Source organism: Gallaecimonas zhanjiangensis (genome assembly GCF_057624825.1).
Window position 1 is genome coordinate 1,812,843 of sequence record NZ_CM172603.1, and the last position, 55,064, is coordinate 1,867,906.

57 protein-coding genes and 3 tRNA genes (2 of these 60 cut by a window edge) are annotated in these 55,064 nt (G+C 57.2%); 42 read left to right on the forward strand and 18 right to left on the reverse strand.

Annotated elements, in window-relative coordinates; all coding sequences use genetic code 11:
• On the reverse strand, positions 1-746 hold the start of the coding sequence (locus AC22G1_RS08555; RefSeq protein ID WP_487316383.1) for a methyl-accepting chemotaxis protein. Its footprint begins 1,372 nt before the window's first position; 746 of the gene's 2,118 nt are visible here — the first part of the coding sequence; its start codon is at positions 744-746; its stop codon lies beyond the left edge, outside the window.
• Between the two features lie 222 nt (positions 747-968).
• Here AC22G1_RS08555 and AC22G1_RS08560 point away from each other — a divergent pair, with 222 nt between their 5' ends.
• The 5 genes from AC22G1_RS08560 to AC22G1_RS08580 all read left to right on the forward strand — a co-directional run bounded on the left by AC22G1_RS08560 (position 969) and on the right by AC22G1_RS08580 (position 4,452).
• Positions 969-2,528, forward strand: a complete 1,560-nt coding sequence (locus AC22G1_RS08560; protein WP_487316384.1) for a DUF2813 domain-containing protein — start codon at positions 969-971, stop codon at positions 2,526-2,528.
• A 120-nt stretch (positions 2,529-2,648) separates the two neighbouring features.
• On the forward strand, positions 2,649-3,848 hold the full coding sequence (locus tag AC22G1_RS08565) for a Bcr/CflA family multidrug efflux MFS transporter (RefSeq protein ID WP_487316385.1): 1,200 nt from the start codon (positions 2,649-2,651) through the stop codon (positions 3,846-3,848).
• A gap of 85 nt (positions 3,849-3,933) precedes the next feature.
• Positions 3,934-4,010: transfer RNA gene (locus AC22G1_RS08570), tRNA-Met, on the forward strand.
• A gap of 81 nt (positions 4,011-4,091) precedes the next feature.
• A tRNA-Met gene (locus AC22G1_RS08575) sits at positions 4,092-4,168 on the forward strand.
• A gap of 207 nt (positions 4,169-4,375) precedes the next feature.
• Positions 4,376-4,452 (forward strand) — tRNA-Met (locus AC22G1_RS08580).
• 403 nt (positions 4,453-4,855) lie between these two features.
• Here the strand turns inward: AC22G1_RS08580 and AC22G1_RS08585 are convergent.
• Positions 4,856-5,728, reverse strand: coding sequence for a LysR family transcriptional regulator (locus tag AC22G1_RS08585; RefSeq protein WP_487316386.1), 873 nt, complete (start codon positions 5,726-5,728; stop codon positions 4,856-4,858).
• Between the two features lie 96 nt (positions 5,729-5,824).
• Here AC22G1_RS08585 and AC22G1_RS08590 point away from each other — a divergent pair, with 96 nt between their 5' ends.
• Positions 5,825-6,850, forward strand: coding sequence for an NAD(P)H-quinone oxidoreductase (locus AC22G1_RS08590; RefSeq protein WP_487316387.1), 1,026 nt, complete (start codon positions 5,825-5,827; stop codon positions 6,848-6,850).
• A gap of 26 nt (positions 6,851-6,876) precedes the next feature.
• On the opposite strand, the gene AC22G1_RS08595 is transcribed toward AC22G1_RS08590, so the two are convergent.
• Positions 6,877-7,923 carry an esterase-like activity of phytase family protein gene (locus tag AC22G1_RS08595; RefSeq protein ID WP_487316388.1) on the reverse strand — a complete coding sequence of 349 codons (1,047 nt, stop codon included), beginning with the start codon at positions 7,921-7,923 and terminating at the stop codon, positions 6,877-6,879.
• A 188-nt stretch (positions 7,924-8,111) separates the two neighbouring features.
• On the opposite strand from AC22G1_RS08595, the gene AC22G1_RS08600 reads away from it, so the two are divergent.
• Entirely contained in the window at positions 8,112-10,217 is a 2,106-nt protein-coding gene (locus AC22G1_RS08600; RefSeq protein ID WP_487316389.1) for a putative bifunctional diguanylate cyclase/phosphodiesterase, read from the forward strand.
• Positions 10,218-10,246: 29 nt separating this feature from the next.
• On the opposite strand, the gene gap is transcribed toward AC22G1_RS08600, so the two are convergent.
• On the reverse strand, positions 10,247-11,251 hold the full coding sequence (gene gap / locus AC22G1_RS08605; RefSeq protein WP_487316390.1) for a type I glyceraldehyde-3-phosphate dehydrogenase: 1,005 nt from the start codon (positions 11,249-11,251) through the stop codon (positions 10,247-10,249).
• Between the two features lie 128 nt (positions 11,252-11,379).
• Between gap and msrB the strand changes: the two genes are divergently transcribed.
• A complete protein-coding gene (gene msrB / locus AC22G1_RS08610) occupies positions 11,380-11,760 on the forward strand; it encodes a peptide-methionine (R)-S-oxide reductase MsrB (RefSeq protein ID WP_487316391.1) in 381 nt (126 codons plus the stop codon).
• Here the strand turns inward: msrB and AC22G1_RS08615 are convergent.
• Complete coding sequence (locus AC22G1_RS08615; RefSeq protein ID WP_487316392.1) at positions 11,723-12,589, reverse strand: DUF2989 domain-containing protein; 867 nt, start codon at positions 12,587-12,589, stop codon at positions 11,723-11,725. The genes msrB and AC22G1_RS08615 overlap by 38 nt on opposite strands.
• A gap of 220 nt (positions 12,590-12,809) precedes the next feature.
• On the opposite strand from AC22G1_RS08615, the gene AC22G1_RS08620 reads away from it, so the two are divergent.
• The 10 genes from AC22G1_RS08620 (at position 12,810) to AC22G1_RS08665 (ending at position 22,442) form a co-directional block, all read left to right on the forward strand.
• Positions 12,810-14,246: a glyceraldehyde-3-phosphate dehydrogenase gene (locus AC22G1_RS08620; protein WP_487316393.1), complete on the forward strand. Its 1,437-nt coding sequence runs from the start codon at positions 12,810-12,812 to the stop codon at positions 14,244-14,246.
• 97 nt (positions 14,247-14,343) lie between these two features.
• On the forward strand, positions 14,344-15,465 hold the full coding sequence (locus AC22G1_RS08625) for a M14 family metallopeptidase (RefSeq protein ID WP_487316394.1): 1,122 nt from the start codon (positions 14,344-14,346) through the stop codon (positions 15,463-15,465).
• Positions 15,466-15,571: 106 nt separating this feature from the next.
• A complete protein-coding gene (locus AC22G1_RS08630) occupies positions 15,572-17,233 on the forward strand; it encodes an alanine/glycine:cation symporter family protein (protein WP_487316395.1) in 1,662 nt (553 codons plus the stop codon).
• A gap of 60 nt (positions 17,234-17,293) precedes the next feature.
• Positions 17,294-17,638: a hypothetical protein gene (locus AC22G1_RS08635; protein WP_487316396.1), complete on the forward strand. Its 345-nt coding sequence runs from the start codon at positions 17,294-17,296 to the stop codon at positions 17,636-17,638.
• A complete protein-coding gene (locus AC22G1_RS08640; RefSeq protein WP_487316397.1) occupies positions 17,638-17,916 on the forward strand; it encodes a YeaC family protein in 279 nt (92 codons plus the stop codon). The genes AC22G1_RS08635 and AC22G1_RS08640 overlap by 1 nt, the downstream gene beginning before the upstream one ends.
• 50 nt (positions 17,917-17,966) lie before the next feature.
• Positions 17,967-18,134, forward strand: a complete 168-nt coding sequence (locus AC22G1_RS08645) for a DUF1653 domain-containing protein (RefSeq protein ID WP_487316398.1) — start codon at positions 17,967-17,969, stop codon at positions 18,132-18,134.
• A gap of 152 nt (positions 18,135-18,286) precedes the next feature.
• Positions 18,287-19,402: a glutamate 5-kinase gene (gene proB / locus AC22G1_RS08650; protein WP_487316399.1), complete on the forward strand. Its 1,116-nt coding sequence runs from the start codon at positions 18,287-18,289 to the stop codon at positions 19,400-19,402.
• The gene (locus AC22G1_RS08655; protein ID WP_487316400.1) at positions 19,399-20,652 is read left to right on the forward strand and encodes a glutamate-5-semialdehyde dehydrogenase; all 1,254 of its coding nucleotides are present in this window, start codon (positions 19,399-19,401) and stop codon (positions 20,650-20,652) included. Before proB ends, AC22G1_RS08655 begins: the two co-directional genes overlap by 4 nt.
• Positions 20,653-20,731: 79 nt before the next feature.
• The gene (trhA, locus tag AC22G1_RS08660) at positions 20,732-21,382 is read left to right on the forward strand and encodes a PAQR family membrane homeostasis protein TrhA (RefSeq protein WP_487316401.1); all 651 of its coding nucleotides are present in this window, start codon (positions 20,732-20,734) and stop codon (positions 21,380-21,382) included.
• Between the two features lie 115 nt (positions 21,383-21,497).
• A complete protein-coding gene (locus AC22G1_RS08665; RefSeq protein ID WP_487316402.1) occupies positions 21,498-22,442 on the forward strand; it encodes a bifunctional helix-turn-helix transcriptional regulator/GNAT family N-acetyltransferase in 945 nt (314 codons plus the stop codon).
• Positions 22,443-22,468: 26 nt separating this feature from the next.
• Here AC22G1_RS08665 and AC22G1_RS08670 read toward each other — a convergent pair whose 3' ends face one another.
• The 3 genes from AC22G1_RS08670 to sppA all read right to left on the reverse strand — a co-directional run bounded on the left by AC22G1_RS08670 (position 22,469) and on the right by sppA (position 26,738).
• Positions 22,469-23,698 carry a pyridoxal phosphate-dependent aminotransferase gene (locus AC22G1_RS08670; protein ID WP_487316403.1) on the reverse strand — a complete coding sequence of 410 codons (1,230 nt, stop codon included), beginning with the start codon at positions 23,696-23,698 and terminating at the stop codon, positions 22,469-22,471.
• A 118-nt stretch (positions 23,699-23,816) separates the two neighbouring features.
• Complete coding sequence (gene ansA, locus AC22G1_RS08675; RefSeq protein WP_487316404.1) at positions 23,817-24,827, reverse strand: asparaginase; 1,011 nt, start codon at positions 24,825-24,827, stop codon at positions 23,817-23,819.
• An 81-nt stretch (positions 24,828-24,908) separates the two neighbouring features.
• The gene (gene sppA, locus AC22G1_RS08680; protein ID WP_487316405.1) at positions 24,909-26,738 is read right to left on the reverse strand and encodes a signal peptide peptidase SppA; all 1,830 of its coding nucleotides are present in this window, start codon (positions 26,736-26,738) and stop codon (positions 24,909-24,911) included.
• 153 nt (positions 26,739-26,891) lie between these two features.
• Between sppA and AC22G1_RS08685 the strand changes: the two genes are divergently transcribed.
• The gene (locus AC22G1_RS08685; RefSeq protein ID WP_487316406.1) at positions 26,892-28,919 is read left to right on the forward strand and encodes an oxidoreductase; all 2,028 of its coding nucleotides are present in this window, start codon (positions 26,892-26,894) and stop codon (positions 28,917-28,919) included.
• A 30-nt stretch (positions 28,920-28,949) separates the two neighbouring features.
• Here the strand turns inward: AC22G1_RS08685 and fur are convergent, their stop codons facing one another.
• A complete protein-coding gene (fur, locus tag AC22G1_RS08690) occupies positions 28,950-29,393 on the reverse strand; it encodes a ferric iron uptake transcriptional regulator (protein WP_050660405.1) in 444 nt (147 codons plus the stop codon).
• Between the two features lie 181 nt (positions 29,394-29,574).
• Between fur and AC22G1_RS08695 the strand changes: the two genes are divergently transcribed.
• Positions 29,575-30,003, forward strand: a complete 429-nt coding sequence (locus AC22G1_RS08695; RefSeq protein ID WP_487316407.1) for a DUF4442 domain-containing protein — start codon at positions 29,575-29,577, stop codon at positions 30,001-30,003.
• A 26-nt stretch (positions 30,004-30,029) separates the two neighbouring features.
• Here AC22G1_RS08695 and fldA read toward each other — a convergent pair whose 3' ends face one another.
• Genes fldA through AC22G1_RS08715 form a run of 4 tightly spaced genes read right to left on the reverse strand, consistent with a single transcriptional unit; the run spans position 30,030 to position 31,879 of the window.
• Positions 30,030-30,557 (reverse strand): flavodoxin FldA, encoded by a 528-nt coding sequence (fldA, locus tag AC22G1_RS08700; protein WP_050660407.1) that lies wholly within the window; start codon positions 30,555-30,557, stop codon positions 30,030-30,032.
• 5 nt (positions 30,558-30,562) lie between these two features.
• Positions 30,563-30,862: a LexA regulated protein gene (gene ybfE / locus AC22G1_RS08705; RefSeq protein WP_050660408.1), complete on the reverse strand. Its 300-nt coding sequence runs from the start codon at positions 30,860-30,862 to the stop codon at positions 30,563-30,565.
• Complete coding sequence (locus AC22G1_RS08710) at positions 30,862-31,071, reverse strand: DUF2788 domain-containing protein (protein WP_487316408.1); 210 nt, start codon at positions 31,069-31,071, stop codon at positions 30,862-30,864. The genes ybfE and AC22G1_RS08710 overlap by 1 nt, the downstream gene beginning before the upstream one ends.
• A gap of 52 nt (positions 31,072-31,123) precedes the next feature.
• Positions 31,124-31,879: an alpha/beta fold hydrolase gene (locus AC22G1_RS08715; RefSeq protein ID WP_487316409.1), complete on the reverse strand. Its 756-nt coding sequence runs from the start codon at positions 31,877-31,879 to the stop codon at positions 31,124-31,126.
• Positions 31,880-31,988: 109 nt separating this feature from the next.
• Here AC22G1_RS08715 and AC22G1_RS08720 point away from each other — a divergent pair, with 109 nt between their 5' ends.
• The 11 genes from AC22G1_RS08720 (at position 31,989) to AC22G1_RS08770 (ending at position 44,363) form a co-directional block, all read left to right on the forward strand.
• Positions 31,989-32,507 carry a replication initiation negative regulator SeqA gene (locus AC22G1_RS08720; RefSeq protein ID WP_487316410.1) on the forward strand — a complete coding sequence of 173 codons (519 nt, stop codon included), beginning with the start codon at positions 31,989-31,991 and terminating at the stop codon, positions 32,505-32,507.
• A gap of 10 nt (positions 32,508-32,517) precedes the next feature.
• Entirely contained in the window at positions 32,518-34,146 is a 1,629-nt protein-coding gene (gene pgm / locus AC22G1_RS08725; protein WP_487316411.1) for a phosphoglucomutase (alpha-D-glucose-1,6-bisphosphate-dependent), read from the forward strand.
• An 80-nt stretch (positions 34,147-34,226) separates the two neighbouring features.
• A complete protein-coding gene (gene astE / locus AC22G1_RS08730) occupies positions 34,227-35,246 on the forward strand; it encodes a succinylglutamate desuccinylase (protein ID WP_487316412.1) in 1,020 nt (339 codons plus the stop codon).
• A 154-nt stretch (positions 35,247-35,400) separates the two neighbouring features.
• Positions 35,401-36,504, forward strand: coding sequence for a pyruvate dehydrogenase (acetyl-transferring) E1 component subunit alpha (gene pdhA / locus AC22G1_RS08735; RefSeq protein WP_050660413.1), 1,104 nt, complete (start codon positions 35,401-35,403; stop codon positions 36,502-36,504).
• On the forward strand, positions 36,497-37,480 hold the full coding sequence (locus tag AC22G1_RS08740) for an alpha-ketoacid dehydrogenase subunit beta (RefSeq protein ID WP_050660414.1): 984 nt from the start codon (positions 36,497-36,499) through the stop codon (positions 37,478-37,480). Before pdhA ends, AC22G1_RS08740 begins: the two co-directional genes overlap by 8 nt.
• Entirely contained in the window at positions 37,477-38,583 is a 1,107-nt protein-coding gene (locus tag AC22G1_RS08745) for a dihydrolipoamide acetyltransferase family protein (protein WP_487316413.1), read from the forward strand. Before AC22G1_RS08740 ends, AC22G1_RS08745 begins: the two co-directional genes overlap by 4 nt.
• A gap of 125 nt (positions 38,584-38,708) precedes the next feature.
• Positions 38,709-39,149: a hypothetical protein gene (locus AC22G1_RS08750; RefSeq protein WP_487316414.1), complete on the forward strand. Its 441-nt coding sequence runs from the start codon at positions 38,709-38,711 to the stop codon at positions 39,147-39,149.
• Positions 39,150-39,246: 97 nt separating this feature from the next.
• Positions 39,247-40,962, forward strand: a complete 1,716-nt coding sequence (locus AC22G1_RS08755; protein ID WP_487316415.1) for a M14 family metallopeptidase — start codon at positions 39,247-39,249, stop codon at positions 40,960-40,962.
• Between the two features lie 1,050 nt (positions 40,963-42,012).
• On the forward strand, positions 42,013-42,792 hold the full coding sequence (locus AC22G1_RS08760) for a DUF5677 domain-containing protein (RefSeq protein WP_487316416.1): 780 nt from the start codon (positions 42,013-42,015) through the stop codon (positions 42,790-42,792).
• 45 nt (positions 42,793-42,837) lie between these two features.
• Positions 42,838-43,485, forward strand: a complete 648-nt coding sequence (locus tag AC22G1_RS08765) for a RipA family octameric membrane protein (protein ID WP_487316417.1) — start codon at positions 42,838-42,840, stop codon at positions 43,483-43,485.
• Between the two features lie 623 nt (positions 43,486-44,108).
• A complete protein-coding gene (locus AC22G1_RS08770; protein ID WP_487316418.1) occupies positions 44,109-44,363 on the forward strand; it encodes a hypothetical protein in 255 nt (84 codons plus the stop codon).
• A 162-nt stretch (positions 44,364-44,525) separates the two neighbouring features.
• On the opposite strand, the gene AC22G1_RS08775 is transcribed toward AC22G1_RS08770, so the two are convergent.
• Positions 44,526-45,479, reverse strand: coding sequence for a transposase (locus tag AC22G1_RS08775; protein ID WP_487316419.1), 954 nt, complete (start codon positions 45,477-45,479; stop codon positions 44,526-44,528).
• Positions 45,480-45,710: 231 nt separating this feature from the next.
• Between AC22G1_RS08775 and AC22G1_RS08780 the strand changes: the two genes are divergently transcribed.
• The 9 genes from AC22G1_RS08780 (at position 45,711) to AC22G1_RS08820 (ending at position 51,300) form a co-directional block, all read left to right on the forward strand.
• Positions 45,711-46,265 (forward strand): hypothetical protein, encoded by a 555-nt coding sequence (locus tag AC22G1_RS08780; protein ID WP_487316420.1) that lies wholly within the window; start codon positions 45,711-45,713, stop codon positions 46,263-46,265.
• A 227-nt stretch (positions 46,266-46,492) separates the two neighbouring features.
• Entirely contained in the window at positions 46,493-46,717 is a 225-nt protein-coding gene (locus AC22G1_RS08785; RefSeq protein ID WP_487316421.1) for a hypothetical protein, read from the forward strand.
• Positions 46,718-46,982: 265 nt separating this feature from the next.
• Positions 46,983-47,405: a VOC family protein gene (locus AC22G1_RS08790; protein ID WP_050660422.1), complete on the forward strand. Its 423-nt coding sequence runs from the start codon at positions 46,983-46,985 to the stop codon at positions 47,403-47,405.
• Between the two features lie 22 nt (positions 47,406-47,427).
• On the forward strand, positions 47,428-47,751 hold the full coding sequence (locus AC22G1_RS08795) for a zinc ribbon domain-containing protein (protein WP_487316422.1): 324 nt from the start codon (positions 47,428-47,430) through the stop codon (positions 47,749-47,751).
• Positions 47,752-47,782: 31 nt separating this feature from the next.
• A complete protein-coding gene (locus AC22G1_RS08800; RefSeq protein ID WP_123420630.1) occupies positions 47,783-48,388 on the forward strand; it encodes a class I SAM-dependent DNA methyltransferase in 606 nt (201 codons plus the stop codon).
• Positions 48,389-48,591: 203 nt separating this feature from the next.
• On the forward strand, positions 48,592-49,116 hold the full coding sequence (locus AC22G1_RS08805) for a DUF2059 domain-containing protein (protein ID WP_487316423.1): 525 nt from the start codon (positions 48,592-48,594) through the stop codon (positions 49,114-49,116).
• A 25-nt stretch (positions 49,117-49,141) separates the two neighbouring features.
• The gene (locus tag AC22G1_RS08810; RefSeq protein ID WP_487316424.1) at positions 49,142-49,504 is read left to right on the forward strand and encodes a DUF1304 domain-containing protein; all 363 of its coding nucleotides are present in this window, start codon (positions 49,142-49,144) and stop codon (positions 49,502-49,504) included.
• Positions 49,505-49,620: 116 nt separating this feature from the next.
• Complete coding sequence (locus AC22G1_RS08815; RefSeq protein ID WP_487316425.1) at positions 49,621-50,844, forward strand: GGDEF domain-containing protein; 1,224 nt, start codon at positions 49,621-49,623, stop codon at positions 50,842-50,844.
• Positions 50,845-50,886: 42 nt separating this feature from the next.
• Positions 50,887-51,300 (forward strand): SRPBCC family protein, encoded by a 414-nt coding sequence (locus AC22G1_RS08820; RefSeq protein WP_487316426.1) that lies wholly within the window; start codon positions 50,887-50,889, stop codon positions 51,298-51,300.
• Positions 51,301-51,332: 32 nt separating this feature from the next.
• On the opposite strand, the gene AC22G1_RS08825 is transcribed toward AC22G1_RS08820, so the two are convergent.
• Positions 51,333-51,767, reverse strand: a complete 435-nt coding sequence (locus AC22G1_RS08825; protein WP_487316427.1) for a hypothetical protein — start codon at positions 51,765-51,767, stop codon at positions 51,333-51,335.
• A 48-nt stretch (positions 51,768-51,815) separates the two neighbouring features.
• On the opposite strand from AC22G1_RS08825, the gene AC22G1_RS08830 reads away from it, so the two are divergent.
• Positions 51,816-52,376 (forward strand): GNAT family N-acetyltransferase, encoded by a 561-nt coding sequence (locus AC22G1_RS08830; RefSeq protein WP_487316428.1) that lies wholly within the window; start codon positions 51,816-51,818, stop codon positions 52,374-52,376.
• A gap of 24 nt (positions 52,377-52,400) precedes the next feature.
• On the opposite strand, the gene AC22G1_RS08835 is transcribed toward AC22G1_RS08830, so the two are convergent.
• From AC22G1_RS08835 to AC22G1_RS08845, 3 genes are all read right to left on the reverse strand, one after another.
• Complete coding sequence (locus tag AC22G1_RS08835; protein ID WP_487316429.1) at positions 52,401-52,889, reverse strand: hypothetical protein; 489 nt, start codon at positions 52,887-52,889, stop codon at positions 52,401-52,403.
• A complete protein-coding gene (locus AC22G1_RS08840) occupies positions 52,886-53,944 on the reverse strand; it encodes an extracellular catalytic domain type 2 short-chain-length polyhydroxyalkanoate depolymerase (protein WP_487316430.1) in 1,059 nt (352 codons plus the stop codon). The genes AC22G1_RS08835 and AC22G1_RS08840 overlap by 4 nt, the downstream gene beginning before the upstream one ends.
• Before the next feature lie 123 nt (positions 53,945-54,067).
• On the reverse strand, positions 54,068-54,640 hold the full coding sequence (locus AC22G1_RS08845) for a hypothetical protein (RefSeq protein WP_487316431.1): 573 nt from the start codon (positions 54,638-54,640) through the stop codon (positions 54,068-54,070).
• 306 nt (positions 54,641-54,946) lie between these two features.
• On the opposite strand from AC22G1_RS08845, the gene AC22G1_RS08850 reads away from it, so the two are divergent.
• Positions 54,947-55,064, forward strand: partial view of a tRNA-binding protein gene (locus tag AC22G1_RS08850; RefSeq protein ID WP_487316432.1) — the start only. The gene runs 221 nt beyond the window's last position; only the first 118 of its 339 coding nucleotides appear in the window; the start codon lies at positions 54,947-54,949; its stop codon lies off the right edge, out of view.

The window sequence follows — 55,064 nt, forward strand, 5'->3', positions numbered from 1 at the left end:
GACTGGGACAGCGCCACCACTTTTTGCTGGAAAATGGGCAGGTTCACATCCACCCCCACCACGCCGCGAAAGCGGTTCTGGGCGATGACGGGCACCGTGAGCGAGGTCATCAATTGGGAATTGCCGGGGGTGATTTCGTAGAGGTAGGGCTCCATCAGGCAGGGCTTGAGGGTGTCCATGGCGCACAGGTACCACTCGGCTTCGCGAAGGCCGTTGGCACCAATTTTGGCCACGTGTTTTTCCTCGGCGTCTTCCACCACTTGCTGCTCAATCTTGCCGCTTTGGTCGCGGGTAAAGTAAATTTCCAGCGTCCCGACCCCGGCCACCGAGTGGTCAAAACCCTGCTTGTACATGTCGTCCATGCCGTCATAAGCGTTGGCTTCAAACTGGCTGTAGATGGAGCTCATGCCGGGGTTGGCGGCTAAGGTGGCGCGGTCCAAATCGGCCACCTGGCTGCGGTTAAGGCGGTTGGTGGAGGTGATGCTGGCAGCCAGTTGCCCGGCCAGGGACATGGGTACCCGGTAGGCTTCGTTGATAAAAGCGCCCATCTCCTCGCCCGACTGCCCGGCCTGGGTCTCTAAGCGGCGAATAAGCTCGTCTGATACTTGGCGGGTACTTTCTTGGCGCACCTGGGCGGCGGTTTGGTTAAGAAAGTAGGCCACCACCAGGGTCAGGGTGCCAATGGATAACAGCAGTAACAGGCCTGTGGTCAGGTACAGCTTGAATGCCAGGGACTTTTCTTTCATGGACCACCTCTTTCATGCGCATTGGTTCTTATATCGGCGAACCCTGAATTTTCTTCACATTTTATATAGGTGGTGATGGGCCGGTGCTGCCAGTAACCAGCGGATAATCAACGAAAAGCGTGGCCAATATCCCTTGGCTGAACGTGCCGTTAAATGGCTGCCATCATTTTATAAAGCGCTGTATCATCAACAACATAGTCAAAAGCTGGCAGCAGGATTTGTATGCGTTTGGCCCATATCGACATTACCGGCTTTCAAGGGATAAAAAATTTGTCTCTGGCGCTGGATGAGGCCACCACCCTGATAGGCGAAAACGCCTGGGGGCGGCGCTCGTTTCTAAACGCCCTGGAAAAGGTGATGGGGCCGCACGGCGCTGAGGCCCACTTCGAAGACAGCGATTTTTATCAGCAAGGCCAGCAGCTGAGCATCGCCCTGACGTTCATGGAGCGCCACGGTGGCCACTGGCGGCGCCTGCGCTACCGGCCGCTGCGCTCGGTGATGTGGGGCCGGGCCGACGGCCATATGCGCCTGCGCCTTTGTTGGCGGGCAACCAAAGGGCAGGGCAGCGAACTGGCTTTTGTGGACGCCAGCGCCAAACCGCTTTTAGAAGGCGAGGCCGCCGCGCGCCTGGCCCGGCATTTGTTAACCCTGCACCCGCTGCTGCGCCTGGGCTTTCCCGATACCGAGCACCTGGAGCAATCGCCCTGGCTCAAAGCGCTTTTGGAAAACCCCGAGCAGTTTGAAGAAGAAGCCCTTACCCAGGGCCTTGGCGCCGTAAAAGCGCTGCTGTCGCGCTACTTTACCGACCCCAAGCCTGCCAAGCGGCCCCGTGACCGCCTTGCCATGGCCCGCCAACCTATCAACTGGGAGGCCATTCGCTCCCTTGAGCAGGTGATCAACCAATCGGCCAGCCGCCAGACCCGGCTGGCACTGCTGGGGCTGTTTGGGGTGCTGATGACCCGCACCGAAGCCCAGCCGGTAGCACGGCTGTCGCGGCCACTGTTGTTGCTGGACATGCCCGAGGCGCGGTTGCACCCGGTGATGCTGGCTACCTTTTGGAGCCTGGTGGTGCAGTTGCCCCTTAACCGGCTACTCATCACCCAATCGGCAGAGTTGTTGGGAGCGCAAGACTTGCTGGCCATTCGCCGCTTGGTGCGGCGCCAGGGGGAGCTTAGCTGCTACCAGCTTAAGCATCCGCTTCGCGAAGACGACTACCGGCGCATCGGCTTTCACCTGCGGGTAAATCGCCCGGCCAGCCTTTTTGCCAGGGGCTGGCTGCTGGTAGAAGGGGAAACCGAGATCTGGCTGATGTCGGAGCTGGCGCACCTGAGTGGCGTGCACCTGGCGGCAGAAGGAATACGGGTGATTGATTTTGCCCAGTGCGGCTTAAAGCCCCTGGTGCATCTGGCCCGAGACATGGGCATTGCGGTGCAGGTATTGTGCGATGGCGACGAGGCCGGTAACCGCTATGCCAGCCAGGTGCGCGGCCTGCTGGGCGCCGCGGCCGAGGCTAGCCTGACCCAGCTGCCAGCGAAGGATATCGAGCACTTTTTCTACCAAGAAGGCTACCAGGCGCTGTTTCATCAGCTTGCTCGCTGGCGCGGCGCTGAGCAGCCGAGCGCTATCATCCACGCCGCCATCTCCCGCCAATCCAAACCCGAGCTCGCCCTTCGTATCGCCGAAGAAGCCGGGCGCCGGGGTAAAGAGGGCGTGCCGGTGCTGCTGCGGCGACTTTTTAGCCAGCTGCGCCAGGCGGCTCTGGCCAGCGCCCCCAAGGATTAACGGCGTTTTGCGCCCTTGACCTGCGCTGCAGGCGCTATGGCGAAAATGCCTTAGCGCCCCTGCGCAGCGAGGCCTTGGCTGTGGCAAAATAGGCCGCCTTTTTTGCCTTGCGGAGCGCTTGTGTCCCGTGTGCCTTTCAGTTTGGTGGTGACCCTGGGTCTGGTTGCCATGCTGACCCCTTTTGCCATCGATATGTACCTGCCCAGCCTGCCGCGCATTGCCCGCGACCTTGGTGTTGCCAATGGCGCCGTGCAGGGCACGGTGTCGGCCTATGTGGCGGGTTTTGCCATTGGTCAGTTGTTCTTGGGCCCCTTGGCCGACAGCCTGGGGCGCAAACCGGTGCTGCTGTGGGGCACGTTGTTTTTTGCCCTCATCGCCCCGCTTTGCGCCCTGACCTCCGATATCGGCTTTTTGCAGCTGCTGCGGGTAGCGCAAGGGGCTGCCGGCGCCGCCGCTGCGGTGGTGATTTACGCCCTGCTGCGCGACTTGGTGGACGATAAAAACGAACTGGCCAAGCTCTTTTCCACCATCACCCTGGTGGTAACCCTGGCGCCGCTGCTGGCGCCGATGATTGGCGGCTGGCTGCTGACGCTGGGCGACTGGCACCTTATCTTCTGGGCGCTTGGCGGGGTAGGGGCGGCCACGTGCCTGCTGGTAAAAACCAAGGTGCCAGAGACCCTGACCGAGCGCAGCGAACTGGCCCTTGGCAAGGTGATGAGCAACTATCGCCAGCTGCTTGGCAACCCGGCCATGCTGGCGCTGATGCTGTGCTCGGGGTTGTCCTTTAGCGGCCTAATGGCGTTTTTGACCGCCGGTTCTTTTGTCTATATCCAGATCTACGGGGTCGAGGAAACCCATTTCGGCTACTACTTCGGTCTCAATATCCTGTCGCTGATGGCGCTGACCTTCTTTAATGGCCGCTTTGTTACCCGCTGGGGCGCCGAGCGCCTGCTGGTGCTGGCACTTTGCATACAGTTGCTGGCTGCCACCGGCGCCTTGCTGACGGTACTGCTGCACGGCCCCTTTGCCCTGCTGGTGGCCTGCGTAATGACCTACGTCGGTTGCCTATCCATGGTGGGCTCCAACGTCATGGCCCTGGTGCTCGAACAGGTGCCCAAGATGGCGGGCACCGCGTCGTCCCTTACCGGCAGCATGCGCTTTGGCATTGGCGCCATTGCCGGCTGGGCGGTGGCGGCGGTTACCGGCCACGACGACGTGGTGATGACCGGCGCCATGGTTATCTGCGCCAGCCTGGGGCTTGGCATCATCTTCTTTATTTATCGCCCCAACCGGCAAATAGCGCGCCAGAGCGGGCAGTAAAGCAGCGGCTTGCTGGTTTTAACACCAGTCAGACGCCCGGGCCTTGCAACGGCAAGAAAAGTCCGTATAGTGTGCCTCCACCAGACGCGGGATGGAGCAGCCTGGTAGCTCGTCGGGCTCATAACCCGAAGGTCGTCGGTTCAAATCCGGCTCCCGCAACCAGTTGAAAGTTGGTGCTTTTTTAAAGGGCTAACCGCAAGAAACAACGCAAGGCACCATACCAGGGCCAAGCTACAAAATTGACGCGGGATGGAGCAGCCTGGTAGCTCGTCGGGCTCATAACCCGAAGGTCGTCGGTTCAAATCCGGCTCCCGCAACCAATTTTAAGGCCAGCTTTATTTTGATGAAGTTGACCTGACGACCAAGGTCGTCGCAGTGGGACTGCCCATACAAATCCGGCTCCCGCAACCAATTTAGAAGTCAGCTTTATGCAGTAGTGCTGACAGGCAACCAAAAATTGCTGCCGCGCCGTATAAAGGTGCAAAGACAACGCAAGGCACCACACCAGGGCCAAGCTACGAAATTGACGCGGGATGGAGCAGCCTGGTAGCTCGTCGGGCTCATAACCCGAAGGTCGTCGGTTCAAATCCGGCTCCCGCAACCAAATCTAAAGGCCGACTGCAAAGTCGGCCTTTTCTTTTATATACCTCTCGACCTACGGTCGTCGCAGCAGGGCTGCCCGTACAAATCCGGCTCCCGCAACCACATTAAAACCCCAGCTTCGGCTGGGGTTTTATTTTATATATCCAATGCGACCTGCGGTCGTCGGACTGGGCGTCCCCGTTCAAAGTCCGCTCCCGCAACCAAATGTAAAGGCCGACTGCAAAGTCGGCCTTTCTTATATATACCTCTCGACCTACGGTCGTCGCACCAGGGCTGCCCAGCTCGGCGCCCCCCTCCAAATCCGGTGTGGCTGGCGAAGCTCCCGCAACCACATAAAACCCCAGCTCAAACTGGGGTTTTCTTTTATCTGATGCCTTTATCTTTGTGCTCGAAGGCTAGTGCGATTATTCCCAAACCGCAAAGGCGGCAACGATATGGTGGATAACCGCGTCGATGCGGGCGGTGTGGCGAAGGTCTTGGTGGGTAACCAGCCAAATCTCATAAGGCCGGGCGCGTTGGCGCTCGGGCCAGACCCTGCTCAATCCATCTCGCTCGGCGATAACAATGGGCACTTCTCCCAGGCCAAAGCCTGCGCTGATGGCGCTTCTAAGGGTGAGGCTGGAGTGGTGGCTTGAGACGATGCGCCCGGCGGCTATGCTCTCGCCGCCAAGCGTCAGCGGCTCCTGGCGATGCAGATGCGGCTCGAATACCACCAGGTCGTGCCCGGCAAAGGCGCTGCCCCTGGCCGGTTCGCCGCGGCTTGCCAGGTATTCTTTCGAGGCATATAGCCCCACAGGCCAGGAGGCGAGGCGGCGGGTCAGTAAGTCTGGGTTGTCGGGCTTGATGGTGCGCACCGCAATGTCCGCTTCCCGTTTGGCCATGTTAAGTAGCTGCGGCGAGATATTGAGGTTGACCTTGATATCGGGGTGCTGGCCGTTAAGCACCTTTAACGCCGGCAGCAGCAATGCCAGGGCCAAGGAATCGGTGGTGGCCAGGCGCACTTCACCGGCCAGGCGCTGGTCGCTCCCCTGGGTGCGAGACACCAGCGCCTGGGCGGCGTTTTCCATCTCCAGCGCCGCTTGCAGCGCCAGCTCACCGGCGGCGGTCAAGCTGTAGCCTTGGGAGCTTCGTAAAAAGAGGGTAGCCCCCAGGGCTTTTTCCAAGAGGGCAAGGCGCCTGCCCACCGTTGCCTGATCAATACCCAGCACCCTTGCTGCCGCGCGCAGGCTGCGTTCTCGTTGTACCGCCAGAAAAATACGGGTGTCGTCCCAGTTCATCAGGCTCTCTTGGGTGGTTGATGCATATTTGCATCAGTATATCGGAAAGATGCTGCGCATTTTCAACGGTTGAGCGGCGTATACTCAGGACCTCTGATGCAAACCCAAGGAGCCACAACCATGGCCAAGATGATGAAAGCGATTGAAATTACCACCCCCGGCGGCCCGGAAGTCTTGGTAGCGGGCGAGCGGCCGATGCCGGTACCTGCGGCCGGTGAGGTGCTGATCGCCATTCACGCTGCCGGGGTTAACGGGCCGGATCTCAAGCAGCGCCAGGGGCTTTATAACCCGCCTCCCGGCGCCACCGACATTCCCGGCCTGGAAGTGGCAGGGGAGGTGGTGGCCCTTGGCGAAGGGGCGAGCCGCTTTAAGGTGGGCGACAAGGTCATGGCCCTGGTCCAGGGCGGCGGCTACGCCGAATTTGTGGCGGCCAGTGAGCTGGTGACAGCGCCAGTGCCGGCGGGCCTTTCCATGGCCGAAGCGGCGGCGCTGCCGGAAACCTTTATGACGGTGTGGTTTAACCTCTTTATGCGCGGCGAGCTTAAAGCCGGCGAGAGCCTGCTCATTCATGGCGGCACCTCCGGTATCGGCTCCACCGCCACCATGCTGGCCAAAGCCCTTGGCGCTGGCCCCATCATCACCACAGTGGGCTCCGAGCATCACCGCCAGGCGAGCCTGAAGCTGGGGGCCGACATGGCCATCAACTACCGCGAGCAGGACTTTGCCCTAGAGGTGCCTGAGTTTACCGGCGGTAAAGGGGTGGATGTGGTACTGGATATCATCGGCGGCGATTATGTGGCCAAAAACTACAAGGTCGCGGCCATGGACGGGCGCATTGTGCAGGTCAGCCTGCTGCAAGGGGCGGCCAAGGAGCTGAACCTCTGGCCGATGCTGGCCAAAAGGCTCAAGCACATGGGCTCTTTGCTGCGCCCCCAAAGCCCGGAGCAAAAAGCAGCCATTCTGGCCGATCTGCTGGCCAAGGCCGGGCACCTTATTGGCGAAGGCAAGGTGAAGCCCCAGGTTTATGAAACCTTTGCGCTGGATGACGCCAGCCAGGCCCACCGCTTGATGGAGTCGTCGGTGCATGTGGGCAAAGTGGTGCTAATCAATAGCGCTAACTAACAAGAGCCGCCTAAGGGCGGCTTTTTTCATGGCTTAAAGCACACCGCAAAAGCCCAGAACCAGCTTTGCTGAAGGTCAGAAAAGTTGTCGTCGGCCACCATCAGCAGCAGCTGCGAGCCATCTTTTAGTTTGGGCCCAAGGGCAAGGCCCTCGGCGTTATCCAGCGGGACCCCAAGGGCGGTAAAGCTGGCCAGCAGGGTCTTTTTAACCGGCACTATCTGGTGGCCCTGCTGGCTGGTGAGGGCGCGGATGTCGGTGGCGCCTTGGGTGCTCACTTGATAAAGGCGGATATCAAAGCCGTCTGGCACGCTAAAGCTGCGCTCAAGGGCCAAAAGGTGGCCTTGGTTATCCAGCGCTTCCATGTCGGCCAGGCCGTTCATGGCAAAGACCCCCTCCGGGGCTTTGTCGATGTCGTAGCGGTACTGGGCGCTGGCCTTGCCGGTTTTGAGGTTGTAACTGAGGATGCGCACCCCGCTGGTATTACGGGTGGTGGCTTCAGGGCCGTCTTGTACCAGGGCCGACTCGGTGGCGGTATAGAGGGTGTGGCCATCGGGGCTGGCTGTTAACGACTCAAAGGCCAGGTTGTTGCGGATGCCAAAGTGCCCTTTGGGGACAAAGGCGCCAGGAAGTGGCAGGTAGTGTTTGAGCTCGCCACTGGCCGCATATTCCCCCACAAAAGGCGGCAGCCCCCTGGCCGCGTCGCCCTCCGATGAAATAAAGAGCCGCTTACCGGCAAGGGCGATGCCCTCGGCGTCGATTTTTCCATCGCCGTAGGCCCTACCTTTTACGGTCAGGGTGTGGTGGGCCACCAGCTCAACCTGCTTTAGCCGGCCCTGATCCATATCCGCCTTTAACACGTAATAGCGCGCCGGTGCCTTTTTTGAGCGGTCATCGCTGATGGCGACGAAAGTATCGGTTTTGGCGTCGTAACTCAGGCCCGAAAGGCCGCCTACCGGGGTGTTGCCGTAACTGAATAGATGCGGCAGAGTCACCTGGCCCAGCGGGACGATACTGGCTATCTCCTTGGCAGATAAGGGCAGGGCGAGAAAAAGCAGCAGGGCGGCTATACGCATGAGTGGCATCTTGGCGCGAAAAGGCCATTTTAGGGGTTTAACCCCGTAAATGTCATGAACGGCTGCCTGAGTAGTGTCTTTTCGGTCACAACAGCGTGTTTCAGGCCACGATAGTTGTTGTACCCAGGTCAGGCGGGCTGTAAAAATATCCGTCCTTTCTAATTAAAAACATTAGGCGAATCACTGAGATGCAGGGTTCTTATGACTGGGCGCTGGTAGCTCTGTCCTTTGTTGTGGCGATGATGGCTTCCTATACGGCGCTTGATCTTGCAGGCCGGGTACGTGCCAGCAAAGGTCTGGCCCGCAGGCTGTGGCTGTGGGGCGGCGCTTTTGCCATGGGCACCGGTATTTGGGCCATGCACTTTATCGGCATGTTAGCTCTGACCTTGCCGGTGAGAATGGGCTACGACCTCACCATGACTTTAGTGTCGATGGTGGCCTCGGTGCTCTCGTCGGCGCTCGCCCTTAAGATTGTCAGCCTCGGCCGCCTCAACTGGCTGCGGCTGGGGGGCGGGGGCCTTGCCATGGGCACCGGCATCTGTGTGATGCATTATCTGGGCATGGCCGCCATGAAAATGGAACCTGCCATCAGCTACGATCCGGCACTTTTTTCGCTGTCGGTGGTGATTGCCATCAGCGCCTCCATCGCGGCGCTGTGGCTGGCGTTTCGCCTCAATGACCTGAGCCGGCGCACCCCGTTTTGGTATCGCTTGGCGGCGGCGCTGGTGATGGGCATTGCCATTTGCGGCATGCACTACACCGGCATGGCGGCGGCCAATATGGCGCCCCACAGCATGGGCATTGGCGCCAGTGCCATGGCCCCGGACCAGTTGTCCATCACCATTGCCCTGGTGGCCGGCTGCATCATGGTGACCAGCCTTATCCTCTCGGTGTACGACGCGCACCTGGCGTCGCACCACGCGCGCATGGCCGCCTCCTTGCAGCAGGCCAATGACGAGCTTAAATCCATGGTGCTGCGCGACCCGCTGACCCGCCTGCCCAACCGGCTGTTGTTTGAAGAGCACCTCGATACGGTGCTGCGCCGTGCCAAGCGTCATTTGCTGCCGTTTTCGGTGTTTTTCGTCGACCTGGACCGCTTTAAAAACGTCAACGACTCCCTTGGCCACCACGTCGGTGACAGCCTTATCAAGGCGGCGGCCACCAGGCTTCGAGAAGCCCTGCGCGAAGACGACCTTATCGCCCGGGTCGGGGGAGATGAATTCATGGTGCTGACCCCGCCCGGCACCGACAAGGTGCAATGCGTGGGCATTGCCGCCCGTATCGTCGAAGCCATGGCCACCGCTTTTGAGCTCGAAGGCAACGAAGTGCGCATCTCTTCAAGCGTTGGGATCAGCTGCTACCCGGAGAACGGCGCTGATGCCCATGAGCTGATGATCCACGCCGACGCCGCCATGTATTACGCCAAGGCCGGCGGGCGCAATAACTTTCAGTTTTTCGAGGCGGGCATGGTCTCGGCCGCCGAGCAGCGCAACGTGCTGGAGCGGCGCCTTCGCCTGGCGCTGGAGGAGGGCGGTTTGAGCCTTGCCTACCAGCCCAAGATTGCCACCAGCGACGATGCCCTGACCGGCCTTGAGGCGCTGCTGCGCTGGCACGACAAAGAACTTGGCACCGTCTCGCCAGATAAAATCATCCCCCTGGCCGAAGACACCGGCCTTATTCTGCCCCTGGGGGAATGGGTGCTGCGCACCGCCTGCATTCAAACCGCCCGCTGGCATGCCGAAGGGCGTATCAAGGTGCCGGTGGCGGTGAACCTGTCGCCGGTGCAGCTTAACCAGCACGACTTTGTGGACATGGTAAAAAGGGTGCTGGATGAAACCGGCCTTGATCCGCGCTTTTTGGAGCTGGAGCTGACCGAAAGCGCGGTGATGCAAAACCCCGACCGGGCGCGCGGCATTTTGCAGGAGCTCAGGCGGCTGGGCATTTTGATCTCCATCGACGATTTTGGCACCGGCTATTCCAACCTGGCCCAGCTCAAACGCTTCCCCATAGACCGGCTCAAGATTGACCGCTCCTTTACCGCCGGGGTGATGCGCGATGCCCAAGACGCCGCCATCGTCCAAGCGGTTATCGCCCTGGCCCATAGCCTGCAATTGGATGTGGTGGCAGAAGGGGTAGAAACCCGCGAGCAGCTGGACTTTATCCGTAGCCTGCAAGGGGAGCAGTACCAGGGGTATTTGTGCTCAAAAGCCCTGGCAGCGGAAGAGTTTGAAGCCTTTTTGGATGAGTGGCAGAGCCAGTCGGTACCGGCCTCGGTGTTACTGGCCGAGCATTGAAAATGGGGCCCGTTGGCCCCATTTCTTTTTTACTTGGCGGCCATCATGGCCGTGGCGGTATCGAGCATCCGGTTGGAGAAACCCCACTCGTTGTCGTACCAGCTCATCACCTTGACCAGGCGGCCCTGTACCCGGGTTTGGGTAGCGTCAAAGTTGGATGAAAAGGCCACGTGGTTGAAGTCCATGGACACCAGCGGTGCGGTGTTGATGGCCAGCACTTCGGACAGCGCGCCATGGCTGGCCGCTTCGCTGAGGATGGCGTTCACTTCTTCCACACTGGTGTCGCGCCCGGCGGTGAAGGTCAGGTCCACCAAAGAGACGTTGGCAGTGGGTACCCGTACCGCCATACCGTCCACCTTGCCTTTGAGGGCCGGAACCACAAGGCCCACCGCGGCGGCAGCGCCGGTTTTGGTGGGGATCATGTTGAGCGCGGCGGCGCGGGCACGGTGCAAGTCCGAATGGTACACGTCGGTCAGGCGCTGATCGTTGGTGTAGGAGTGAATGGTGGTCATCAGGCCGCTTTCGATACCCAGGGTATCGTTCAGGGGCTTGGCGATGGGCGCCAGACAGTTGGTCGTGCAGGACGCATTGGAAACAATGGTCATGTCTTTGGTCAAAACGTCATGGTTGACGCCGTACACCACGGTGGCATCCACGTTCTTGCCAGGGGCGGAGATCAGGACCTTCTTGGCGCCGGCTTCGAGGTGCGCTTTGGCGCTTTCACCGGTGGTGAAAAGGCCGGTACACTCGAACACGATGTCGATACCCAGCTCGCCCCAGGGCAGTTTGGACGGGTCGCGTTCGCTGTAAATGGCAATGGCTTGGTCGTTGATGTACAGCGCTTTTTCGTCGTGGCTGACCTTGGCGTTAAAGCGGCCGTGAATGGTGTCGTACTGGGTCAGGTGAGCATTGATGGCAGCATCGCCCAGATCGTTGATGGCAACGATGTCGATGTCATAGCTTTTCTCGGATTCGAAAAGTGCGCGCAGGATGTTGCGACCGATACGACCATAACCGTTAATGGCAACCCGCATGATAGTGTCCTTATCTGCTATTGCTGAAAGAAATTGGTAGTAAATTTACAGAAAGGCCGGCAGTTATCAAGTCTTATCCGCCACAAAGCCGGTCTTTATGAAAACAAATTACATAAACGGAGTATTTTATGAGCAAAGAAGGTTGGAAAGGCCCCCTCAGCGCAGCCGCTGAAGCGGTCACCCAGCAAGGTGCGACTGAAAGACCGTTTACCGGCGAGTACCTGTACGAGGATAGACCAGGGGTTTATCACTGCGTGGTATGCGGACAAGCCCTGTTTGTTTCGGAAACCAAGTTTGATGCCGGCTGCGGTTGGCCGTCGTTTTTTGAAGCGGTATCGAGCGAGGCGGTGCGCTACCTCAAAGACACCAGCCATGGCATGGTGCGCACCGAGATCCGTTGCGGCAACTGCGATGCCCATCTGGGCCATGTGTTTGACGACGGCCCGGCCCCCACCGGGCAGCGCTATTGCCTTAATTCGGTGGCGCTGAGCTTTGAGCCGCTGAGCTGAGGCTGGCGTCGTCCTGGCCGGGCTGTGGGTCTAGCTCGGCCATCTTGGGGTCAAAGCGGTTTTCGCCGATGGCCTCGTCCACCCCTTCGGCCAGGGTGTCGAGCTCGGTCATGCGTTTTTCGTCTTTCTTCAGGTATTGCTCAAGGCTGCGCGGGTCAATGGTGACCCCGTGGCGCTGGGCGATGCGGGTCCAAAGGTAGGCGTCTTGATAGCGAAAGCCCTGCATCGACAAGGTGGCCAGGGTTTGGAAGATCTCCGGGTCGATGGTGCTCGACTCCCGGGGCAGGGCCAGGCCCTCTATCAATAACTTGAAGGTCTTGTCCCTGTCGCTTTTGGCGTAGTAGCCGGCCAGCATGGTTTTGAGCTCCAGGGTGTTAAAGGCGCCAGTGCCTTCCAGGGCCAGGAACAATTTCAGGGCATGTTCGTCTTCAAAACGGGTGAAGCGGTAGTAAAGAAGGTGGGGGTCCTGGCTGCCTTTGTACTCTTCTTGCAAGGCTTTGAGATCTTTTAACGACTCGATATAGGCCTCGCCCCTGGCGCTTTGCCGCTCTTTGAGGTTCTTGTGCACCACCCCGGAGGCCTTGGCCATGCAGTCGCGGTAGGCCTCGGTGTCTAGCAGCAAACGATAGCCCTGGTAACCCGGGTCGCCGGTTAACTGGCTGACATCATAGCGCTGGCGGATAAGCTCGGAGCGTTCGTTGCGGCACCAGCCATCGGTGTTGAGCCGGGCGCACAGTGCCGGATAATCCGCACAGATCTCCTGCAGGGTGGGTTCGCTTTTGCAAGCCACCAGCAAGGTGAGGGGGATCAGGCACAACCACTTTTTCATGAACGCCCTTCTTTTGTTGTTTTGATGGAAGTCAGTTTGGCAACGCAAGTTAAGGCTGACAATACCAAAACTGTCGGTGCTCGCACATTGTGTGGCGAAAGCGATTGCCCTTGGGTAAAATTGCGACCGCCTGACGGGACCACCGAGAAAACCCCGCAGGCCCCTACAAGATGTAAGCGACCAAATCGGCGCCCTACGACGTGAAACAAAAGGAAACCCCATGAGCAACACTCAACCGGATATCTATTTGAAAAGCTGGCAAGAGCGTCAGGAACTGGCAGAACAGATGCAACCGCTGATCGGCCGTCTGTACCGCAATTACGGCGTAGAGCTGGTGGTATACGGTAAACCGTTGCTCAACGCTTCTACCATCGAGATCATCAAGGCCCACCGCCAGGTGCGCCAGTTCGAAGGCGAGAAGCTGCGTTTGCGTGAGTGTTTCCCGCTGGTGGAAGCCCTGTCCAACATGAAGCTGGCCCCGGCCCGTATCGACATTGGCAAGCTGGCGGTGAACTACCTGAAAAACCACGGCGACAAGTCTGTTGACGCCTTCTTGCGCGAAGAGCTGAGCGATATCGTCGACCACGACGACAACATGAAGCCCAAAGACGTGGTGCTGTACGGCTTTGGCCGTATCGGCCGCCTGCTGGCTCGCCTGCTTATCGAGCGCACCGGCCCCCAAAACAAACTGCGCCTGCGCGCCGTGGTGGTACGTGGCGGTAAAGACGGCGACCTGCAAAAGCGCGCCAGCCTGCTGCGCCGCGACTCCATCCACGGGCCTTTCAACGGCTCCATCTGGGTGGACGAAGAAGCCTCTGCCATCGTGGCCAACGGTTGCTACATCAAGGTGATTTACGCTAACCAGCCCGAAGACATCGATTACACCCAGTACGGCATCGAAGACGCCCTGGTTATCGACAACACCGGTGTCTTTAAAGACGACCAACTGGGCCGTCACCTGGAAGCCAAAGGCGCCGGCAAGGTGCTGCTGACCGCTCCCTCCGGCGGCGACGTGAAAAACATCGTCTACGGCGTCAACAACGACATGATTTTGGCCGAAGACAAAATCATCTCTGCCGCCTCCTGCACTACCAACGCCATTACCCCGGTGCTCAAAGCCATCAACGACAAGTACGGCATCGAGTACGGCCACGTTGAAACCGTGCACTCCTACACCAACGATCAGAACCTGATTGATAACTACCACAAGGCCGAGCGCCGTGGCCGCAGCGCACCGCTGAACATGGTGCTCACCAGCACCGGCGCTGCCAAGGCCGTGGCCAAGGCCCTGCCTGAGCTCAAAGGCAAGCTGACCGGCAACGCCATCCGCGTACCGACCCCCAACGTGTCCATGGCGATTTTGAACCTGACTTTGAAAGACAATGTCAGCCGTGAAGAGGTCAACAGCTACCTGAGCGAGACTTCCCTGTTCAGCGACCTGCGTGACCAAATCGATTTCACCACGTCGACCGAAATCGTCTCTTCCGACCTCGTTGGCTCCCGTTACGCCGGCGTGGTGGACTCCCAGGCCACCTTGGCCCAGGAAAACCACATCGTGCTGTACGTGTGGTACGACAACGAATTCGGTTACTCCTGCCAGGTGGTGCGCGTGGCCCAGGACATGGCCGGTCTTTACTACCCCAGCCTGCCGCGTTAATAGGCAGTTGGGCCATCAAAGGCGCCTTGCGGCGCCTTTTTTTGTGCCTTGGCGTGTTAAGCTTACCCCTTATCCTCACCAAGAAGGACCCGACAACATGCATATCTCCGCCGGTTTTGACAGCGGTAACATCCAGGTGCTGAAGGCCGACAGCTGCGACGATATCCAGCTGGCCATCCACAAGGACCACCAATCCGATTTTTACCAGTGGTTTCACTTTCGCCTGCACGGCGAGCGCGATCAGCAATATGTCATGAAGATCACCAACGCCGGTGGCGCGGCCTATGCCCCCAAAGGCTGGGAAGGCTACCAGGCGGTGGCATCCTACGACCGCCAGACCTGGTTTAGGGTCCCCACCGAGTTTGACGGCCAGAACCTGACCATCCGCCATTTTCACGAAGAGCCGGTGTGCTATTACGCCTACTTCGCGCCGTATTCCTGGGAGCGCCATCAGGATTTGATTGCCGGCTCCCAGCAAAGCCTTGATTGCACCCCGGTGCACCTGGGCGAAACCCTCGATGGCCGCGAGATGACCATGCTGGTGGTGGGCGATGAAGCCGCCGCCAAGCGCAAAATTTGGGTGATTGCCCGCCAACACCCCGGCGAAACCATGGCCGAATGGTTTATGGAAGGCTTTATCGGCCGCTTGCTGGACGACGAAGACGGCGTGGCCCGGGCCCTGCTTAACGACAACGTCTTCTACCTGGTGCCCAACATGAACCCGGACGGCAGCGTGCGTGGCCACCTGCGCACCAACGCCGTGGGGGTGAACCTCAACCGCGAATGGCAAAACCCCTCCATGGCGCAAAGCCCCGAGGTGTTCCTGGTGCGAAAAGCCATGGAAGAGAAGGGCCTGGATCTGTGCCTGGACATCCATGGTGATGAAGGCCTGCCTTATAACTTTCTGGCAGGCTCCGAGGGTATCCCAAGCTTTAACGACGACCTTAAAGCGGCCCAGGACAGCTTCAAGCAAGCGCTGCTGAGCGTGACCCCGGAATTTCAGACCCAATATGGCTACGACATCGACGCCCCGGGCGAGGCGAACATGACGGTGTGCACCAACTGGGTAGCGGAGCGTTTTGGCGCCCTGGCCTACACCCTTGAGATGCCGTTCAAAGACAACGCCGACTTGCCCGACGCCGACTACGGCTGGTCTCCGGGCCGGGCTCAACAACTGGGTGAAGACGTGCTCACCGCACTTTGGAGACACCTCAAATAATTGCGATAAAAGGGGCCGCGTGAGCGGCCCTTGTTCTTGTTAAAGAGCTGTTGCTGTGTCAGGGTAAGGGCTTCATTATAAAAACGATTTGGAGCCCCCTTTATCCATGGAAGCATTCAATAACTGGCTGCTCGTCCTCGACAGCTTCCTGGGCAGCTCAGCCTGGTTCCCTTATGTCCTCTTGGGCGTTGGCCTCTTCTTCACGCTCTATCTTGGTTTTCCGCAAATTCGTTATTTCCGCCAGGCCTGGCGGGTCGTTACCGGCAAGTACGATCACTCCCACATGAAGGGAGACACCTCCCACTTCCAAGCCCTTGCAACTGCGCTTTCCGGCACTGTTGGTACCGGTAATATCGGCGGCGTGGCTTTTGCCATCTTCCTGGGTGGCCCGGCGGCGCTGTTTTGGATGTGGATGACCGCCTTTTTGGGCATGACCACCAAGTTTGTGGAAGTGACCCTGTCCCACAAATACCGTGACCGCGCCCCGGACGGCACCATGGCCGGTGGCCCCATGTACTACATGGACAAGCGCCTGAACATGAAATGGCTGGCGGTGATCTTCGCCATCGCTACCGTGATCAGCTCCTTCGGTACCGGCAACTTGCCCCAAAGCAACAACATTGCCCAGGGCATGGAAGCCACCTTCGGCATCAAGCCCATCATCACCGGCTCGGTGCTGGCCATTTTGCTGGCCATGGTTATCCTCGGCGGCATTCACCGCATTGCCAAGGTCACCTCCAAGGTGGTGCCCTTTATGGCGGTGTTCTACGTGCTGGGGGCGTTGTCGGTTATCGCCATGAACATCGACAACCTCTGGCCGTCCTTTAAAGCGGTGATAAGCGATGCCTTCACCGGCGCCGCCGCGGCCGGGGGCTTTTTAGGGGCGAGCTTTGCCTACGCCTTTAACCGCGGGGTAAACCGGGGGCTCTTTTCCAACGAAGCGGGGCAGGGCTCAGCGCCTATCGCCCACGCCTCGGCCCGGGCCGACGAGCCGGTGTCTGAAGGTATGGTGTCCATCCTTGAACCCTTCATCGACACCATCATCATCTGTACCCTCACCGGTATGGTGATCCTCTGCTCCGGGGTCTGGACCGAGAAGTTCGAGAACAAGTTCGAACGCACAGACATGACCATCATTGCTGGCCATTACTCGGATAAAAACGACGCCGACGTCAAACAGCTCTACGCCTACCTCAACGACAAACCCAGCGACGTGAAAGTCTTTAACGGCGCCGTGAAAGTGGAAGAGGGCAAGGTGGTTGGCGGCGACCCCATCACCGTGCTGAACGCCCGCTCCGTGGGCGAAGACGTGCGTTTTCGGGTGGGCGGCCATCCTTACACTGGCCTGTTGGATATCAGCAAAGGAGCCATTGTCGACCCGGACGTCAATGTCATCGGTAAATCCCTGGTGCACTCGGCGCAGCTCACCACCAAGGCCTTTACCAAGGGCTACTTTGGGGACTACGGCCAATATATTGTCTCCATAGGCCTGCTGTTGTTTGCGTTCTCAACCTCCATTGCCTGGTCCTACTATGGTGACCGGGCCATCATCTACCTGGTGGGCTACAAGTGGGTGATGCCGTACCGGGTGGTGTATGCCTTCGGCTTCTTGTGGGCGGCGGTCAGCGACACCACCTTGGTGTGGAATCTGGCGGCGGTGGCCATCGTGTTGATGGCGCTACCCAACCTCTTTGGCATCATGATGCTGGCCAGGGAGATGAAGCAGACGGTCCGGGATTACTGGGCCAATCTCAAGGAAAAGGAATAAAAAAGGGGGCGCCGAAAAGCGCCCCTTTTTGTTACCATGTCGCTCCTAACAGGAGGACTGATGGCCATTGTTCATTGTTATGCCTGCGGTAAACGCATTTCCGATAAAGCCCCGTCCTGCCCCCATTGTGGCGCGGTGCGAAGCTCAGACCCTGAGGCGGTGGCCGAGGCTCGGGTTCGCCAACAGTCGATAAAACACTCCAAGTTCAATAACGGCTCCATGTTGGCCCTGGTGGCGGCCGGCTTCGGCTTTTTGGCGCTGTGGTTTTTGTCCTCGCGCCCCGAGCTGGTGCCAGAGCTGCAGCCCACCATCAAGTGGCTGGCCAAGGCGCTGCTGGCCGTGGGGCTGACCGGCTACATTGTGTGCCGGATGATGATGGTTTGGTACAAGCGTAAAGGGGGTTGATGATGTTGTCGCAAATGGTTGCCAATATGGACGAAGCCACGTACCTGCGGTTGCGTGACGCCGCCGAGACCGGCAAATGGCCGGACGGCACTGCCCTTAACGAAGAGCAGCGCGGCAATTGCCTGCAACTGGTGATGGCTTACCAATCCCTGCGCCTGACCGAGCATCAGCACATGGAAATGGGCCCCGGCGGCGAACTGGTGCAGAAGTCCAAGCGTGAGCTTAAGGCGGCTTTTAGCGGCGCCGATGAGCAGGAAATCATGAGGACCAAGCTATAAAACCGGGTATCTATCGCCACTACAAAGGCAATCTCTATCAGGTGTATGAGGTGGCCCGGCACAGCGAAACCGAAGAAGAGCTGGTGGTGTACCGGCCCTTATACGGTGAAGGGGCGCTGTGGGTCAGGCCCCTTGGCATGTTCACCGAAACGGTGGACACCATTGATGGCCCCAAGCCACGATTTGCGTGGCTTAAAGACAGCAACGACACCCTCTAAAGGCTCCCTCGGGAGCCTTTTTTATTGGCGGCGAAACATGCCAACGCCCGCATATAAGTTGAGCGCCGTAAATCGGCTATTTATATAACCAATTTTCATTAGTGGGCGAATGATGTTAGAGTATTAACTCATTTTTTCGAGGAGTTTCACTCATGTCGACGCCTGCCTGGCGAAGAGCTGTTCTCAAAGTGGGTAGTGCCCTGATCGCCCCTGACGGCAACGGTTGCAGTGCCAAATACCTGTTGGCCATCGCTCGTTTTATCACCCAGTGCCGGGAGCGCGGTATTGATATCGTGCTGGTTTCCTCCGGTAGCGTGGCCGCCGGGCGCAGTCATTTCGATTTTTCCCACCAGAACCTGCCAGTGGCGCTGAAAAAGGCCATGGCGGCCGTGGGGCAAAACGAAATGATGAGCAACTGGTCGCGGTTCTTTGACTTCCCCTGTGCCCAGGTCTTGTTGACCCATGGTGATTTAGGTGACCGCGAACGTTACGTCTCTATCAAAAATACTATAGAGGCGCTGCTGGAGAACCAAATTCTGCCCATCGTCAACGAGAACGACACCGTGGCTACTGACGCCATGAAAGTGGGCGACAATGACAACCTGGCAGCCATGGTGGCCACCGTAGCCGACGCCGACACGCTGGTGATTTGCTCAGACGTAGACGGCCTTTACGACAAGGACCCCACCGTCTTTAGTGACGCCAAGCGCCTGCCGGTGGTTGAAGAGATAGACGACCACATCTTCTCCCTGGCCGGGCCGCCCCGTAACGCCATCGCCACCGGCGGTATGCGCACCAAGGTGGAGGCTGCCGAGAAGGCCTCCAGCCACGGCATCGATACTTATATCGTTAACGGCCGCGATGGTGATACGTTTGAGCAGCTGCTGCGCGGTGACAACCCGGGTACGCTGTTTCGCAAACACCACTCGCCGCTGTCCAACCGCAAGCATTGGCTGCGCCATACCATCAAAGCCCAAGGGGCGGTGGTGGTTGACCACGGCGCCGCCCAGGCCCTGGTGGAAGACGGCGCGTCGCTGCTCAGCACCGGGGTAACCGATGTGGAAGGCGAGTTTGAACGGGGTGATGCGGTGATCATCCGAGAGGGCGACAAGGCCCTGGCCAAGGGGATCTGTCAGTACAGCTCCTGGGAGCTTAACTATCTTAAGGGCCGCCATGCCGGCACCATTAACGATACCGTTGAGCCCGGCCACCCGGACGAAGTGATCCACCGCGATAACCTGACGATTTTGGAGGAAAACTATTCATGATGATGGCCAAAGCCAAAGAATATGCCGCCGCCTGTGCCAAAGCCGCCAAGGTTTTGGCAAGGCTGACCACAGCGCAGAAAAACGCCGTGCTGAGCGACATGGCCAATGCCCTTCGTCAAAGCCATGGCCCCATCCTCAAGGCCAACGAGACCGACATGGCCAATGGCCGTGACAAGGGTCTCGATAACGCCATGCTCGACCGCCTGCAATTGACCCCGGCCCGTATTGACGCCATGGCCGATGCTATCGATTTTCTGGTAGGTCTGCCCGACCCAGTGGGTGAGCGCCGCTTGGTGGAAACCCGCCCCAATGGCCTGAAAATCGAGAAGATGCGCATTCCCCTTGGCGTGGTGTGCATGATTTACGAAGCGCGCCCCAATGTGACTGCCGATGCCGGCGCCCTGTGCCTGAAATCCGGTAACGGCGTTATTCTTCGCGGCGGCCGCGAGGCCCTGCAATCGAGCCTCGCCATTGCCGAAGCCATGCGCCCGGCGCTTATTGCCCATGGCATTCCCGGCGCGGCCATTACCGTTATCGACGACCCGGACCGCGAGCTGCTGCTGGCACTGTTAAAGCAAACAGACGACATCGATTTGGTGATTCCCCGTGGCGGCGAAGGCCTTATTCGCTTTGTGACCGAGCAAAGCCGCATTCCGGTTATTCAGCACTTCAAAGGGGTGTGTCACCTGTACGTGGACAAAGAGGCAGACCTTGATAAGGCCTTTAATATCCTGATGAACGGTAAAACCCAGCGCACCGGGGTGTGTAACGCCCTAGAAGGCCTTTTGGTGCACCAGGACGTAGCTGAGACCTTCTTGCCGAAAGTGGCCAAGGCCTTTGGTGAAAAGGGCGTCAAGGTCCATGCCGACAGCGCCACCGCCGGTTACTTTGACGGCGCTGAGCTGATGGGCGAGGACGACTACGGCCAGGAATACCTGGCGCTGGAAATTGCCATTCGCCAGGTGCCCGACTTTGACGGCGCCGTGGCCCATATCGAGCGCTTTGGCAGCCAGCACACCGAGGTGATTGTTACCGAAAATAACGACACCGCAACGGCCTTTCAGCAACAGGTGGACTCAGCCGTGGTGATGGCCAACGCCTCGAGCCGTTTCTCTGACGGCGGCGAGCTGGGCCTGGGGGCTGAAATTGGCATCTCCACCTCGAAATTGCACGCCTACGGGCCCATGGGGCTGGAGGCCCTGACCACGGAAAAATTCGTGGTTACCGGGGCCGGTCAGGTTCGCGAATAATTCATGATCCGGCCCTTGGCCGGATCATTTTTTTCACGTAGGCTGAGAATGGTTATTAACAAGTACGTTCGGAAAGCCCATGCAAATTACCGTCGGTCACCGTTATCCCTTTAATGAGGAGTTGGCCAACACTATTACCCATGGTCTGGGGGTGTTCTGCTCCATCGCTGGCGGCGCCGTGCTTATCGCCCTGGCTGCGGTGTACGGTGATGCCTGGCAGATAGTCTCCGCCTCTATTTTCGTCAGCGCCTTGCTGATGCTCTACACCGCCTCCACCCTCTATCACGCCATTCCCCACGAAAACACCAAGGCCCGGCTGAAGATCTTCGATCACTGCGCCATTTTCGTGTTGATTGCCGGCACCTACACCCCTTTTACCCTGATAGCCCTTCGCGGCGTATGGGGCTGGAGCCTGTTTGGCACCGTCTGGGGCCTGGCGGCCCTTGGCATCGGCTTTAAGCTGTTTTTTACTGGCCGTTTTCGCGGTATCTCTACCGCCATTTACGTGGCCATGGGCTGGCTGGTACTGGTGGCCATCAAGCCCATGAGCGAGGCGCTAACCTCCATGGAGCTGAACTGGCTGGTCTGGGGCGGGCTCTTTTATACCCTCGGCACCATCTTCTACATGTTCCGCCGCATCCCCTATGGCCATGCCATCTGGCACTGTTTTGTGCTGGGGGGCAGTGTCTGCCACTATGCGGCTGTGATGTTGCAGGTGACCGGGGCCTAGAGGCCAAACCACCGCACTGAAAAAGGCGCCATTGGGCGCCTTTTATCTTGCCTGGGAATTGACCGAGGGCTTGATAGAAGACATTATGTAAGCACTTACGTAAATGGTGGTGGTTATGGATTTTTACACCTTGGCCGGGCCCATGGCCCTTGGCAGCCGGCTGCGGCGCTTGGCGGATAGCGTGACCTCGGATGCGGCGGATATCTACCGCCGCTACGGAGTAGCGCTGGAGCCATCCTGGTTTGCGGTGTTCTACATGTTGGCCAACAAGGGAAGTAGCTCGGTCAGCCTGCTGGCCCAGGACGTCGGGCAGAGCCATGCCGCCGTCAGCCAGGTGGTCAAGGCCATGGCCAAGGCCGGCCTGGTGGCGAGCCAAAAAAGTGAGGCCGATGCCAGGGTCAGCCAAGTGTCCCTGACCGCCAAAGGCAAGGAAGTGGCTGCGAAATTGGCCCGCCAGTGCCAGGACGTTGGCGCTGTGGTCGAACAATTGCTGGCCGCTAGCCATTCCCAGCTCTGGGCCGAACTGGACACCCTAGAATATGAACTAGGTAAACGCAGCCTCTACAGCCGGGTAGATGCGCTGCTGCTGGAGCGGGAGCGGGCCGAGGTGCAGATCGTGCCTTTTGCCAGCGAGCATCAGCAGGGGTTCCGGGCGCTCAACGTCAACTGGATCAGCAAGCACTGGCAGATGGAGGCCAGTGACTTCAAGGCCTTGGACCATCCTGTTGAGCACATCATAACGCCGGGTGGCTATATCGCCGTGGCCCTTTATCGGGGACAGATCGTCGGCAGCTGCGCTTTGCTGCCCATGGCCGGCGGAGACTTTGAACTGGCCAAGATGGCGGTGGACGATGCCATGCAAGGCAAGGGCTTGGGGGAGAGGCTGGGCCGCCACGTTATCGCCAAGGCCCGGGCCCTGGGGGCGACGCGGCTTTATCTGGAGAGCAACAGCCTACTGGTGCCGGCGGTGAACCTGTATCGCAAGCTGGGCTTTGTGGCTGTCAAAGGGCCGGCGTCCCCTTATGAACGCTGCAATGTGCAGATGGAGCTGATGTTGTAAAAAAGCCCGCCTTAGGCGGGCTTTTTTCAAGCTGCGGAGGTTTTCACCGACTCGGCCAAGCCATCGAGGTAATGGCCAAAGCGGGTAATGGCATCGCTCAGCACCTCAGGGGGCGGCAGGAAGACAATGCGTACGTGGTCGGGGCTCGGGTAGTGAAAACCGGTGCCTTGCACCAGCAAGATGCGCTCTTTACGCAGCAAATCCAGCACCAGGCTCTCGTCGTTGTTGATGGCAAAGCGCTTGGGGTCGAGGCGAGGGAAGAGGTACAGCCCGCCTTTGGGTTTTACGCAGCTTACTCCTTCGATTTGGCTTAGCAGATCAAAGGCCAGATCGCGCTGCTGGCAAAGGCGACCGGTGGGCAGCAGCAGCGGCTTGATGCTGGCCGGGTCGCCCAGGGCAGCCAGCAGTGCATGCTGGCTTGGCACGTTGGCGCAAAGGCGCATGTTGGCCAGCATGTTAAGGCCTTCGAGGTAGTCGCGGGCCTTGCTGGTGTCGCCAGACACCATCAGCCAGCCCTGGCGAAAACCGGCCGCCAGATAGGCCTTGGACAGGCCATTGAAGGTCAGGGTCAGAACATCGTCAGACAGCGCCGCCATGGGGTGGTGCACGGCGTCGTCATAAAGGATTTGGTCGTAAATCTCGTCGGCAAAGAGCACCAGCTTGTGCTCGCGGGCGATATCCACCAGGGCCAGCAGCATGTCTTTGCTGTACACGGCGCCGGTGGGGTTGTTGGGGTTGATCACCACCAGCCCTTTGGTGCGAGGCGTGATTTTGGCGCGGATATCGTCAAGGTCTGGTTGCCAGCCGTTGGACTCATCGCAGCGATAGTGCACGGCGTTGCCACCGGCCAGCACAGTGCAGGCTGTCCACAGCGGGTAGTCGGGCGCTGGCAGCAAAATCTCATCGCCGTTATCTACCAGGGCCTGCAGGCTCATCTGGATAAGCTCGCTGACGCCGTTACCGATAAAGATATGGTCGATAGAGGTGCGGTTAACGCCCATGGCCTGGTAGTGGCTGCTGATAAGCTCGCGCGCCGGCGGCAGGCCCTTGGCGTCGCAATAGCCCTGGCTGCTGTGCAGGTTGGCGCCAATGGCATCCAGTAGCGCTTTGGGCGCTGTAAAGCCAAAGGGAGCCGGGTTACCGATATTGAGTTTGAGGATCTGCTCACCCGCCGCCTCCATGCGCGCCGCTTCTACGATCACCGGACCGCGGATGTCGTAACAGACGTGCTTGAGTTTGGCTGACTTGGTGTGCATGAGAACCGATCCCCTATGGGTAATGTGTGTCGGTTCACAGTGCCTAGACCGGCAACCCCTTGTCAATGGGGCTGCGCGGTTAAATGAAGGACTTTTTAGCCTTCGGCGGGGCCTGGGTTCAGGCGCTGAGCTCGCCGCGCAGGTTTAGGGTCATCTGGCGGCGAATTTCTTCGCTGCCAAGCCCTTGGCTAAAGAGGAAATGCAGCTTGGTGAGGGTGGCTTCCACCGTCATGTCGCCGCCGGAGATAACCCCCACTGCCGCCAGCCCCGTGCCGGTGGCATAACCGCTCATGTTAACCGCCCCTTTAAAGCACTGGCTGAGGTTGATAACGACGATGCCTTGCTCGGAGGCCTTGTTAAGAGCGTCAAGCAGGCGCGGGTTACTGGGCGCGTTACCCACCCCGTAGCTTTGCAAAATCAGCGCCTTGACCGGCTGCTGGATAAGGTTGCTGATGATGGCCGGGTCAATGCCCGGGTAGAGGCGCACCATGCCGATGGGCTGGGGGGTGATGCTGTGCAGGGTCAGCTCGCCCTTGGCAATGAGCGCGTCTTTGTTGGGCACTTTTCTGATCTGAATGCCGGCTTCAAGGAGTGGCGGGAAGTTGGGGGAGGCAAAAGCGTCAAAGCCATCGGCATGGGCCTTGGTGGCGCGGTTGCCGCGAAACAGCTGGTTGTTGAAGAACAGGCCCACCTCGGGAATAGGGTATTCGGCCGCCAGGTACAGGGCGGTAAGCAGGTTTTCCTGGCCGTCGGAGCGCAGCGCCGAGAGCGGAATTTGCGAGCCGGTCACAATCACCGGTTTACCGAGGTTTTCCAGCATGAACGACAGCGCCGAGGCGGTGTAGGCCATGGTGTCGGTGCCGTGGAGAATAACGAAGCCGTCGTACTGGTGGTAGTGCTGGAGGATGTCCTCGGCGATATGTTGCCAGTCAGCCGGGGTCATGTCGGAGCTGTCCATCAGCGGCTGGTATTCATGGATATCAAAATCGGGCATTTCCGGGCGCTGAAAATCCGGGTGCTGCTTGACGTGCTGCACCAAAAAGCCCGGCACCGGCACATAGCCCTTGGCGGATTTTTGCATGCCGATGGTGCCGCCGGTGTAGGCAACGTAAATGCGTTTTTTAGCCATGAACTGCTCCTTCGCTGCTATGGCGCGCATTATAAGAAAAAACCGGGCCTGGGCCCGGTTTTTTATCTGTGGTGCAGTGACTTACTGGAAGTTGCAGTCGCGGCAGTAAAGGTACATGCCTTGGGGATCTTTCATGTCCACCAGGGGCGATACCTCGGTATCAAGGGTGGCCAGCAGTTTGCTGAGCCAAGGATACTGCTGGGTCTGCACGCTGGCGGCCAGTTGGGCGGCATCGCCAAACAGGGCTTTAACCAGTTGCTCGCGCGGGGTCAGCGGCCGTTCTACCTGCTCAACACTGTAGTGCTTGAGGCCGGCGAGGGCGGCGGCGTCCTTGATGGCGAGGTTCTCGTCACCCAGTTTGTCCACCAGGCCCAGCTCTTTGGCCTGCGCGCCAATCCAGATATGGCCTTGAGCAATTTTATTAACCTGCTCCTTGGTCATGTGGCGGCTCTCGGACACCAGGGTCAGGAAGCGGTCGTAACCCTTCTCGACATTGGCCTGGATGATGCGCTGCAAGTTGGCAGACAGCGGCCGGGTAAGGTCGGTGCCGGCGTACTCGGAGGTACCCACACCGTCGCTGTGCACGCCGATGGCGTCCAGGCTGTTTTCAAAGGTGGCCAGCAGGCCAAAGATGCCGATGGAGCCGGTGAGGGTAGTGGGGTGAGCCACGATTTCATCGGCGCTGGCAGAGATCCAGTAACCACCGGAGGCCGCGTAGGTGCCCATGGAGGCCACTACCGGTTTGCCGGCTTTTTTCAGCTCCAGCAATTCTTGGCGGATGATCTCGCTGGCAAAGGCGCTGCCGCCGGGGCTATCGACCCGCAGCACCACCGCTTTGATGTCTTTATCAAAACGGGCCTGGCGCAGCAGCGCGGCAATGGAGTCGCCACCAGACATGTTGACCGGCGCCTCGCCATCAACAATTTCACCCTGAGCCACGATCACCCCGACTTTCGGGCCTTTCTTGGGCGCCGGGAACTTGGGATGGATGATGGACAGGTAATCGTCAAAGCTGATGCGGCGATAGTGGTGGTCATCGTCTTCGCCCACTTCGGCGATAAGGCTCTGATCCATCTCCTCGCGGGACATCAGTTTGTCCACCAGGCCTTCTTTGAGGGCGAGCTGGGCAAAATCGGCGCCAGCGGCTTCAAAGCGGTCAGGCAGGTTGTTGAGCATGTCGTCCAGGGCGCCGGGTTTAAGGTGGCGCAGCTCAACGACCTTATCCTGATACTGCTGCCACAAGGCGTTCAGGAAGGTGCGGTTGGCGTCCTTGGCGGGCTCTGACATGTCGTCGCGGATAAAGGGCTCAACGGCGGATTTAAAGGTCCCGACCCGAAACACGTGGGTGGTGACTTTCAACTTGTCCAGCAACGACTTGTAGTAGGTGCGGTAACGGCCAAAACCGTCGATGGACATAAAGCCCACCTTGTTGAGATACACCTTGTCGGCGTAGGCCGCCAGCAGGTATTGGCCCTGGGTGTAGTAATCGCCCTTGGCCACCACTTCCTTGCCGCTCTTTTTGAAGTCTTCGATGGCATCGCCGATGGTCATCAGCTTGTCGGGGCTGGTGGTGTAAAGGCCATCAAGGCGCAGCACCAGCATCTTGATGCGGTTGTCGTCCTTGGCGTTATGAATGACATCCAGCACGTCGCTGAGCTGAATTTCCGGCGGCTCATCAGAGCCTTGCATCTGCTGTACCACGGCTTTTACCGGGTCTACGTTTTTGGCCTTTTCAACCAGCACACCGTCCAGGTTCAGCATCAAGGCGCCACCTTTGGGAACTTCGGGGCCTTTGTCTTCGCCGATGGAGCTAAACAGCACCACCACCAGAACCAGCACGATAAGGCTCATCACCAGGCGGCGCAGGCCGTTCAGGGCCTTCCAGATAATGGAGAAAACCTTCTTCAACATGGTCAGCATAATCTCGGATGCTTCCTTGTATTGGGGGATTCTTCGCATGCTAAGTGAATCACTGTCCAATGCGAAGCCGAATTTGTAACGGTTTGTTGATTCCAACTCATCGGATGAGTACGCTTGGGCAAAACTATAAGGAACAGTCGAGCGATGAGTGCAGCATATCCTAACTTGTTGAAACCTCTTGATTTGGGCTTCACCACCTTAAAGAACCGAGTGCTGATGGGCTCCATGCATACCGGCCTTGAGGAAGAAAAGGACGGTTTCAATAAAATGGCCGCCTTTTACAAAGCCCGCGCCGAAGGCGGGGTAGGGCTGATCGTAACCGGGGGCATCGCCCCCACCTTCAGAGGCCGCCTGGCGCCTTTTGGCAGCCAGTTATCCTTTGGTTTTCAAGCCAAAAAGCACAAAGTGGTGACCGACGCGGTGCACCAGGCTGACGGTAAAATTTGCCTGCAAATCCTCCACGCCGGCCGCTACGCCTATCATCCCTTTTCCCTGGCCCCCAGCGCCAAAAAGGCGCCCATCAACCCGTTTAAACCCAGCGCTATGTCACAGCGGCAGATAAAAGGCACCATCAAGGCCTTTGCCAAAACCGCCGCCCTGGCCCAAAAGGCCGGTTACGACGGTGTTGAAGTGATGGGCTCTGAGGGTTACCTCATCAACCAGTTTCTGGCCCTTCGCACCAACAAGCGCACCGACGCCTGGGGCGGCAGCATTGAAAACCGTGCCCGTTTTGCCCTGGCCATCATCCGGGCCATCCGCGAGCGGGTGGGTAGCGATTTCATCATTATCTTCCGTCTGTCCATGCTCGAATTGGTGGAAGAGGGCATGGGCTGGGATGACGCGGTGTACCTGGCCCGAGAGCTTGAAAAGGCCGGGGTGACCCTGATTAACACCGGCATCGGCTGGCACGAAGCGCGCATCCCCACCATCGTTACTTCGGTGCCGCGCGCCGCCTTTTCCTGGGTCACCGCCAAGATGAAAAAAGAAGGCCTTGGCATCCCCCTTATCACCACCAACCGCATCAACACCCCGGACGTGGCCGAGGCTATCCTCGCCGCTGGCGAGGCGGACATGGTGTCGATGGCTCGGCCGTTGTTGGCCGACCCTGAGTTTGTCAACAAGGCCGCCGCCGGCCTTGGGGATCGCATCAACACCTGCATCGCCTGTAACCAGGCCTGCCTTGACCATGTGTTTGAGCAAAAACGGGCCAGCTGCCTGGTTAACCCCCAGGCCTGCTATGAGACCGAACTGATTTTTAAAACCGTTGCCAGCCCCAAACGCATCGGCGTGGTGGGCGCAGGCCCGGCCGGTATGGCCTTTGCCTGCTACGCCGCACAAAAGGGCCACAAGGTGGTGCTGATGGACGGCGCTGGCGAGCTGGGCGGCCAGTTCAACTACGCCAAGCGCATTCCGGGTAAAGAAGAGTTCTATGAGACCCTGCGCTACTTTAAAAACCGCCTGAGCGACCTTGGCGTCGAGGTGCGCCTCAATGCCATTCAAAGCGTCGATACCCTCAAGGCCGAGGGCTTTGACGAGCTGGTTATCGCCACCGGCATCAGCCCCCGTACCCCGGCCATTGACGGGGTCAGCCATCCCAAGGTGCTGAGCTACCTTGATGTGCTGCGAGACAACAAGCCGGTGGGCGACAAAGTGGCCATTATTGGCGCCGGTGGTATCGGTTTTGATGTGGCCGAATTCCTGGCCGAGCCCGGCCATTCGGTGAGCCTTGATAAAGACCGCTGGCTGGCCCACTGGGGCGTGGATAAAGCCATCAGTAACGCCGGTGGCCTTGATAAGGGCCACAAGGCAGCGGCTGCCCGCGAGATTTGGCTGCTGCAACGCAAAGACAGCAAAGTCGGCAAGGGGCTGGGTAAAACCTCCGGCTGGGTGCACCGCCAGACCCTTAGCGACTTTGGGGTCAAGATGTGGCCGGGGGTTAATTACCAGCGCATCGACGATGCGGGGCTGCATATCAGCAAAGGTGAAGAGACTCTGGTGCTGGACGTGGACAACGTCATCATCTGCGCCGGCCAGGAGCCCAACAAGGGGCTTTGGCAGGCACTGGCTGAGGCGGGGGTTAACGCACACCTTATCGGCGGCGCCTTCGTTGCGGCAGAGCTTGATGCCAAGCGGGCTATTCGCCAGGGCGCGGAGCTGGCGGCAAGGCTTTAAAAGAAAAAGGCCAGGAGAACCTGGCCTTGTTTATTCTTCGCCGCGGCGGCGTTTGTCACAGGCGACAGTGTCTTCACACTCGCCGTACAGGTACAAACTGTGGTGCATCAGTTTGACCTTGTTGTCTTTGGCAACGGCCTTTTGGCGCTGCTCGATGACATCGTCCATGAATTCCACTACCAGGCCGCACTTGAGGCACACCAGGTGGTCGTGGTGGTGCTTCTGGGACAGTTCGAACACGGACTTGCCGCCTTCGAAATGATGGCGGGTCACGATGCCGGCATCATCAAACTGGTTCAGCACGCGGTAGACGGTGGCAAGGCCAATCTCTTCACCCAGCTCGATGAGCTTTTTGTAGAGATCCTCGGCACTGATGTGCTGGAAGTCGGGCTGCTGCAACAATTCAAGGATCTTGACTCGGGGCAGGGTGACCTTAAGGCCAGCGTCTCTGAGCGCTTGATTCTCGTCCGCCATGGATGGTCCTGTTTTTAGTGTCGGGGCGGGCAAGCCCGCGTTAGTTATCAGGAGAAAGGTACCCAAGTGGGCTTCGCTTTTCCAGAGGCATGATAGCAGTATTGTTTCGATTTTATCGATTAGGTGAACAATGAAATCGTGGTTGTTTAAAAAAGGAACGCGAATTCGGCCCCTGCTCAATTTGTGGCCGCCATTTTTATTTACGGGGATTCGTGTTGCCGAGCTGTCGGCCGATTTTCGCTATTGCCGGGTGGAGCTGAAAAACCGCCCCTGGACCAAAAATGCCAACGGCACCCAGTTTGGCGGCAGCCTGTTTGCGATGACCGACCCTATCTATTCGCTGATGCTGATGGGGCTCTTGGGCAAGCGCTTTCACGTGTGGGACAGAAGCGCCAAGGTGCACTTTGAAAAGCCGGGCTCAGGCAAGGTGGTGGCCGAATTTCATGTCACCGAGGGCCTGTTGCGGGAGATTGAACAGGCCACCGCCGCCGGCGAGAAGTACCTGCCCGAGGTGGTAACCGACATCAAGGACAACCAGGGCGATTTGGTGGCCCGTGTTGAGCGCACGCTTTATGTTCGCCTCAAGCGCCGCTACCGGCCCGAGCCATAAAAAAGCCCCTCGGTGAGGGGCTTTTTTCAATCTTCCAGTTCTGCCAGGCACATCTCGTCAAAGACCTGCTTGACCCATTTTTCCACCCGCTCGGCGGTGAGTTCGGGCTGGCGGTCTTCGTCGATACCAAGGCCAACGAAATGGTTGTCGTCTACCAGCGCCTTGGAGGCCACGTAGTTGTAACCTTCGGTCGGCCAATGGCCGATGATGATGCCACCCTTGGCTTCAACGATATCGCGCAGGGTGCCCATGGCGTCCAGGAAGTACTCGGCATAGTCTTCCTGATCGCCGCAACCGAAGATGGCCACCAGCTTGTCGGTGAAGTCGATTTCTTCCAGGGTGGGGAAGAAGTCGTCCCAGTCGCACTGGGATTCACCGTAGTACCAGGTGGGGATACCCAGCAGCAGCAGGCTGAAGTTCTCAATGTCTTCCTTGCTGGACTTGGCGATGTCGTGGACCTCGACCATGTGGGTGCCCAGCTGCTTCTGGATCATCTTGGCTACGGCTTCGGTGTTGCCGGTATCGCTGCCGAAAAACAGACCTACAGATGCCATTCGACTCAATTCCTCTCGCTGTTGGTGGTGTCGAGCTGCTCGACACCGGCTTTCAATATGCTTTCGATCAGTTCGCTTCGACTCATGCTCTGCGCTTTGGCCAAATCATTTAGGGTATCGAAGAGGTCCGAATCTACCTTGAGTTCGACTCTTTTGAGGCCCTTTTGTTTGTCTCTTTTTATCTGATTGCGTTTGTTGACCTTCAGTTGTACCTGGCGCGGGAGGGGATTGGTTTTCGGACGCCCCCGGCGTTTTTCCTCGGCAAACAGGTCAATGGTGATTCTGTCGGTACTCTCTTTGGCCATTAACCAATACCTGAACTTTCCCAGATGAGTGTTTTAAAGGCAAAGCCCACGGCGCCCAAAAGCACCAGCCAGACTATCAATCGCCAGGCGGCCGGTACCTGGCTCTTTTTCAGCACGTCGTTGATGGCCAGGCCAAGGGCAATGACGATAAACAGAAAAAACAGGTTGAGGCCCAAAGACCCCAGGGTGTCGTGGTGCTTGTCCAGCATCGGCGGCCGTTGCCCTTACAAGAAACGCGCGGATTATACCCAAGGGGAGCACTCAGCTCAAAAAGTCCCTGACCAGCTTGTTAAACACCGCCGGTTTCTCGGCATGGAGCCAGTGGCCGGTGCCGCTTATCACCTTAAGCTGGGCCTTGGGAAAGCGCGCCGCCACCGCCTGGCTGTGGGCTTCGGTGAGATAGGGCGACTCGCCGCCTTTTATAAAGAGCGTCGGGCCGGTAAAGGGCGTGCCCTCCGGGGCTTTAAGGAGCTCCTCGTACTTGCCGGCCAGTACCGGCACGTTCAGGCGCCAGCTAAAGCCGGTGTCGGTTTTCACCAGGTTTTTGAGGATAAAAAGCCGGGTGCCCTGGTCGAGGATATAAGCGCCAACCGCATCTTCTACCTCTTTGCGGCTTGCCATCTGGCTGATGTCCACCTGGGTGAGGGCGTTAAAGACATTGTCATGGTGGCGGTGGGTGTAGGTCACCGGGGCAATGTCTGCCAGCACCAGCTTGTCGACCTTCTGGCCGTAGTTAAGGGCAAACTCCATGGCCACCTTGCCGCCCAGGGAGTGGCCCACCAGGTGGGCTTTGTCGATGCCGAGGCTGGTCATCAGCTCGTTGATGTCGCCAGCCATGGCGCCAAGGCTGGTGTCGCCGGAGTGAAAAGACTTGCCGTGGTTGCGCAAATCCACACTGGTAACGGTAAAGGCGTCTTCCAGGCTGCGGGCGAGGTTACCCAGGTTGTCGAGTGAGCCGAACAGGCCGTGAATTAAAATCACATCCGGGCCCTGGCCCCGTTGCTGGTAATTGAGCATGACTGCCTCCGTGTTGGGGGGCCTATTTTGCAAAGGACGAGGCAGGCATGCAAATCACCTCGGCCTATGTATAATCGCCAGAGAGTTGAACAAGACCTTGAGATAAGGCATGAAAACCATCGAAGTCGATGACGACCTGTACCATTACATTGCGTCTAACACCCAGAATATTGGCGAGAACGCTTCCGAGATTTTGCGCCGCCTGTTGGGTTTTGCCCCCATCGAGGCCGCTCAAGTAAGCGAAGAAGTCCCGGCCGCCGAGCCAGCTCCTGCTGCGCCCGCTGCCACAACGCCTGCCGCTGCTGCCCCCAAGGCCCCGCTGGCGCCCATCGATGCCAACAGCGCCGTGGGCCGTTTTATCGGCTCGCTCACCGAGCTTTACCAGCGCCATGGCGACGCCTTCAAGGTGGTGCTTAACATCCGTGGCCGCGATCGCCTCTACTTTGCCACCAGCAGCGATGCGCTCAACCAGGCCGGTAAGTCCACCAATCCCAAGGCCATTACCGGCAGCCCTTATTGGGTGGTGACCAACAACAACACCGAGAAAAAGCGCGCTATCGTCGCCCAAGTCATGGCGGAGTTAGGTTACGACGAGGAAGCTGTTAGCCACTTTGTCGAGAAGATCTAGGGAGAGAGGAATGCCGTTACACCCCAATGCCGGCAAGAAGCCGGCAGCCGATAGCCTGATTGACCCAAGTGAACTGGTTACCGCCTTTTTCACCTTAAAGCCCGACGTTACCGTGCCTGCCCAGCGGGTCAGCTTTGGCACCTCGGGCCATCGCGGCTCAAGCCTTGGCAAGGCCTTTAACGAGGCGCACCTGCTGGCCGTGGCCCAAGCCGTGGCCGACCACCGCAAAGAGCAGGGCATTACCGGCCCGCTGTATCTGGGTTTTGACTCCCACGCCTTGTCTTACCCGGCTTTTGCCACCGTGCTTAGGGTACTGGTGGCCAATGCGGTCAACGTGCGTTTTGAAGACCGGCAGATGACCCCGACCCCGGCGGTCTCCCACGCTATTTTGGCCCACGAGGGCAATGCTGACGGCCTTATCCTGACCCCTTCCCATAATCCGCCGGAAGACGGTGGCATCAAGTACAACCCGCCCGATGGCGGCCCGGCCGACACCAACGTCACCAAGGTGATCCAGTCTCGCGCCAACAACTACCTAGAAGCCAAGCTCGACGGCGTGCAGACGCTGAGCTTCGAGCGGGCCATTGCCAGCCCCCACGCCCAGCGTTTCGACTTTATGGCCGATTACGTGCAGCGCCTGGACCAAGTGGTCGACATTGAAGCCATCCGTAAGGCGGGCTTGCGCCTTGGCGTGCACCCCATGGGCGGCGCCGCCATCGATTATTGGCGCGCCATTCGTGAGCATTGGGGCCTGGATATCACCCTGGTTGAAGAGCAGGTCGACAGCCGCTTTGGCTTTATCCCTTGCGATCACGACGGCAAAATCCGTATGGACTGCTCCAGCCCCTACGCCATGGCCGGGCTGATTGCCGTCAAAGATCAGTTTGATCTCGCGCTGGGTAACGACACCGACGGCGACCGCCACGGTATTGTCACCCCCGATGCAGGCCTCCTTAACTGCAACCGTTATCTGGCGGTGGTGGTGGATTACCTGATTAACCACCGCCCAGAGCTGCCGAAAACCCTGGGCGTGGGCACCACAGTGGTGACCAGTGCCCAGGTGGGCCGGGTCACCCGCGCGGCTGGCCGCCATTTCATGGAAACCCCGGTGGGGGTGAAATGGTTTGTCGATGGCCTTTATAACGGCAAGCTTATCTTCGGCGGTGAAGAGTCCGCCGGCGGCACCTTTGTCACCAAAGACGGCAAACCCTGGAGCACCGACAAAGACGGCATCATCATGTGCCTGCTGGCGGCGGAAATTCAGGCGGTAACCGGCAAGAGCCCCAACCAGTACTACAAAGAGCTGGTGGAAGCGCACTTTGGCCCCACTTGGTACCAGCGCATCGATGCCCCGGTAACAGAAGAGCTCAAGGCCGGTTTTGCCCGCCTGAGCGCCGATGTGGCCAGCGGCACCCTGGCCGGTGACGACATCACCGACGCCTTTATCCGCGCTCCGGGCAACGATGCCGCCATTGGTGGTATCAAGGTGGTCACCGCTAACGGCTGGTTCGCCGCGCGCCCCTCCGGCACCGAGCCCATCTACAAGGTCTATGCCGAGAGCTTTAAGAGCCAGGCGCACCTTGAAAGCATCATTAGCGACGCACAAGCGCTATTAGCCAATTGGCTGGCTGATGCGTGATAAAAAGGGCTTCGCCCTTAATCAAAAAAGCGCCCCGGGGCGCTTTTTTCTTATTCTCCAAGTGCTTTTTTGGAGTCAGCATGTTTAAAGACAACGACTTTCTGGCCTTTACCCTGGCCAACCCCCATGGCGCTGCCCCTGCCGCCTTCACCACCGATACCGGCATTGAGGTCGCGCTGTGGGACACCGGCATCCTTTGCCTCACCCCGGCCAACCCCGGCAATAAAGACATCGTGCTGTCGTGTGGGGTGCATGGCAATGAAACCGCCCCTATCGAGATTGTGCGTGACCTTGCCAAAGCGGTGCTGGACGGCAGCCTGCCACTTGCCCACCGCCTGCTGCTGCTGATTGGCAACCCGCCGGCCATCAATGCCGGCAAGCGCGAAATCGAGGAAAACCTCAACCGGCTCTTTAGCGGCGCCCACAGTAAGGGTGATGGCCAGAACGCCGAGCGGGAAAGGGCCAAGGCCCTGGAAACGGCCGTGGCCCGTTTTTATAACGAGCGCCCCGATGCAGGCCGCCAGGGAGCCCTGCGCCTCCATTACGATCTGCACACCGCCATTCGCGGCTCACAGCACGAGAAGTTTGTGGTTTATCCCTTCTTGCACGGCAAACCGCGCAGCAAAGAGCAGGTGATGTTCCTGGCCGAGTGCGGGGTGGACACGGTGCTGCTGTCGGACGACCCCACCACCACCTTTAGCTATTTCTCCACCAACGAATTTGCCGCTCACGGCTTTACCGTGGAGCTTGGCAAGGTGCGCCCCTTTGGCCAGAACGACATGAGCCGTTTTAAAGCCACTGCCGACACCCTGGCCAAGTTGGTCAGCCAGCGCGAGCTGGTCCTGCCAGCCTATGACGAAAGTCGGCTTAACCTGTACCGGATCAGCCGGGTGATCAACAAGCAAAGCGACAGCTTTGCCTTTACCTTTGGCGAAGACGTGGAGAATTTCACCACCTATCCCAAGGGCCACCTGCTGGCAACCGACGGTGCAATTGAACACAGGGTCGAGCTGGACGCCGAGGCGGTGATCTTCCCCAATGCCAGGGTGGCAGTGGGGCAGAGGGCCTGCCTGCTGGTGGCCAGGACGCAACTGGACTGAACTGTAAAGCCCCGTCTACACGGGGCTTTTTTATGGAATGGGATTTTTGCGGCCAGGCGTGTTGAAACGACGTTTACGTAAAGGTAAAGTCTGCGCATAAATCCGATTGGGGGAGATCCGGATACCCCGGATCAAAAAAACAGAAGGTTTTTGTATGACCTTTACATCAAAGTCGGCCGTTACCCAGGTCCAATACCTGGATGACGAAGGCAATGTGGTTCAGCCTCTGCCCGCTTGGGCTGATGACTTGGATCTGCTCATCAACTTCTACAAAAACATGGTGCTGGTGCGCACCTACGATAAAAAAGCCATCGCCCTGCAGCGTACCGGGCAGATGGGCACCTATCCGTCCCACCTGGGGGCGGAGGCCGTCGGCATCGGCGTAGGCTCTGCCATGGCCGTTGACGATGTCTACGTACCTTATTACCGCGACATGCCCACCATGATGATGCGGGGCGCCTCCATGGCCCATAACCTGCTCTATTGGGGCGGCAGCGAGCGGGGCAGCTATTTCAACCGCCCGGATGGCGCGCTTTCTGAAGATTTTCCTATCTGCGTACCCATAGCGACCCAGTGCACTCATGCCGCCGGCATTGCCGCAGCCTTTAAGCTGCGCGGTGAGCGGCGGGTGGCGGTGACCTCCATCGGTGATGGCGGTACCTCCAAAGGCGATTTCCTCGAAGCCATCAACTGCGCCGGTGCCTGGCAATTGCCTTGCGTCTTTGTCATCAACAACAACCAGTGGGCCATCTCGGTGCCCCGCGCCATCCAGTGCGGCGCCCCCACCTTGGCCCAAAAAGCCGTGGGCGCCGGTATCCCTGGGGTGCAGGTGGACGGCAACGACATCATTGCCGTGTTCGACGTGATGAAAAAAGCCCTGGAGCGGGCCCGCAGCGGCAAGGGCGCCACCTTGATTGAAGCGGTCTCTTACCGCCTCTCTGACCACACCACCGCCGACGATGCCACCCGCTATCGCCCGGCTGAAGAGGTGAACGATGCCTGGAAGCGCGAGCCGGTCAAACGGCTGCGCCAATACCTGCATCACCAGGGGGTGTGGAACGAAGACAAAGAGCTTGCCTGGCAAAGCGAATGCAACCAGCAGGTGCAGGCCGCGGTGGAGCAATACCTGGCCACTGCCAAGGAGCCGCCGGAAGCCATGTTCGATTATCACTTTGAATCGTTAAGCGAGCCGCTGGCGTCCCAGCGCGAACAGCTGATTGAAAAGGCCATGCGTATGGCAGGAGGAGAGCATGGCTAAGGTTACCCTGCTCGAAGCAGTCAATATGGCCCTGCACCATGAAATGGCGGCCGACGAAAACGTGGTTTGCCTGGGCGAAGACATCGGCACCAACGGCGGGGTGTTTCGCGCCACCGTGGGCCTGAAAGACAAGTTCGGTTTTCGGCGGGTGATGGACACCCCCCTTGCCGAGGGCTTGATTGGCGGCCTCACCATCGGTATGGCCTCCCAGGGCCTGCGCCCGGTGGCCGAGTTTCAGTTCCAGGGCTTTATCTTCCCGGCCATGGAGCAAATCATCTGCCAGGCCGCCCGCATGCGTTCACGCACCCGGGGCCGCATTACCCTGCCGCTGGTGTATCGCGCCCCCTTTGGCGGCTTTATCCATGCCCCGGAGCATCATAGCGAGAGCGTCGAGGCCCTGTTTGCCCATATCCCGGGCCTTAGGGTGGTGATCCCCTCCAGCCCGGCCCGGGCCTATGGGCTGCTGCTTGCCGCCATTCGCAGCAATGACCCGGTGATGTTCTTTGAACCCAAGCGCATCTACCGCACCAACCGCCATGAAGTGGCAGACGACGGCCAGGCATTGCCCCTGGACGTGGCCTTTATCCTGCGTGAAGGCAGCGACATCACCCTGGTGAGCTGGGGCGCGTCGGTGAACGAGACCTTGCTGGCGGCCGACCGCCTTGCCGACGAAGGCATCAACGCCGAGGTGATTGATTTAGCCACCATCAAGCCGCTGGATATCGACACCATCGTCAACTCGGTGCGCAAAACCGGGCGGCTTTGCATCGTCCATGAAGCGGCCAAGAGCTTTGGGGTGGGGGCGGAAATAGCCACCCAGGTGCAGGAGCAATGCTTCTACGAACTTAAGGCGCCTATCGGCCGGGTGGCGGGTTACGACGTAACCATGCCGTATTACCAGAATGAACAGTACTACCAAATTCACACCGATGACGTGGTCTTGGAAGTGAAAAAAATCATGGAGCGCAGTGCATGAAATACTTCAAATTGCCGGATCTGGGCGAAGGGCTGCCCGAGGCGGAGATCGTCGAATGGCATGTAAAGGTCGGCGACGAAGTGGAAGTCGATCAGGTGCTGGCCTCCATGGAAACCGCCAAAGCGGTGGTGGACGTGCCATCCCCCATCAAAGGCACCCTGGCCAAACTGTTTGGCGAAGTGGGCGACATCATCCACACCGGCTCGCCGCTGGTGGGCTTTGAAGGCGAAGAAGAAGACGCCGGCACCGTGGTAGGCAAAGTCTCTCACAGCGCCGCCGTGGGTGGCGACGACCACTTCTTTGCCGGCAACACCCAAACCCGAGTGGGCCATTCCAAGGTACAAGCGCTGCCTTCCACCCGCTTGCTGGCCAAGCAATTAGGGGTGGATATCGAGCTGCTGGGCAGCGGCGAGCTTATTACTGATGCCGAAGTGCAGCAGGCCTTTGAGGCCGACACCAGCACCGGGCGCAACGAGATAATCAAAGGGGCCCGCCGCGCCATGAGCGATGCCATGCGCCACGCCTTTGAAACCGTGGTGCCGGTTACCCTGATGGACGACGCCGACATCTCCGCCTGGGGTAAAGACCAAGACCCCACGGTGCGCCTTATCATGGCCATGAGCGAAGCCTGCCAGGCCGAGCCTGCCCTTAACGCCCATTTCCATGCCAAAAGCTACAGCCGCCGCCTCTTTAGCGAGATAAACATCGGTATCGCGGTAGACAGCCCCCATGGCCTGTACGTGCCGGTGCTCAAAAACGTGGCCGAGCGCAGCCCTGCGGATATTCGCAGCGGCCTTGACCGCATGATTGGCGACGTTAAAGCCCGCCGGGTACCCCAGGACGAGCTCAAAGGCGCCACCATTACCCTGTCCAACTTCGGTGCCATTGCCGGGCGCTACGCCAACCCCATCATCACGCCGCCCCAGGTGGCCATTGTTGGGGCCGGGCGCAGCTACGAAATTTTGGTACTGAAAAACGGCGAGCCCCAGGCCCGCAAAATGCTGCCACTGTCGCTGACCATGGATCACCAGGCCTGCACCGGTGGCGAAGCCGCCCGTTTCCTTAAAGCCATGAAAGTGGCTTTGGAAAAGCCCGCGCTATAAAAACACTCGTGCGTGTTTGGCCGGCCCTGAGCCGGCCTTTTTTATGGATCTTAGGGCCAGGTTGGTTTTCATGGTTGAGTGAGTATGCTATCCACTTAGGCTTACTTAACAATGGGTTAGCAGGGATGAAAAAAGCCTGTCTGGTGGTACTGCTGGCGTTGTGCGCTTTCCAGGTGCGCAGCCAAGCGATTGTTGAGGTCAAACTTCTGCGGCTGGATGCTGCGCAGTTACTTGTACTGGTGCTCAACAACAGTCCTGAAACCACGGAGCTCAATCGGAACTTTTGTCGAGGGGCGGTCGGTGGGCTGTCTTTTGATATCACCAGCGCAGAGGGGCACCGTTATCCCTTTCAAGTACTGCTCAATGAAGGGTGCGACCTCGATAGTCATGTTCAGTTGGCCCCTATGGGGGTGGTTGGGAAAGTGTTTTCTATCGCTGAACTGCTGGCCTTTCACGGCCATCCTACAGGTAAGCTCAACCTTACTGCGCAGTTATGTCAGCGGGGGAAAGCCGGCAACAAGGTAAATTGCTTGACCAGCAACCGCATTGAGATCTCGGCACAGTGATTTACAGACTATTGGCGGTATTGGGGTGGCTAACCAACGTGACCGCCTTGCAGTACCGTTGAAAACTGGGTAGAAGCGATAAGAAAGGAGAAAAATCATGCTACTGCCCTTGCTGCTTAGCGCCTTGGTGACGGCGCCCTTGCCACCAGACTTGCCCTTTGACGGCAAAAGCCTGGCCCTTATCAATAAGGCCGACCCCACCCCGGTCGAAGAAGCCGATTTCAAAACCACCCCCAATTACGCTCAAACCGTCAGTTATCTAAAAAATCTGGCTGCCAATAACCCTGAGCTGTCTTTAAAGACCTTCGGCAAAACCGGGCAGGGCAGGGAGCTTTGGGTGGTAACGCTGGGAAAACCGGGCAATGGCAAACCCACGCTATTGGTGCAAGCCGGCATTCACGCCGGCGAGATTGACGGCAAAGACGCCGGGCTGATGTTCCTTCGCGACTGGGCCGACGGCCAGCACCGCGAGCTGCTGGACAAGGTCAACCTGGTGTTTGTGCCTATTTTTAATGCCGACGGCCACGAGCGGGCCAGCCCCTACAACAGGCCCAATCAGCGCGGCCCCCAAAACATGGGCTGGCGCACTAACGCTCGTAACCTCAACCTCAACCGCGATTACACCAAGCTCGACACCCCCGAGATGCAGGCCATGGTGGCCTTGATTGCCAAGGTCAAACCCAGCCTCTATATCGACGTGCATGTCACCGACGGCGAAGACTGGCAATACGACAGCCTGGTGGCCATCAACACCACCTATTCGCCTCACATCAGCCAGTGGCTGACCGGCTATTACCGCCCGGCGCTCTATAAAACCTTGGAACAATACGGCCACCAGCCCGGCAACTTTCTCTTTTTGCAAGACGGTAAACACCCGCAAAAAGGCGCCATTCTCTGGCAGGCCGAGCCCCGTTATTCCAACGGTTATGGCCCCCTTCGCGGCTTGCCCACGGTGCTGGTGGAAAACCACAGCCTGAAAAACTACCAGCGGCGGGTGCTGAGCACCTATGTGCTGATTGAACGCTCTTTGTCGCTACTGGCTGAAAACGGCGACGCCCTGGCGGCGGCCATCCGCGAAGACACCGCCGCCCGGCCCGCCACCGTGCCGCTCGCCTTTGGCCGGGGCGACAAACCGGTGCCCACCGACATTCCCGGGGTGAAATACCGCTATTTCCAAAGCCCCGCCTCCGGCGCAGAGGAAGTGCGCTGGCTCGGCGAGCCCATGACCTGGAAAAAAGTGCCCATCTGGCCCATGGACAAACCGGTGGTCAGCGCCAGCCGCCCGGCTGCTTACCTTATCCCGGCTCAGTGGCAGGATGTGATCAAGCGCCTTGAGCAGCAGGGCATCGAGATGACCCGCCTTAGCAAGGCCACCGAGGTCAGCGCCCGCCAATACCACATCGACAGCTTCGATTTTGCCAAAGCGCCTTACGAGGGGCACTTTCGGGTTACCACCCAGGGCCATTGGCAAGATGCCACTCTCACCCTCCCGAAAGGCTCGGTGCGCATCAGTACCGACCAGCCCTTAGGCAACCTCGCCATGGTGCTGCTCGAACCCCAGGCGCCAGACAGCTTCCTGCAATGGGGCTTTTTCAACACCGTCTTTAGCCGCACCGAGTACATGGAGCCCTACGTGATAGCGCCCATGGCCGAGAAAATGCTCACCGACCCGGCCATCAAAGCCGCCTTTGATAAAGCCCTTACCGACCCGGCTTTTGCCAAAGACCCCGATGCCCGCCTTCGCTGGTTCTACGAGCGCAGCCCTTACTTTGACAAGGCCTACCTTCGCTACCCTGTCCTTCGCGTCGAGTAACCGAAGCCCCTGAAAAGGGGCTTTTTTATAACGAAACAACGGGTTATGTTGTTTATATTGGTGTCAGTTTGGGGCCTGGTCTTTGCGGGGCTCGGCAAGTGGGTTTTAAGCGGGGGACCGCCAGGGAATGCCCTTTTTGTGACTGGACTGAATTGATAACAAGGACGCTATCAGCATGTGGGAGCTGTAACCTAAGGGCGGTAGCGTCAATTTAGTTTGTGTCGAACGCCAACCTATTGCGCTGATAATTAAGTGTTTTTTGATTCTGGTTATCTGTGGTTGTTCCTTTAATGCCGGGATTATTCGGACCGTCCATGGTCCTCACCCAATGGGCCATCGTCGGTATGACGATGTTCAAGTTTGTTCCGGACAAACTAGTCGCCCCGGCAAGCGTAGGTCGCCGGGCTGAAACGCATGTGTGGATGTACAGTGTATCTGTTAGCCCAGCTGATCCAGGCCGTTTGTGACGATAAAGAGCGCTCGTTTTTCCCGGTATAACCAGTTTTAAGGCATTGAAGTAGAAGACGTTATTTCTCATCCGATGTGATGATAACGAGCGCATGTCTCGCATAAAAACGAGAACGCTCGGTTTCATCGAGTCAAAGAAACTGTATGAGTAGATAATCAATAGGGATATCAGTTGGTTGCCGTAATAATGGCTAGCTGATCAGATGAGTGAAAGAGAGCGCGCTCGCTAATAAAACTGTTTTGTGCCGCCGGAACAATGAGTTAGCTGTGATACACTGTATGTTATTACAGTTATTTTTAATATGGCGAATCCGTCTAGCGAAGTTTGCACTTTTCGGGCACGCTTGAAGCGCTTGCGCCGCTGGTGAAGCGAGCTTGCACGCAGTCACCGCCAGCCAGCTTCAAGTGAGGAACAAACTTCCAAGCCCCGGCGGGTGGCGCTAGGTACTGGACACAAGGATGTCAAAAATGCCTCAACTTTCCCTTTGCCTTCCGTGTTATTTACCAGCCACAAAACAAGCCACTACAACGGACACGGTAAACCGTGCCGTTGAGTTATGTCGTTATATTTAAGGATCGAGTATGGATATTTTTCTCAATTCATTAAACGATATTGCTAAAGAGACGGAAGTAATAGGACAAGAGATCTACTCAAAATTAAAGGGAGATATGAGAAATGATTTGCAATATATGTGTAAATCTTTCTCAAAAAGGCAGTTGGAACAGCTAAGAAGTTTAGTGCTTTTGGAAGGGCATGATGACGCCATCTTGATAGCCAGAAGTATGTTCGAAGGAGCGCTGTATTTATCTTACTCTTTTAAGGATAGAGAAATGTGTCGAAGATGGCGGCTATTTTGCTGTGTCATTGATATTCAGCGCATTGAAGGCTCTGACGAAGCTGTGCCAGAAGAAGTTAAAAATCAATTGGAATCCTTAAAGCCAGAAGTGGATAGACTATTTAAAAAAGAAAATGGTGAGTACCAGAGAAATTGGTATGGCGATAAATCAATAAAGAAAATTGCACGCTTGGTCGACGAGCAGTACCTATATTTATATGAGACTTACTATAGCCCTATGTCAGAATATCATCATTGGGCAACGGCAGCCTTTGGGAAGCGGTATAGGTTAGAAGATAATGAAATAGTAGAGACAAATACTGATCAAGTGAAGTTAGAGAGAGCTAATGCTCTATGCATGGCTTTATCTTCAATTTTTTCAACATTAAAACTTAGCTCAAACATCTTAGGAGGAGATAGCGGTTGCTTAGAGAGGGTTGATATTCTAGCTAGCAAGCTAAGAAACCTAGAAGGGGTTAGCACTCACGAAATAAATATAACAAGTCAAAGCACGCGGACAGCGTAAACGCCGCCGGTGTTTGAGGCGTTAGATTGAATAGGGGGAACTGGAGTGACGGAAGAAGAATATAAAAGAGAGTTTGGAATTGACCCGTACGATAAAGCAAAGCTTGAGGCAGCGCTTGAGCACGCGCTTGATATTAGAAAGTTCGAAATAGAGATGTACTGGAAGAGAGCCACCTATTTTTGGGCATTAATTGCTGTAACCTTCGCGGGTTACTTTGGTGTTATCGGATCCGATAAGATTCCGGACAAAGACTTTATGGCATTTGCCATTTCTTGCATTGGGCTTTTGTTTACGTTTGCGTGGTTCCAAGTAAACAGAGGCAGTAAGTATTGGCAAGAAAACTGGGAAAACCACGTTGATATGCTGGAGGATAAAGTCACAGGACCACTTTATAAGACGGTTCTGAGTCGCCCAAAGAGCAATGACATTTTTGAGTCCAGCATTACCGGCCCGGCCACAATAAGCGCGTCAAAAACAAATCAGATGGTCAGCCTGTTTGTAATATTCATATGGGCACTCCTGGCGTATAAGACATTCCCTCCTTTTGAATACTGTCTGCCCTTAGATGGCGAGAGAATAGTGATGGGCGCTATAACCGCAGCCTTCGCTTGGGTAATTTCGAGGAAAGGAAAAACTCATACAGGTTGCTACGAGCATATGGCATATAAAAGAAGCACTAAAGTCATAGAATGAATCTAACAAGGCCAAGCAGATCGGACAGCTTTCCGCGCCGCGTTTTTGCAATCGCTTCGCGATTATATTGCAAAAACACTCTGCTACAATCTGCCGCTGTTGGCGGCGTTATGTGTAAAAGGATAAGTTGTGCCAAGGAAAGAGAAATCGATCGAAGCTCAGCTAAAACAACACGAAAAGTTCTTAAGGCAATGCCAAGTTCGAGTTAAGTCAGGTTCAAAGCTATTGGTGTTCAGCATTGTCATGGCTTTATTGTTAACTTGGTACAAACTTGAGCTTTGGAAAATTGGTTTTGGTTTCGTTCTACTATTTATGCTTTCGTTATGTCTTGAATTATGGGGTTCCAAAAAGCATCGAAAAGCAATAGAACAATTAAAGAAAAATAGTCATGCCTAAACGTAGTCCCATAACCAAAGAAAAGAGGCTGGAGGCATTAACTAATTTCGTCACTAACTTCGAAGTTTTGGCCCTAAGTATATTAATACTTGGCGCTATTATTTATGACATCATCGAATAATCAATCACATAACAAGTTGCGCCAGCATCGCCCACAAAGGGCCGTGGGCTGGACTCGTTTCACTCGCCGCTGCGCAAAGCGTTAAGTGTATTTATATGGAATAGTGATGGATTCATATTTAGATATATTGCCAGCGGGATCAACTGCTGTCGCAGTCAAAACCAAAGGGCATAACTTTCATATTGATTTCAATGGAGTATCTTCAACAGGTTGTTGGGTTGTGTCTAGAGATAGAATCGATGATTACGTCATCGTATTCCATGAAACAGACAGTGGTAATGATGTTTATATCGGTGAGTTCATTGGAAAGAAAAAAATAAAAAAAATAAAGAAAAATAAAGGACATCCATCTTCTGAGTAACTAAAGTCCAGTTTTTGCATTGCATCGACAGTGCGGTATTAATCAGCCTTGAGGGTGTTTGCTTCGCGCTGATACCGCGTTTTGTCGTTAAAAACGCAAATTAGAGGCGAGCGAGATTTTCAGCGGGTGCTGAGGGCATGTGAGTGTGGCGCTGTAAGGGGATTAAGCGGCTTTTATCGGCGGGCCAACGACGTGTCGTCGATGATGGGCTTTGGCGTAAGCACTTTGGGCCTGTTTGTGGCCAATCACAGAGCCACGGGAAAGTTGATGTTGGCCAAGGGCGATAAGGAAGCTGTCGGCATCGAGGCCTAAGCGTTCCAGAATGGCGGGTGTCTCTTGGCTGATGAAACCGCGCTTGTCTTCTCGTTGCGCCCGGCCAGTCCAATCCACCAGCGCCAGGTAATCAGCCAGTGCAAAGGGAATGCCTTTGGGGCTGTCTTTAAACTGGGTAACAAAGGGCAATAACGCTGGCTTGCTGGTGTCAGTATTAAGCCGTGCTGAGAGTGACACATCAGCAGAGGCTTCCGGGGTATCCACTATCTTGGCGCGAAGCGGGTTGAGGTCCACATAGGCCATACAGGCCAATAACCCTGCTTCATCCAAAATGGCTTGCGACTTAAACCGGGCCTCCCAAAACCGGCCTTTACACTTGTCTTCTTCATTAGCCTTGCGGGCAATATGTTCGTTCAAGCAACGCATAAACCAGGACAGGTCACAGAGCCGCTGCCGCAACTTCTCGATATGTGAGCGCGCCACAATCCGCTCAGCCTCACAGGTTAACTTACCGGCCCGGTAGCGGCTGATGAGCAGCGGCAAAGCAAACAGCACCTCCCAACGGGCCATTACCGCGTCATCGTCTAATGCCGCTGCGGCTTTAGCATCCACATGCACCACCAAGTGGTAATGATTGGACATCACCGCATAGGCGCAAAGCTCGATGGTAAAGACAGACTGCAACACCTTTAGCCGTTCCATCACCCAGGTCTTGCGGTGACTAAAATCCTGGCCGGTGAGCGTGTCTTTGCCACAGAGAAAGGCGCGGCGAACACAGCGACCAATGCAGTGGTAGTAGGGCGTGTCGTTCACCGACACCAGTTCAGCACGAGGACGGGTCATGGCCGGAGCCTTTATCAAGAGAGGGGTCTTCAAAGGCTAGTTTTCGATAAGCAACTTCGCCATGATTGGATGGGTGTCCTTTTTCTTTTACTTTTTCTTATTCTGACAAGCAAGTCTTGGGTGGCCTCTAACAGGGCAGTCAAATCGGACAAAAACTTGCTATTATTTTTCTTGCAAACGGCGCAATAAAAGTGAAATCAATTTTTCCGCTGCTGGCGGCGTTAGGTGATCATGAAAAATTCCATCTTAGTCTTCCTTTTACTCTCTATGATTGCCACTGGATTTTTTCAATTTCATTTGTCCTCTATGACTTTTGGGACATTCACATGGGGGGCTGTTGGATATTCTTCGCAAGTAATTTCCCTTGTTCTCATAGGGCTATTGACATTAAAAATAAAAGCGGAAGTGAAATTTAAGCTTATCTATTTAGTTACGTTTTTTGCGCTAATGGTTTTAATTCAGTTTTGGTATCTAAAAGTTAGTGTGCTGTTAGCTGCTCTATTACTAATCACATCTATCTTTTATCTGACGTCTTTACTGTGGTTAAGAAAGGCTCAGTATGTTGTCGCATCTATATATCTGTCATTAGTTTCATTTTACGTATTGTCAGTTGTGATTTTCCCCATAATAATTTATTTTGAAATCGCTCCGATTATATGGGATGACAAAGACTTATTAGTTTCACGGTTTCTTTCTCTTGGTGAAAACTTTGAGTTTTTTCTCTATGGTGCGGGCCCTTCAATCATGGCTGTTACCTTAGGGTATTTTGTTGAAAATCGCACCTAACAAGTGACTGTGGCGTTCTGTCAATTAATCAAGCCTCTTTTTCGGTCCATTTCTCGCTGTTTTTAACCATGATGTTCAGGATGACAATGAGTTTGAGAACCAGAAAAATGGCAGGGCCTTAACTTACTGGGCTTTGCATTAATGATGGTGCGTGAGAGGCTTAGTCGCGAACATCAGGGCGCTTAGTCATTTTGGCAACGCCAGAGATAAACCAACAAGGAAGTGTTATGAAACGGAAAATGGGATTTTGGGCCGGGCTTTTGCTGGCTGCTTTGGGTACGGCTATTGGCGTAGTTGGCGCTTGGTATGGGTTTTCTGCTACGCCTTATAATGGCGCCGAGCTTGGCCGGTTTTGTGGTTTTATGGGGCTGCTGGTGGGGTGCTACTGGGCCGGTATTGGCACCTATGCGGGTTATTGGTTAAAGCGTGGAGCGTCTCGGTTTTCGGCTTAAGCCGCTGCCAAGTGCATGCGCTTTGATTCGGCGCTGAGCCCCTATTAAAGCCGGGCTTATCAAAGGTTGGGTGTGGTATCTAACGCCGATACCATACTGACAAGGTGAATCTGATTTGCCATAAATGACTGCTTTTAACCATCTCAACCTATTGAGAGTACGTGGTTTATCGGGTGTCTAGCCATTTTTTGCACTTACCGCTTTATTTCGCCCGCGGCTTTAGCGCAGTACAATCCCGGGCTTTGCCGAGGCTATGGGGTACCCGATGAAACAGGCCATTGCTTATATCTCGTTGGTGGTGAAGGACTACGATGAGGCCATCGATTTTTACGTCAACAAGCTCAATTTCGAGCTGCTGGATGACACCTACCAGCCCGAGCAGGATAAACGCTGGGTGGTGGTGGCGCCGCCAGGCTCCAATGGGGTAACGCTGCTGCTGGCCAAAGCGTCCAAACCCGAGCAGTTGGCGGTGGTGGGCAATCAAACGGCGGGGCGGGTGTTCCTGTTTTTAAATACCGACGACTTTTGGCGCGACTACCGGCGCATGTTGTCTCTTGGCATTCGTTTTGTGCGAGAGCCCAAAGAGCAGGACTACGGCACAGTGGCGGTGTTTGAAGATCTCTACGGCAACCTGTGGGATCTGTTGCAGTTAAACCCCGAGCATCCCATCGCCAAGCGGCTGGTATGAGCGAAGGACAAGGAAGCCGTACATGAAAACCCCAGAGCCAGATTACGCCAGCTACCAGCTTGAAGAGCTGTTTGAAGCCTACGCCAGTATCAACCGCGAGCGCTTTCCCGAGCGTTTTCAAACCATTAAAGACGCCATCGCAGCAAAGCAAAAGGGCAATTACCGCTGCTGCAAGTGCGATTGTGGCGCCTATGAAGCAAGCCGCCTCTATACCACCACCGATAGGCTGTTTAGCCGGGAGCCCGGCCGCTTTATTGCCGTTAGCTGCATTGAGTGTGGCTACACCGAGTTTTACCGAAGCCACAAGTCGGCCTTGAGCGAGCTGGTGGACTTTTTTATCAACTAACCACCTTACCGCGTATTGTCAGGAATCCTGTATGGACCCGTCGGATATCGGCAAAGCCTACGACCAAATCACCCACCTCTGGCAGCGCCCCGGCTTTGACCGCAGCAATGGCATCGCCCAGCACCAACGGGCCCTGGCTTTTGCAAGCAAAGCGGGCTTTGCCCTTGATATTGGCTGCGGCTGTACCGGGCGTTTTATCTCGCTGCTGGGCCAACACGGCTTTAGTGCCGAGGGGCTGGATGTTTCCAGCCAGATGCTGCGCCTTGCCAAAGCGCGCCACCCCGAGGTGCCTTTTTATCATGCCGATATCTGCACCTTTGCCTTTGAAAAGCGCTACGCCTTTATCAGCGCCTGGGACAGCATCTGGCACCTGCCTCTGGCGAGCCAAGAGCCGGTGCTGCGCAAAATCGTTGCCGGCCTTGAAAAAGGCGGTGTCTTTATCTTCTCTTTTGGCGGCACCGACGCGCCCGGGGAGATGCAAAACCGGCACATGGGCCCAGAGGTCTATTACTCCACCCTGGGAACCAACGGCTTTGTGAGCCTGATGCTGGCGCTTGGCTGCCAAATCAAGCACTTGGAGTTTGACCAATACCCCGAACCCCATGCCTACCTTGTTGTTCAAAAAGAGAGCGATTGACGAAAAAGTGCTTTGGCTTTTAACAGCGAGCGGGTGCCCGCCGGGCCTGGCGCCGGGGCGGTAAGAGGGGCTTTGAAAAGGCGCGAACGGGCCAGGCTGAAACTCGCCGTTACAAGGCAAGTGGCTGAAAAATCACTCTTTGATGGTAAGCTGGCCGGGCAGGAAGCTCAGTGGTAGCTCCCCTTACAAACAGGATGTAAAAGATGAAAAAGCTGTTGTGTGTATTGCTGGTGGCCTTGTCGGTAAACGCCTATGCCGATAACAACGACAAAACCCGCCACGATAAGGTGGTCGAACTCATCAAATTGATGAACATGGACTCGTTGATGGACTCCATGTACGCCCAGATGGACAACATGATGAAGGGCATGTCGGCCAAGCTCGATATCAAGCCCTCAGAGCAAGCGATTTTCGACAAATACCACAAGCGCATGCTGGACGCGGCCAAGGAAACCATGGGCTGGAAGGTGATGGAGCCCAACATCATCACTATTTACGAGCGCAACTTTACCGACCAGCAGCTCAACGACATGCTGGCTTTTTACCGCTCCGATACCGGTAAAGCGGTGATCGCCAAAATGCCGCAGATGATGCAAGAATCCATGGGCTTTATGCAGCAGGCTGCGCAAAACACCATGGGCAAGTTCCAGCAGATCGCCCAAGAAATGCAGGCCGAACTTAGCGCGCACCGCCAGGCCGAGGCGAGCGGGCAGGGCGGCCAGCACTGATCAATAACAACGAGCAGAAAATCCTATGAGCCTTATTGCCAATATCGTCGTGGCCCTGGTGGCCTTACTGCACCTGTACTTTCTGGTGCTTGAGATGTTCTTGTGGGACAAACCCAAAGGCATGAAGGCCTTTGGCCTGACCCCGGAAAAGGCGCAGGTCACCAAAGTGATGGCTGCCAACCAAGGGCTGTATAACGGCTTTTTGGCGGCGGGCCTGCTGTGGGGGCTGGTGGCAGAGCCCGCCTTTGGCCACTGCATCAAGCTCTTTTTCCTGCTGTGCGTGCTGGTGGCTGGCATCTTCGGGGCGGCCACCGCCAGTAAGAAAATTCTCTACATCCAGGCCCTGCCGGCAGCGCTGGCCCTGGTGTTGGTGCTGGCGAGCGCCTAAGCCTTGGCGGGCCGTTTTACAGCGGCCCGCCGGCTATCCATCGCAACAGGTTCATTGTTGCCCCGCTTTGGTCGCCTTTAGGTGTTAGAAAGGCTCCAGCGGTATTGGAAAGGTAAATGCTTCAACGACAACGATTTACACCCCTGCTTCCCTCCGGTTTTATCCTCCTTCTGGCAGGGCTTGCCTGCGCCTTTAGCGCCAGGATCAGCGGCGACTGGGCCATGGCCATTTCCTGGCTGCCCTATGCCCTGGCGGCAGTGGGGCTGTGGCTGGCCATTCAGTTTTCCAAACGCCAATTGCTGCTGAGCGTGGTGCTCACCCTGGCTGGCTACTTGCTGGTGCAATCTTTTTTGCAGCGCCCCATCAGCGAGCCGCTGGTGCGTTATGTCTATACCTTGCTTATTTTGGCGTTGCCGTTGGCGCTGCTGCTTAACCAACTGGCCATGGAACGCGGCCTTAGCCACCCCAATGCCATGACCCTCTACAGCCTGGTGGTGCTGGGTTTTCTGGTGGCGGTGGTGAGCTACCTGATGCAGGGCCAGGCGCTGGTGGCCTCCCTTGATGCCTACTTTGCCCCGCGCGGCTACGACGGCATGGTGATCAGCACCAACGGCTTGGTGCTGTCGCTACTCTTGCTGCTGGCAAGCTTTATCACCTTCTTTTTTCAAAAGGGCACCATCGCCGCCGGGCTTTTTTGCGTGGTGCTGGCCAACCTGCTGCCGCTGTATTTTCTGGACGTGCCCTATATCTCCAGCATTTTTGCCATCGCCGCGCTGGTAATAGCGCTGCTGACCGGCATTAAAAACTCCCACGACCTTGCCTATCGCGACGCCCTGACCGGCCTTAACGGCCGGCGTAAGCTCTTTGAGCGCCTGGCGGGCATGTCGCGCCACTACAGCCTGGCGATGCTGGATATCGACCATTTCAAGAGCTTTAACGACACCTACGGCCACGACGTGGGGGACGACGTATTGGCCATGGTGGCCAGCAAAATTGCTCAGGTAAAAGGCGGCGGCGAGGTGTTTCGCTACGGCGGCGAGGAATTTACCCTGATATTTCCCGGCATGGGCGCGAGCGACGCCGAAGCACACCTTAACGATGTGCGCGAGCTTATCGCCACCACCCCCTTTGTGATCCGCGATAAAACCAAGCGTAAGCAGGGCACCGCCGAGCAGCGGGGCAAGGGCGGTAAAGGCACTAAGACGGTGCAGATCACCGTCAGTATCGGGGTCTCTGAAAAAGACAAAGGCCAGGAGCTGCCCGAGCAGATCATCAAGGCTGCCGACAAGGCCCTGTACAAGGCGAAAAAACAAGGGCGCAACTGCGTGGTGGCAGGTTAGGTGCCCTATAGTGGTAAAACACCGCAAGAAAGGAGGCAATCAATGCAGTTGCAGGTCCAAACCCTGGTAAAGAGCGATCTGGCATCGGTGTGGCAGTGCTGGATAACCCCGGAACACATTGTGCATTGGAATGCCGCCTCTGATGACTGGCATACCACCCGCAGCACCCAGGACGTGCGCCTTGGCGGCCGCTTTTTAAGCCGCATGGAGGCCAAAGACGGCTCGATGGGGTTTGATTTTGAAGGCACCTTCACCAAAGTGGTGGAGCACCAGTGCCTGGAATACGTGATGGACAACGGCCGCTGCGTCACCGTGCTGTTCGAGCCGGTGCCCGGCGGCATCCAGGTGACCGAAACCTTTGACGCCGAAGACGAGCACCCGCCCGAGATGCAGCAGCAAGGCTGGCAGGCCATCTTGGATAACTTTGCCCACTACGTGGAGCACCAACACCGCTAACGCGCTTCAAGGCCCCATCCGGGGCCTTGTTTTTAACCCTGGCTTACCGGCAATTGGGCGCTGTCAAAGCCAAGGTGATGCATCAGCTCCCTTACCAGCAGCAATGCGGCGCGGGTAGCACCATCAAAACGCGGGTGCTGGCGCTCTGCCGCCAGGGCCAGCTCGCCAAAGTGCAACTCTACCCAATCAAGGTTAATGCTGGCGCTGTGGGCAAGGGCGGCCAGGTACTCGGCGCCGGGGCCGGTCAGCACCAGCAGGCTTTGGGCCGGTAATGTGGCGGCCAGGGGCATCAGCTGCGTTTCTGCCGCTTCAATGGCAAGCTCCAACTGGTAGGGCGTTGCCAGGGGCGGCGCCAAGGTATCAAGGCCAAGGGAGAGCGGGTGGCGGCTTGGGTTATCCACCCCGGTCAGCAACCAGCACTGATCGGTGTCCATGAAAAATACGGTGACAGGGCTTGGAGATGTCATCAACGGCGTCCTAAATGCGGCCAGCGAGTGGGCAGCCATGGCCGGATAATGGCAGACTCTAGCCATCAGCCCAACTCGGACGCCTTCATGACCCTCATCACCTGCCAGCTGGCAGCTCACGGCCAGGCCATTCTCGATATTTTCAACGACGCCATCCTCCATTCCACGGCCCTTTATGACTACAAAGCCCGCACCATGGACGATATGCACCAGTGGTTTGCTGGCAAGGCTGCCGGCCATTACCCGGTGATTGGCGCCGTTGATGAGGCCGGCACTTTGATGGGCTTTGCCAGCTACGGCCCTTTTCGGCCGCGCCCGGCCAATAAATATGCCGTTGAGCACGCCATTTACGTGCACCCGGAGCACCGGGGCAAGGGCCTTGGCAAGGTGCTGCTAAAGGCCCTTATCGAGCAGGCTATAGCCCAGGATTACCATTTGCTGGTGGGTTGTATCGACACCGACAACCAGAGCAGCATCGCCTTGCATGAAAAGCTGGGCTTTGAGCACGCCGGTACCATCAACCACGCCGCCTTCAAGTTTGGGCGCTGGCTCGATTTAGCGTTTTATCAGCTGTTGTTGCCGACCCCGGCGAACCCGGTGGAGGGATGAAAAAGGCGCCTTGCGGCGCCTTTTTTACTGGACCTTAAGGAAGTACTTATCCAGCCAGGCATTGTAGGCCGACTGCATCTCGCTCATGGTGCTGGCCATGGCGCTGGCGTCGGCTTGGTATTGCTTTACCGCCGCCAGGTTGGTTTGCAGCAGGTGGGTGAGCAGGCCCTGGGGGGTACTGGGCACACCGTCAAAGGACAACAGCTTTTCTGTGGCGCTGCGGCTGTCTTTAATGGTTTGCGTGCAACCTTCCCAAAGCCGCTGGGCCCCGGCGCTTTGCAGCTCGCTCAGCTCCTTTAAGGCCTCGGCCGGCGGCGGCGCAATTTTGCCGCTGGAAAGGTTCTCCACCATGGCCTGGGACACCTTCTGAGTGACCTCGGCGGCGTCCTTGAGCGGGTTCACGGCGCTCATCAGCCCCAGTGAACTCTCCATGCTTTCCTTGAAATATGCCTGCCACTGTTCAATGGTTTTGCTCAGGCCCGGCTCGATAAAGCCGCCGTTTGCCATACTCATTGTCCTACCTCCGATGTATTGGTGGGTGCAGAGGCCAGGCGCTCTACCATCTGGTAAATGGCCTTTATCTGCGGTGCATTGCGAGAATAAAAATCCGGCGTGGTGCTACCCGGTGAAGAATAGCCCCAAAAATCCCAACAGCCCTGGGGATTGAACGGCGACAGCTGTGAAGGCTGCACCTGGGGGTAGAGCATGATGATGTCGTTGGCGTCGGCCATCTGGTTGTAACCAGTACCGTTGTAGTACTTGTCCCCTATCACCTTATCCCCCTGCAAGCAGCCATGGAGCACCACGTGCACTGGGCAGTGCTTGCCTTCACGGCAGGCCTTGGGGGCGTAGTAATAGGCGGTGTCGCTCATGCTGGTGTTGCTGCTGTTGATGAATTCCCGTTGGTCAAAGGGCACCGCTTTGGGCTCGGTGGCGGCCGGCCCTTTGCTGCCGGGGTAGATCTGCTCGATGATGCGGGTTGACTGCTCAAAGTCGCAGTCGTTGATAAAAGGCGGCGCCGTTACATTGCAGCTGGTGTCTTTGGGGGCATCGGTGACGATGGCGTGGCCGGCATTGACCGAGGTGTCATAGCGGATGGCATCTTCCGGCACCCCGGCAGCCTTGTAAAAGGCCACGGTCTGGTTAACCACCAGGGTGCTGACCACTTTGTCGCTCTTGCCGCTGAACACATAGAGCCGGTCGTTTTTGAGGTTGCCAAGGTCGGCTATTTCGCCCTTGCCGGCAAAGCCTTTGGCCAGGGTTAGCAGGTGCGCCGCAGGGGGCGCGGTGCTGGCGGTCAGCGGGTTCATGCAGGTGGTGGTGGCGTTTTGCAAAAAGGTGTTGCTGGGGTAGGACATGGCGCAAAGATAAGGGCCACCGGCAATGACCCCGGCCCCGACCATGATGTCGGAATAGGCCACGAAAAACTGCGAGGTCATAAAGGCGCCGGAAGACAGCCCGGACACCGAGGTTTTATCAAGCTCGGCGCCAAGGCCGGGCAGGGCAGGCGCGGCGGCTTGCGCGGCGCCAGTGAAGGTTAAAACAAGTGCACATAAAAGCCGTTTCATCTGGGTTCTCCTTCCCTGGATTGGGGCGGTTTAAGCCTAAACGCCCACGGGCTTTTGGGATGCGGGAACCCCTTCCCCTCAAAAAAAGCGCCCGCAAGGGGCGCTTTTTAAAGAGGGCGGGGCTCAGGCGGCAGCCGGTTCCTTCTTGGCGGCTGCTTTTACCGGCGCCTTGGCTGGGGCCATGGCGGTTTTGTCCAGGCAGTTTTTCTCAAACCAGCCTTTATAGGCGGTTTGCATCTCGCCAAGGGTGGCGAGCTGAGCGTTGATGCCGTCCTGGTATTGCTTGAAGGCGTCCAGGGTAGAGCTCAGATAAGTGGCCATCATGGTTTGGGGAGACTTGGGCTCTTTGGCCATATCGGCCAGTTTCTCGCCGTAGCTTTGGGTGGTTTTCAGCGACTGGGTGTAGTGCTCCCAGAGCTTGTTGACGGTGCTGGTGTGCAGCTCGGAAAGCTCGCTGTAGGCTGCCGGATCAACGCTTGGGGTCTTCATCAGGCTGTCCATGTCCGGTTGTTGCCACTTGGCCTGCTTGAGGGTGTCCATGAAGGTTTCTCCGGCCTGCATGGCGTCCTTGACAGGGGTATAAGCGCTGGACAGATCAATGGCCTTGCTCATGGAGTGGTTGTAAAAGTCCTTCCACTCGGCCAGAGCCTTGGCCAGATTGGGGTCGACAAAGTCTTCGACTTTAAAGGTCTTCATGGGGCTTCCTTAACTAAGTTGGGGGATGTTGGGGGTACCCGGGCGTATCGGCAGGAAAGGCGCTGGTATCCATATGAAAGCCACTTCCCTGAGAATGAAAAATACGCACCTACAAGCTATAGCCCATTTCTGGCAACAGGATGAAATTTAACCACCCAGTTTGTGATCAATTTTCATAAAGGTGGCAGGCCTCGCACTTTTAAAACCAAGCTATTGATGCGTATAGTGAAATTTCATTCAGCTTTGAAAGGCCGCACGGCGCCGCAAAGGCGCGGGCCAAGGCCCTGCCCACAAGGAGCAACGCCCATGGAACAGATCGGATTTGACGACTTTTTAAAAGTGGAGCTGCGGGTAGGGCAGGTCATCGCCGCCGAGGTGTTTAAAGAAGCCCGAAAGCCCGCCTATGTGCTGCAGGTGGATTTTG

Excerpts from the sequence above, each read along its gene's own strand:
- AC22G1_RS08560 (WP_487316384.1), top strand. The coding sequence starts at position 969 with ATGCGTTTGGCCCATATCGACATTACCGGCTTTCAAGGGATAAAAAAT.
- AC22G1_RS08585 (WP_487316386.1), bottom strand. The coding sequence starts at position 5,728 with ATGAACTGGGACGACACCCGTATTTTTCTGGCGGTACAACGAGAACGC.
- AC22G1_RS08590 (WP_487316387.1), top strand. The coding sequence starts at position 5,825 with ATGCAAACCCAAGGAGCCACAACCATGGCCAAGATGATGAAAGCGATT.
- AC22G1_RS08595 (WP_487316388.1), bottom strand. The coding sequence starts at position 7,923 with ATGCGTATAGCCGCCCTGCTGCTTTTTCTCGCCCTGCCCTTATCTGCC.
- AC22G1_RS08600 (WP_487316389.1), top strand. The coding sequence starts at position 8,112 with ATGCAGGGTTCTTATGACTGGGCGCTGGTAGCTCTGTCCTTTGTTGTG.
- gap (WP_487316390.1), bottom strand. The coding sequence starts at position 11,251 with ATGCGGGTTGCCATTAACGGTTATGGTCGTATCGGTCGCAACATCCTG.
- msrB (WP_487316391.1), top strand. The coding sequence starts at position 11,380 with ATGAGCAAAGAAGGTTGGAAAGGCCCCCTCAGCGCAGCCGCTGAAGCG.
- AC22G1_RS08615 (WP_487316392.1), bottom strand. The coding sequence starts at position 12,589 with ATGAAAAAGTGGTTGTGCCTGATCCCCCTCACCTTGCTGGTGGCTTGC.
- AC22G1_RS08620 (WP_487316393.1), top strand. The coding sequence starts at position 12,810 with ATGAGCAACACTCAACCGGATATCTATTTGAAAAGCTGGCAAGAGCGT.
- AC22G1_RS08625 (WP_487316394.1), top strand. The coding sequence starts at position 14,344 with ATGCATATCTCCGCCGGTTTTGACAGCGGTAACATCCAGGTGCTGAAG.
- AC22G1_RS08630 (WP_487316395.1), top strand. The coding sequence starts at position 15,572 with ATGGAAGCATTCAATAACTGGCTGCTCGTCCTCGACAGCTTCCTGGGC.
- AC22G1_RS08635 (WP_487316396.1), top strand. The coding sequence starts at position 17,294 with ATGGCCATTGTTCATTGTTATGCCTGCGGTAAACGCATTTCCGATAAA.
- AC22G1_RS08640 (WP_487316397.1), top strand. The coding sequence starts at position 17,638 with ATGATGTTGTCGCAAATGGTTGCCAATATGGACGAAGCCACGTACCTG.
- proB (WP_487316399.1), top strand. The coding sequence starts at position 18,287 with ATGTCGACGCCTGCCTGGCGAAGAGCTGTTCTCAAAGTGGGTAGTGCC.
- AC22G1_RS08655 (WP_487316400.1), top strand. The coding sequence starts at position 19,399 with ATGATGATGGCCAAAGCCAAAGAATATGCCGCCGCCTGTGCCAAAGCC.
- trhA (WP_487316401.1), top strand. The coding sequence starts at position 20,732 with ATGCAAATTACCGTCGGTCACCGTTATCCCTTTAATGAGGAGTTGGCC.
- AC22G1_RS08665 (WP_487316402.1), top strand. The coding sequence starts at position 21,498 with ATGGATTTTTACACCTTGGCCGGGCCCATGGCCCTTGGCAGCCGGCTG.
- AC22G1_RS08670 (WP_487316403.1), bottom strand. The coding sequence starts at position 23,698 with ATGCACACCAAGTCAGCCAAACTCAAGCACGTCTGTTACGACATCCGC.
- ansA (WP_487316404.1), bottom strand. The coding sequence starts at position 24,827 with ATGGCTAAAAAACGCATTTACGTTGCCTACACCGGCGGCACCATCGGC.
- sppA (WP_487316405.1), bottom strand. The coding sequence starts at position 26,738 with ATGTTGAAGAAGGTTTTCTCCATTATCTGGAAGGCCCTGAACGGCCTG.
- AC22G1_RS08685 (WP_487316406.1), top strand. The coding sequence starts at position 26,892 with ATGAGTGCAGCATATCCTAACTTGTTGAAACCTCTTGATTTGGGCTTC.
- fur (WP_050660405.1), bottom strand. The coding sequence starts at position 29,393 with ATGGCGGACGAGAATCAAGCGCTCAGAGACGCTGGCCTTAAGGTCACC.
- fldA (WP_050660407.1), bottom strand. The coding sequence starts at position 30,557 with ATGGCATCTGTAGGTCTGTTTTTCGGCAGCGATACCGGCAACACCGAA.
- ybfE (WP_050660408.1), bottom strand. The coding sequence starts at position 30,862 with ATGGCCAAAGAGAGTACCGACAGAATCACCATTGACCTGTTTGCCGAG.
- AC22G1_RS08710 (WP_487316408.1), bottom strand. The coding sequence starts at position 31,071 with ATGCTGGACAAGCACCACGACACCCTGGGGTCTTTGGGCCTCAACCTG.
- AC22G1_RS08715 (WP_487316409.1), bottom strand. The coding sequence starts at position 31,879 with ATGCTCAATTACCAGCAACGGGGCCAGGGCCCGGATGTGATTTTAATT.
- AC22G1_RS08720 (WP_487316410.1), top strand. The coding sequence starts at position 31,989 with ATGAAAACCATCGAAGTCGATGACGACCTGTACCATTACATTGCGTCT.
- pgm (WP_487316411.1), top strand. The coding sequence starts at position 32,518 with ATGCCGTTACACCCCAATGCCGGCAAGAAGCCGGCAGCCGATAGCCTG.
- astE (WP_487316412.1), top strand. The coding sequence starts at position 34,227 with ATGTTTAAAGACAACGACTTTCTGGCCTTTACCCTGGCCAACCCCCAT.
- pdhA (WP_050660413.1), top strand. The coding sequence starts at position 35,401 with ATGACCTTTACATCAAAGTCGGCCGTTACCCAGGTCCAATACCTGGAT.
- AC22G1_RS08740 (WP_050660414.1), top strand. The coding sequence starts at position 36,497 with ATGGCTAAGGTTACCCTGCTCGAAGCAGTCAATATGGCCCTGCACCAT.
- AC22G1_RS08745 (WP_487316413.1), top strand. The coding sequence starts at position 37,477 with ATGAAATACTTCAAATTGCCGGATCTGGGCGAAGGGCTGCCCGAGGCG.
- AC22G1_RS08750 (WP_487316414.1), top strand. The coding sequence starts at position 38,709 with ATGAAAAAAGCCTGTCTGGTGGTACTGCTGGCGTTGTGCGCTTTCCAG.
- AC22G1_RS08755 (WP_487316415.1), top strand. The coding sequence starts at position 39,247 with ATGCTACTGCCCTTGCTGCTTAGCGCCTTGGTGACGGCGCCCTTGCCA.
- AC22G1_RS08760 (WP_487316416.1), top strand. The coding sequence starts at position 42,013 with ATGGATATTTTTCTCAATTCATTAAACGATATTGCTAAAGAGACGGAA.
- AC22G1_RS08770 (WP_487316418.1), top strand. The coding sequence starts at position 44,109 with ATGGATTCATATTTAGATATATTGCCAGCGGGATCAACTGCTGTCGCA.
- AC22G1_RS08775 (WP_487316419.1), bottom strand. The coding sequence starts at position 45,479 with ATGACCCGTCCTCGTGCTGAACTGGTGTCGGTGAACGACACGCCCTAC.
- AC22G1_RS08780 (WP_487316420.1), top strand. The coding sequence starts at position 45,711 with ATGAAAAATTCCATCTTAGTCTTCCTTTTACTCTCTATGATTGCCACT.
- AC22G1_RS08785 (WP_487316421.1), top strand. The coding sequence starts at position 46,493 with ATGAAACGGAAAATGGGATTTTGGGCCGGGCTTTTGCTGGCTGCTTTG.
- AC22G1_RS08790 (WP_050660422.1), top strand. The coding sequence starts at position 46,983 with ATGAAACAGGCCATTGCTTATATCTCGTTGGTGGTGAAGGACTACGAT.
- AC22G1_RS08795 (WP_487316422.1), top strand. The coding sequence starts at position 47,428 with ATGAAAACCCCAGAGCCAGATTACGCCAGCTACCAGCTTGAAGAGCTG.
- AC22G1_RS08800 (WP_123420630.1), top strand. The coding sequence starts at position 47,783 with ATGGACCCGTCGGATATCGGCAAAGCCTACGACCAAATCACCCACCTC.
- AC22G1_RS08805 (WP_487316423.1), top strand. The coding sequence starts at position 48,592 with ATGAAAAAGCTGTTGTGTGTATTGCTGGTGGCCTTGTCGGTAAACGCC.
- AC22G1_RS08810 (WP_487316424.1), top strand. The coding sequence starts at position 49,142 with ATGAGCCTTATTGCCAATATCGTCGTGGCCCTGGTGGCCTTACTGCAC.
- AC22G1_RS08815 (WP_487316425.1), top strand. The coding sequence starts at position 49,621 with ATGCTTCAACGACAACGATTTACACCCCTGCTTCCCTCCGGTTTTATC.
- AC22G1_RS08820 (WP_487316426.1), top strand. The coding sequence starts at position 50,887 with ATGCAGTTGCAGGTCCAAACCCTGGTAAAGAGCGATCTGGCATCGGTG.
- AC22G1_RS08825 (WP_487316427.1), bottom strand. The coding sequence starts at position 51,767 with ATGACATCTCCAAGCCCTGTCACCGTATTTTTCATGGACACCGATCAG.
- AC22G1_RS08830 (WP_487316428.1), top strand. The coding sequence starts at position 51,816 with ATGGCAGACTCTAGCCATCAGCCCAACTCGGACGCCTTCATGACCCTC.
- AC22G1_RS08835 (WP_487316429.1), bottom strand. The coding sequence starts at position 52,889 with ATGAGTATGGCAAACGGCGGCTTTATCGAGCCGGGCCTGAGCAAAACC.
- AC22G1_RS08840 (WP_487316430.1), bottom strand. The coding sequence starts at position 53,944 with ATGAAACGGCTTTTATGTGCACTTGTTTTAACCTTCACTGGCGCCGCG.
- AC22G1_RS08845 (WP_487316431.1), bottom strand. The coding sequence starts at position 54,640 with ATGAAGACCTTTAAAGTCGAAGACTTTGTCGACCCCAATCTGGCCAAG.